Genomic DNA, 51,232 nt, shown 5'->3' on the forward strand with positions numbered 1-51,232 from the left:
CGCCTTCATCGCGCTCACGATCACCGTCGCGACCGTGCTGAGCCTCCGCAAGACGCGCCGCCGCGAGCGCGAGCCCCTAGACGCCTGACGCCCCCGAAACCCCTGCGATCGGGGTAACTTACGGTGCGTGTCGCGGCTCCGCCGTCGGCGACACGCGTCGCAACTTACCCCGATCGCAGGGGTTCGGCGGGGTGCGGTGCTCGGCGGGCGCGGCGCGGCGGGAGGCGCGGCGCGGCGCGGTGGTGGGCTAGCCGAAGGCGGGGTGCTCGGCGCGCGCGACGGCGGTGCGGATCGCCACGGCGAGCTGGCGCACGGCGGTCGAGGGCTGGGCGGGGGTCGATCCGCCCACCGCGCCGCCCGCACCCGTGCCGGCACCCGCACCCGACCCCGCACCCGACGCCCGAGGCGCCGCAAGCAGCACCGTCCGCACGAACGCCGGGTCGTCGATCGGCACGAGCACGACGCCGTGGTGCGTCGGTCCAGCCGCGAGCCGCGCCAGTAACCCGATCACCATACCGGCCGCGACCATGCCGAGCATCACCTGGAAGTCGTCGGTGCGGATCGCCACATCGACCTCGTACCCCGCCTCAGCGAAGGCGTCCGCGACAATCACGTCGATCGGATCCTCGCGCCCCGCCCCGAACAGCCACCGTTCCGTGTGCAGCGACAGCAGGGTCTCGCGGTCGATCGACGCGCGATCGGCGAGCGGATGCCCCTCGGGCAGGGCGAGCATCAGCGGATCGCGGAGCACCTCCGTCGTGACGATATCGGCCCGCACCGGCACCTCGTACCCGGGCACAGAGTAAAGCAGCGCGGCGTCGAGCGTGCGGTCGTTGACGTGCGCGACGAGTGGCCCGACCTCCTCGAGCACGGCGTCGATCTCGATGCCGAGGTCGGACACCTGCGACACGATCGAGGGGAGGAGCTTCGCGGCCGCGGTCGGGAAGGTGCCGAAGGTGAGGCGCGTGCGGCCCATCTGCGCGAGGTCGCGGGCGTCGCGGAGCGCGCGGTCCGAGAGGCTCAGGATCTCCTCGCCGCGGTCGAGCACGAGCACGCCGACGGGGGTGAGCGTCGATCCGCGCTTCGACCGAGCGAGCACCGGGGCGCCGATGAGCCGCTCGAGATTACGCAGGTGGTAGTCGACGGTGGGCTGGCTCCAGGCGAGGGATCGCGCCGCGCGCGTCACCGAGCCCTCCCGGTGCACCGCGCGGAGCGCCTGCAGCTGTCGCGGATCGATCATGTTTCCACTCCCTGCTCCGCCCCGGTGCGACGCACGCCGCGTGTCCCTTATGCCATGTTTCGCACGCGAGCGCAAATTGCACGGTGTCACAGATGGCGTATGTGACATCACAGCAGAGTCGGGGATTCCGCGGCGGGGCGCGCAGGACGAACATGTCAGGCATGCTGCACACCGATCTGAGCTCTGCGCCGACCGCCCCCGATTCCACTGCGGATATTCGGAGCGCGCTCGCGCCGCAGGCGCGCAAGGCGACGGCTGCTGACGCCGGATCGGAGCGCACCGCAAGCACCGCAAGCACCGCCCTCCCCGCGCGCACCCCCGAGCTGCAGCGCTGGGCCGACGAGCGCTTCCGCCTCGACCACGGCACCGCCCCCTACGCCGACGCCCTTGAGGCGCATGCCGCCCGCGGCGCGGTGCAGCTCATGGTCCCGGGCCACGGTGGCACCGAGCGCGACCTGAGCGGCCGCCTCTCGAGCTTCCTCGGCGAGCAGGCGCTCCGCCTCGACATCCCGATGCTCATCGACGGCGTCGACCTCGCGGCTCCCGGCGAGACCACGACCCCGCTCGGCGAGGCGCTCGAGCTCGCCGCCGAGGCGTGGGGTGCGAAGCGCACCTGGTTCCTCACGAACGGCGCCTCGCAGGCCAACCGCACCGTCGCGATCGCGGCGCGCGGCCTCGGCGACCGCGTGCTCGCCCAGCGCAGCGCTCACTCGAGCTTCAGCGACGGCATGCTCCTCGCGGGCATCACGCCGAGCTACGTTATGCCGAACGTCGACGCCGAGCACGGCATGGCGCACGGTGTCTCGCCCGAGGCGCTCGACGCGGCCCTCACCGAGGCGGAGCAGAACGGCGCCCCCGCCCGCGCGGTCTACGTCATCTCGCCGAGCTACTTCGGCTCGGTCTCCGACGTGCGCGGACTCTCCGAGGTCGCCCACACCCACGGCGCGCCCCTCATCGTCGATGGCGCGTGGGGCCCGCACTTCGGCTTCCACCCCGAGCTCCCTGAGTCGCCCGCTCGCCTCGGTGCCGACCTCGTCATCTCGAGCACGCACAAGCTCGCAGGCTCGCTGACCCAGTCCGCGATGCTGCACCTCGGCTACGGTCCGTTCGCGGATCGCCTGGAGCCCCTCATCGAGCGCGCATTCAGCATGACGGCGTCGACCTCCTCGAGCGCGCTGCTCCGCGGCTCGCTCGACATCGCGCGGCACGCACTCGTGACCGGCACGGAGACGATCGGGCGCTCGGTCGCAGGAGCGATCCGCTTCCGCGAGATCCTGCGCGAAGACCCCCGCTTCAGCATCGTGAGCGATGGCTTCGACCGCTTCGACGACATTGTCGACACCGATCTGCTGCGCGTGCCGATCGACGTGAGTCGCGCCGGCATCACCGGGCACTGGCTGCGCCAGCACCTCAGCGATCACCACGACATCTACTTCGAGATGTCGACCGCGACTTCGCTCGTCGCCGTGATCGGTGCCGGCAAGACCTTCGACACCGACGCCGTGTACCGCGCGATGGTCGCGAGCGTGGAGTCGCCCGAGGCCGACATCGAGCGGCGCGCGAGCGGCGACGCGCACGACTTCCCGGCGCTCCCGAAGCCCGGCGCCTACCGCGCGAGCCTCCGCGGCGCTTTCTTCGGCGAGACCGAGGTCGTCTCCGCTGCGGCAGCCATTGGTCGCGTCTCCGCAGACACGCTCGCGGCATATCCTCCCGGGATCCCGAATGTGATGCCTGGTGAAGAGATCACCGAGGAGGCTGTAGCCTTTCTGCAGGCCGTCGCGGCCTCGCCCACCGGATACGTCCGCGGTGCGATCGATGCCAACATCGAAAGCTTCCGCGTGCTGCGCGTGGAGTGAGCCGGGTGGGCCCGGTGTGGCATTCGGGGTGAGACCCGAGCACCCGGGTAGAAACCCGTCAGGATCGCGGCGCCTGCGACGGCGCCGCTACGACTTCGCGGCCAACCGCCGCGGATTGCTCGAGATTCGAGCATCGCCCGGAAGACCGGGCACCCGGCCGTGCAGCACGGCTCGGGACGAATGATCGGGCCGCAAGGCCCAGTGACAACGAAGTCTGGAGAAGACACGTATGGCGAGCACACTGCGACAGCAGCTCTTTCGCGTGAAACCGGTTCCCCGCGACGGTGGTGAGAGCGGCAGTCAGCTCAAGCGCAGCATCGGGCTGTTCCAGCTCACCATGATCGGCGTCGGCGGCACCATCGGCACCGGTATCTTCTTCATCCTGTCGGAGGCCGTGCCGATCGCGGGCCCCGCGGTGATCTGGTCGTTCATCATCGCGGGCGTCGTGGCGGGCCTCTCGGTGCTCTGCTACGCGGAGCTCGCGAGCTCCGTCCCGGTTTCCGGATCCTCCTACTCGTATGCCTACAGCACGCTGGGTGAGCTTCCCGCGATGGGCGTCGCAGCGTGTTTGCTGCTCGAGTACGGCGTATCGACGGCCGCGGTGGCGGTGGGCTGGTCGCAGTACGTGAACCAGCTCGTGAACAATCTCTTCGGCTTCCAGTTCCCGAAGGAACTGCTGTACGCGCCTGAAGAGGGCGGGATCATCAACCTGCCTGCGGTGATCCTCATCGCTCTCTGCTGCCTGCTGCTCATTCGCGGCACTTCGCACTCGGTCGTCACCAACACGATCATGGTGTGCATCAAGATCGCCGTGCTGCTCTTCTTCGTGGCGGTCGGCGTCACCGGCTGGAACGCGGATCACTTCGCGGACTTCGCGCCCTTCGGCATCGGCGGCATCATGACCGGCGCCGGCATCATCTTCTTCTCGTTCGTGGGCCTCGACGCGGTCGCGACCGCGGGTGACGAGGCGAAGAACCCGCGCCGCAACCTCCCGATCGCGCTCATGGCGGCGCTCGTCGTCGTCACCGGCGTGTATGTGCTCGTGGCCGTGACCGCGCTCGGCGCGCAGGCGAGCGGCGACTTCGACGGACAGAGCGCGGGCCTCTCCGCGATCCTCGAGAACATCGTGGGCGCCTCGTGGCCCGGCACCGTCGTGGCGGCCGGCGCTGTGATCTCGATCTTCAGCGTGACGCTCGTCGTGCTCTACGGCCAGACCCGCATCCTCTTCACCATGTCGCGCGACGGCATGGCGCCGAAGATCTTCAGCCGCGTGAACGGCCGCACCAGCACCCCGATCGCGAACACCATCATCGTCTCGGTGATCGTCGCGATCCTCGCGGGTGTGCTCCCCATCAACTTCCTCGCGGAGATGACGTCGATCGGCACGCTCGCCGCGTTCACGGTCGTGTCTATCGCGGTCATGGTGCTGCGGCGCCGGGAGCCCGACCTCGAGCGCAAGTTCCGCGTGCCGCTGTACCCGGTCGTGCCGATCCTCTCGATCATCGGCTGCCTCTGGATCATCAAGGACCTGCGCCCGATCACCATCATCGTGTTCGTCGTCTGGACCGCCATCGTGCTGGTCTGGTACTACTTCACCGGGCGCAAGAACTCCGTGCTCGGGCGGCGGATCGACACGGGCATGATCGTGCTCGTCGGCCCCGGTCGCTACCGCCTCGGTTCGGCCGAGGGTGAGCTCTACGACGGTGGGGACCTGGGTGACGAGGAGCCGGCCGTCGTGTCGGGGGCTTCGCGCGAGTAAGTATGAGCGGGCGGGGCGGCGTGCGAGCGCCGTGCCCGCCCGCGGTTTTGCTGGCGTCGGAGGCTTGAGTAGCTGGTCGATATGCTGAGCGGATGAATCCGCTCATGCCAGAGGCTGGCCTTGCTCTCATTCTGTACATTGTCGTCTGGTTGTTTGTCACGATCATTGCGCTCTGGATTCTCTGGGCGATCATTCGTGGCGCCGTGCTCTCCGCGCTGCGGAAGCACTCCGAGGAAATGGCTGCCGTGCAGACGCAGCGCAGGGAAGCGCCGCCGTACGGCGGATAGCCGAAGCAGCAGCGAAACTCCGCTCATGGAGCGTTGGATCAGGAAAGCAAGGAGGTGGGGGAGTTGCGCGTTGTAACTCGTGAGCATCCGACGCATCCTCCGGTGGGCCTCCTGCAGGTCTGGACGGGATACGTGTAGCGCAGCCGCTGCACGCACTCATCCCACCTGTTTCTGCGGCGCCTAGGCGCTCGCGCGTTCGCATTGTTCGTCGCGACCCGAAGTTTGGAGTACCCACATGACTGAATCCACGCACCCTCAGCCCGTGCTGTCCCAGCCGAGCCCGGAGGGCAACCGCCTCGGCGAGCTGTGGTCGATCCTCCCCGAGGAGTCGGCCGTCGACGCCGAGGGCGTGCTGCACATCGGCGGCGTCTCGGTGACCGAGCTCGCTGAGCAATACGGCACTCCGCTCTATGTGTACGATGAGGCCGGACTGCGTCGGCAGATCCGCCGCTTTATCGACGGGCTGAGCGCGCGCTGGCCCGAATCGGAAGTGCTGTTCGCCTCGAAGTCGTTCCCCGCGGTCGGCATGTACCGAATCGCGGCGGAGGAGGGGCTGTCGGTCGACATCGCCGGTGGGGGAGAGCTGCGGCTCGCGCTCGCCGCGGGGGTGTCTCCGGCGAAGCTGCATTTTCACGGCAACGCGAAGACCGATGCCGAGCTGCGGATGGCGCTCGAGGCGGGCGTCGACACGATCATCGTGGACAACGACGACGAGCTGGATCGTCTCGAGCGCCTGCTCACCGCGCCGCAGAAGCTGCTGCTGCGTGTGATTCCCGGGGTTGAGGCGAAGACGCACGCGTCGCAGGCGACCGGGGGATCGGACTCGAAGTTCGGCCTGCCGATGGATCAGGCGCTGCGTGCGATCGAGCGCATGCGGGCGCACCCGCTCATGGAGTTCGAGGGCGTGCACCTGCACATCGGTTCGCAGATTCTCGACGTCGACCAGTTCGGCGAGGCGGTCGCGAAGATCTCGACGGCGGGGGAGTTCGACGTGTACGACGTCGGCGGCGGGCTCGGCGTGAAGTACACGTACGACGATGTCGCGCCGTCGATCGACGAGTACCTCGACACAATCGTCGCTGCGGCGCGCGAGCACCTGCCGGCCGGGGCGCGGATCATGATCGAGCCCGGTCGCGCCGTTGTCGCGCGCGCCGGGGTGACGCTGTACCGGGTGACCACCGTGAAGCGCACGGGCCGCGTGTTCGTGGCCGTCGACGGCGGCTTGGCGGATCAGCTGGACGCCGCGCTCATGGGCCAGCGCTTCGAGACTCTGCTCGCGAATCGCGCGCTCGACCCGTGGACTGAGACCGCGCAGCTCGTGGGGCGGCAGTGCGAGTCGGGCGACCTGCTCGTGGACCGCGCGCCGCTGCCCGAAGCGCACGTCGGCGACCTCGCTGTGCTCGCGACGACCGGCGCCTACGGCTACACGCTCGCCAATAACTACAACGGCGCGCTGAAGCCCGCGATCGTCTTCGTGCGCGACGGGTCGGCGCGGCTGGTGGCGCGGCGAGAGACGTACGAGGACCTGCTCGCGGTGCACGCGCCCGCGGTCGTCGACGGTGCCGGTTCGGCCCCGTAGCTTCAGTCGAGGCGGCGACGCGCGCGGGAGCCCTGCGCCGCCGCCTCGTTTTGAGTTCGCGCCCGATCCGCGGTAGAGTTATCTCTCGGTGCCGCGCTCCTCGGAGCAGCGGATTTCCGCTTTGGGATATGGTGTAATTGGCAACACTACGGTTTCTGGTACCGTCATTCTAGGTTCGAGTCCTGGTATCCCAGCGAGTGATTCCCCCGCCGTACGGTGGGGGAATTTTTTTGTTTTTGCTTAGCCGCCCTCATCTTTACTGCGATTAGATGTTCTTGACTCGAATCAGGGTTATCGGCATAAACGCGAGGCTAGTGTCGGGCATGGCTACTCTTTGCCGACCCAGCCGGTGCGGGGCCAGAATCCCTCAGTAGTGTCGCAATCCGGAATAGGTGCGAACCACACGTCGTCGTAGATAATCGCCCTCGGGTCCTCAAAACTTTGGCGCCAAGGACTTCGGGTTCGACGGTGTATCGATGCGGCTTGAATGTGGGTGCTCGGCGTGGTGTTTTCGTTAGGTTTCGGCGCAGGGATATGCTTAGAAATCGTTTGCTTAACGGCTTGCATGCGTCGAATCGTGTATGTGTTCGTGTCTCAATTCATAGAGTCAGCTCGTCGGTGCGACTTTAGAGCTTCTGGAAGGAATTCAGGTTGCCTGTTGAATTCAGTGCGCTTTCGGACATGCGTAACGAGGCGGGCGTCGAGGCTCACTTCATGCTCCCCTTGCTTGCGTTGCTCGGTTACTCGGCCTCAGATCTTATGCTGAAAGAATCGATCAGCGCGTTACCCGTCGGACAGGGCCGGCGGAAGGTGCTATTTAAGCCCGATGCGATTCTGAAAGTCGATGGGCTACCGGCGGTGGTGGTTGACGCAAAATCGCCTGTTGAGGCCCTCGAAGAGTGGGAATCGCAGTGCTCTTCGTATTGTCTGGAAATCAACAAGCTCTATGATTACAACCCGGTTCAATATTACGTGCTCACCAATGCAATTGCGACGAAGCTCTACAGATGGGACCGCAACTCAGCGATCATTGAGTTGAGTCACGAAGACGTGGTTCGGGCAAGCGGTGACTTTCAGGAATTTGCTTCTTACGTCGCGAAGCGTTCAGTTGCGGAGCGATCGGAGCAACTTAAGGCAGAAATCGAGACCGCCGAGTTCGAGTTCAGGTCCGTCGACCTCGCTGAACTTAGCGAACTCTTTAAGAAGCTCCACAGTTTAATCTGGCGTGCGGAAAAGAAAAGTCCGAGTTCCGCGTTTACGGAGCTCATGAAAATTGTCTTCGTGAAAATTAGTAAAGATCGCGAGCTACACGAGAAGTTGGGGGAGAGTCCGAAGCCTCGTTACAAAGACGTGGTCTTCTCGTCGCACTGGATTTCCTCTCAGTCGGAAAGTGCCCATCCTTTGAACGATCCGCTCTTCAAGAATCTCCTCGTTTCTCTTGAAGCTGATATTACGAGTGGGAGAAAGAAGCGCTTTTTTGATCTCACAGAGCAGATCAACGTGAGCGTGGATACGGTTCTCCGGATCGTGCGCGAGATTGAACATATCGACTTCTTTGCAATGGAAGAGGATATTCACGGCCGACTCTTCGAATCATTTCTGGATGCGACGGTGCGCGGAAAAGACATCGGGCAATTTTTCACGCCAAGAGACATCGTTAATTTGATGGTTGAACTCGGTGATCCGAAAGTGGAGAAAGAGCACGTCGATAGTGTGCTCGACGCGTGCTGCGGTTCAGGAGGATTCTTGCTCGCGAGTATGAGCTCAATGCTTCGAAAGTCCGAGAGGCTTTCGGGAACCACTACGAATGAACGTAGTGAGCTTCAACGCCAGATTAGAGAAGAGTCGATCTTCGGAATCGATGCAGGTAGTGATCCGGCGATGTATCGCATCGCCAGGATGAATATGTACCTGCACGGCGACGGTGGAAGTCAGATCTATTTTGCTGATTCTCTGGACAAAGATATTGGCCGCGTCGGGGCTGATTCTTTGGAAAACGCTCGTCAACTTGATGAGGTGCGGAAGCTCATCAAGCAGCACGGTAAAAAGTTTGACCTCGTACTATCAAACCCCCCGTTCTCGCTCAAGTACAAGCGAGAGGATGCGGAGCAGGCGCGAGTACTCAACCAATATGAGCTGTCGATCGACGCGCTCGAAAACAAGGTACGTAATTCGCTCTTGAGTAGCGTCATGTACATCGAGCTGTACAAGGATCTTGTAACTGACGACGGACGAATTTTGGCGATCGTTGATGATTCCGTACTTTCCGGAGAGTCCTATAGGCATATACGTCAATTCGTTCGGGACAACTTCATCATTCAGGGAATCATCTCTCTCCCAGGAGACGCGTTCCGTCGTTCTGCGGCGAGAGTGAAGACATCGATCTTAATTCTGAAGAAACGCGCGATAGACGAGGATCAGAACGATGTCTTTATGGCCACCGCACGTTACATCGGGCTTGAAGCGCCGGTAGCGAAGCGCATTGGAATTGATCCAACCGATCTGGAGGATCTTAAACGCGCCGAGCATGCCAAGATCGTTCATGGATTCGCTCAGTACCAGAAGGGAATTGGAGGGGAAGGGACTGTACCTTTCGCTCATCTGAGCGACCGCTTGGACGTCAAGTATTGTCTTGGAGATCGGGGCCGGAAGCGCAAAGTCTGGGTTTCGAAAGGTTACGAAGTGACAAGTCTCGGCAACGCCTTGACTCTTGCCACTGACAGAAAGACTGCTCTCGAGGAGGAAAGCACTTATCGGCTGCTGCGTGTTACCTATGACGGCGAAATCCACGACGGGGAAGACTTGACGAAGGAGTCGAGTTCCTACAGTGCTTTATTCCGGGTTGAGACTTGGGACCTGCTGATCTCGAATATGGGGTTCGGGCGTGGGGCTGTGGGGATTGTACCACCTCACCAAGCAGGCAAGTTTGTCTCCAATGAATTCACAATTGTTAAGGCGCAAAGTAAAGAGGCAGCTGTCTTCTACGCCAACCTTCTTAGAACGAAGGAAGTCTTGGCGGATGTACTTTCCTTGACAACAGGTATGAACCGAGGTCGAATCAAGTGGGACGTGATTTCTCAGGTCTCTGTTCCCAAGTGTGACGAGGACGATCTTGAGGTCAAAGCACTGGTTAATGAGCTCGAGAGCTTTTGGACGGCGTTCACTAGATTTGCAGTCAACCGTGACTCGCACATCAGCGACTTGGTCGAGCGTTTCGACGTCGACGGCGAAGATGCGCATGTCCGATGGTTAGGATTCAAACCGCCGGAGTAACGAGACCGCCGCCGCAGATGGAAGGCCATTCAAGGTGTAAATGAGTAAAGAAGCTGGCGCTCCCCCGCATTGGTCGCGCGCACGCGTGCGCCACCGTGCTTCGGGTGCAGGCGAACTCTCTAGTTTCACACCATGGACGCCGTGTCGATCAGCCGCAAGAGGTACACTCCAGAGGCCGTGTTCAGTTTGCGTCGTTGGCCTCGCCCGAGTCGCACGGCTGCCCGGCGCCCGTCGAGTTCATCGGGAGCTGAATGGAGGACGTGATTCAGCTCTAACGACGAAGCCGCAACGTGCAGTTGGTAGGTTATCGCCAGTGCGGCGGGCCACTCGTCGATGGTTCATTTAGCGTCCGGGCTAGCCTTTCATAGGCCTTCGCGAAATCATCGAACTTGCGCTGATTCTCGAGCTTCTCTGATGGAGTGTCGAGATCCTGCAGGCACTCACTGAATCTCGTCACGATCGTCTGCATGCAGGCTTGACAACGTGAGTTCCGAGACGCGACGGACGCGCTTGCGCCGGAGCGGGGCTTCTTCGAGACTCGCATCTATAGTTTCGGTGAGCTCGGCAGCCTTCGACGTGCCGAGCACATCGGAGACTTTCCTGTCGGTCGCTGCGATGGCGCTGCTGGCCTCTGACAGGGACCGCTGCGTCACAAATTGCGTGACGTTCCCCGCGGCGTGGTCACCCCAAGAAATACGCCGCGATCGCCTCGTCATCGTCGAGTACCTCATCCGGTGCGACGCCCAGGGCGAGCGCCAAACTTGCCGACCCCTGCAGCGCGGCTCCGAGCTCGGGGGAGAACGCGTTGCCGAGCAGGCCGATGTACTGTGACAACGAGCGGCCGAGGCGATCGAGCAAGTCCTGGTACTCGGCGGCGAGGCGCTCGTCGAGCGCGCGCTGCTCGTCGAGGTATTGCTCGAGCAGTTGGGCCTCGCGCTCCGAGAGCGACCCGGCTACGGCTTGATACATCACCACGCCGATTGAGGTGCCGATGAGGGCTCCGAGCATCGGCACGGGAATCAACGCCTGCCCCGCCACCGCCGAGAACGCGCTCACCCCTGCCTCGAGCGAGACGAGCTCGGCCGCCTCCACAAACTGCGCCTCACTGATCTCGCCACGACGGAGGCGGTGGGCCTGCTCCGCGACGCCAACGGAGGCCGTGACGATGGCGGCGGCTGCGGAAGCCGACGTCGCGGCGAAGTTTGTCAGCGCGTAGATGCTGAGTCCGCGCACGGCGCCGGTCGCGGCTCCGGCGCCGGTCCCCCGCGCGATCTCGGCCCAGTCTTCAGTCGTGAACGCCTTGAGCGGCTTACCCTCGCGACGCTTGCGCGCGACCTCCATCACGAAAGCTATTCCGCCCTCGACCGCCGCGGCCGCAGAAGCGGCGCGTGCCCCCTCGCGCACTGACGGCAAGCTCTCGCGGAAGGCTGCGGCGCGCTGCGATCCGTCGGTCTCGCGCAGCGACTGCTTCTGCGCCCGCATCGTCCTCGCGAACGCCCCGCGCTGCACCTCGCTATATGCGAGCTGCGATGGCTCGAGCGACTCGAACGGCACGGACCCCTCGGCGAAGTAGGCCTGCACGAACTTCCAGTCGCGATACGACGGGCCGTCGGTGACTCGCGTGAGGAGCGTGCTCGCCTCCTCTTGCGTCATCGCGTGAAGCCGCCGCACCACCTCGTAATGGTCGCTGGGGATCTGATACTTCGATCCTTGTTCAAGAAATTTGGGGTACTTCTCGAGATGCTGAGCCACGGCACCCAGGCTGAACTTGCCTCCGGCGGCAGAGAACTTCTGCTGGATCGGCACTCCCTTGCTCAGCAGGTCGATCGGCCCATTGTCGTTCACCCAGTGAGTGATGCGCTCGCCGCCGAGAATCTGGCTGCGGGCATTGCTGACGCCGGTCTCCGCAATCTCCGCGATGAAGCCATGCATGCCCTTGCTGCCGCCAAGGTTGCTCGTAATCAGCTTCCGGATCTCGAGCACCGCCCAGTCGATGCTCTCGACCGCGCTCCGCAGGTTGACGTCCTGTTGCTGCAGCGCGGCCGTGAGGCGATCGAGCCTGATCTGATTAAGGGTCTGTACCCAGGCTGCGATGCCTTGTTCCTGGGTGCGCTTCGCGAGGCTCGAGAGGGCGGCGGATCGCCACGCGCGCCGAGGCCCCGGAGCGTTCGAGGGCGGCTCGACTCGAGCGGGCCCTACGGGGTGTGCTGTTGTCTGCGTGCGCCGATGATCCGCTGCTTGTGGGTTCGCAGTGCTCTGCTCGACGTGCGAAGCGCCCTGCTCCTGCTTATCTTGCTCAGCGCTCCACTCGGTATTCGCGGACTCACTCATGGCCGAACTCGCTCACGCTCGAGTCCTCGGTGATCCGGACTCCTAGCTGGGCAGCGCATGCCTTCGCGTTATTCACGAGGGTTCCCAGTTGCCGGCGCGTCTCTACGGTGAGGGTGTGGAAGTCAGCTCCGAACATCGGTACTGCCTCCCGATAGCTTGCGACGAGCGACTCTCGCAGGGTCTGCGTGCGCTGGAGCAAGCTGTCGATCTGCGCCCCCGAGCGGCGCATTCGGGCGACGTTCTCTTTCACGGCGGTCAAAGCCTCGTGCTTCGCCTCCCGTGTCTCCATTCGTTTTTTGGTGAACAGTGCGACTGAGGCGAGCAGCGTCGCGCCCGCGAGGCTCCATCCGATCGGCCCGGCGAGCGCGAGGAGGGCGCTTCCAGCCGCAATGCCTCCGCCACCCGTCGCGAGCGCGCCGCCGCCGAGCCACGCGAGAGCCGCGTTCGATGCGGCCGCGCCGGAGAGCGTGGCAATCGCGGCGCCGCTCGACGCCGTGCCGTAGGTCGTCGCGACCCACAGTGCCGCGGACGGGGCGAGGCTCGCGACCGCCGCGCCAGCCGTGACGCCGACGCCCGCCCCGAACGCTGAGCTGCGCGCGGCTTCGAGATCCTGCTGGGCGAACTTCTCGCTCTCGACGAATTGAGCCCGATCAGTCGCGATCTGTTCGACGTCGGTCGCGAGGGGCTTCGGCGTGTGCGCGATGCTGCTGATGAGATGTTCGATGAGTTCGAGCAGGTCGACCGAGCGCTCCCGCTGCCGCAGAAGACTCAGGCCGGAATCGCTCACCGCGATGAAAGCGGCGTTGTACTCGGCGATCGCTTCTTCGTAGGGGTCCGTGTTCTTTGTCTTGAGTCTCTCCACCGCGTCGTGGGCGAGCTCCTTCGATGAACCCGCGAGATCTTCAGCGCGCTCTGCAAGCTTCGCCGACTTCTCGCGGGCAAACGCGGTAACGATCCCAGCTGCGTGCGCGGCTTTTGCTGCGGCGGTGGGAGGGATCGCCTCGGCATCGCTTTGCGATTCCGACGGCTCGTCGAGGGTGCGCGGTGTGCTCATTGTGGTGCGCCCTTCCGGTTTCGGCTCGTTGGGGAAAGCGTATCGAGTGCCTCGGACATTGTTGGGGGTGTCGGCGGCTGGCTGCCGGTGTGACTCGCGAGGAGATCGGGACGGATTCGTGTATGCGGATTTTTATGTGTTTGTGATGGAGAGCCCATGAATGTCGGTGGTTCCCTGTTGAATGAAGTCATGACCTCCTCACCTGACGATTTCGAGTTCGTGGCCCCGGCCGCGGAGGATCGTGGTGAGCGCTTAGATGATAATCAGGCGTCGAGCTGGGATGACGATTCTTGGCTCGGTGGTGAGGTGGGGTGGGCTACGGGTGCGGAGCTGGATCGCGACACGGGCGCGGACGTCGATTACTGGATGGACGAGGATCCTGCGCTCGAAGTGGAGACCGGGCCGAGGTCCGTGCGGGACGACTTGCTCGGGTGGATCGAGCGGTTCGAGCTCCAGCAGCGCGCGCTCGACGCTGCCCGCCTCGATCTCCTCGGGGCGCTCGTTGAGAACGTCACGGGGTCGGGGAGCAGCACGACGAACGACCTCCAGTTTCGATCATTGCGAGCGGAGGTCGCGATCCTCGTCGGCGTGAGCGAGCGTACGTCCGAGAACCATCTGGACCACGGGTGGCGCATGCGATACAACTACGCGAGCACGCTTCAGGCGCTCTCCGACGGGGAGATATCCGCGGCGCACGCGCGAGTCGTCGCCGATGCGGGGGTGCGGATCGGGGTCGGGGACGCCCCCGAGATCGTTGCGCGCCGTGCTGCATACGAGGAAGAAGTGTTACAGCATGCGCGGGTAGAGACAGTAAACCGTCTGCGTCCGATCGCACGCAGGATCGCCGAGCAGTTCGCCACGGAAACCCTCGATGAGCGGCACCGCGAGGCGGTCCGTGAACGACGGGTAATGATCGTCGACCATGAGGGCGGCATGTCCGACCTCATCGCTCATCTGCCCACGGTCGAGGCGCACGCGGTCCACGACCGGCTCACCCGCGTAGCGCGGGAGGTGGAGCGTGCTGAGGCCGTTGGGGGAGTGGCGCTGGTGCCAGAGTCGGCGGCTGGGGAGCGGAGCACCGTCGAGCCACTTGCCGCCGAGCCGATCACTGTCGAGAAGTCGACAACTCAGACGAGCGTCGTCGAGCCGCGTACTGCCGAGCCCACCGCAGAAGAGCCGAGGGCCGAAGATGACGTGCCGCGGTCGAGCGATGAAATTCGGGCGGACGCGTTTGTGGAGCTCTTGCTCGGCGCGGATCCGGAGCTCGTGGCGGTCTCCTCGAGTGTGGAGGCGATGCGGGCGCGGGTCCAGGTCATCGTTCCGGTTGCTGCGCTGACCCGCGGCGAAAGCTCTGCATGCGCTGGCCGAGCTGCCGTTACGGACGTGGCGGAGTTGATCGGAGCCGGGCCGATCCCGCTTGAAGCGGCCAGACACCTCGCGGCCGTTGCTCCCGTGTGGGAACGTGCCGAGGTCGAGGAGGGCACGGGTACGGTGCTCGCGGTGGAGCGGTATCGACCGAGCGAGGAGATGCGGCGGCGGCTCGGAGCGCGAGACCAGCACTGCAGGTTCCCGGGGTGTCGGGTTCCGCTCTCGCGCTGCGACCTCGATCACACGGTCGACGCCGCGCTCGGCGGTGAGACGTCCACCGCGAACCTGGCTCACCTGTGCCGCGGACACCACGTGCTCAAGCACCACTCCGACTGGCAGGTGAAGCAGCATCGGAACGGGGACCTCACGTGAATGAGTCCCGCCGGCCGAACCTATCGAGATCGGCCTCCGAGTAGGGTCCGCTTCGGGAGTTCCGTAGTGCCGGGCCGCGCGTCGGGGCCGCCACCGAATGTGACGGGAAGGGGCGATCCACCGGGTTTTGTCGACGAACCTACGAGGTCGGCAAGTGCGCTCGAGGCGGCGTTCTGAGCTCGGCGATCTCGCGGGAGACGTTGGAGAGAGGAGGTGTCAGGGTGATCGAGAGAATGTTCTGGGCTCGGCGACGTCGCGGGCAAGCAGGTGGGCTGGCTCGTGCGAGACAGACCTGCAATAGGAGGTGAAAGTACGTGATCAGAGCGCTTGAGTCGGGTTTCTGAGTTCGGAGATTTCCCGGGAGACGTTGGCGCGGGCGCGAGTCTCCCAGAGGGCGCGAGCGGCGGGCGTGCGGTAGAGATGCGGGCGCGCGAGGTAGGCCTCGAGGATCGACGCACGTGCCACGGCGAAGTCGGCGTCGGGCACGTGGGCGTACTCGGCGCGGACCGCGGCGGCGTATTCGGCGTAGCGCTTGGGGAGGGAAGCGAAGATCCAGATGTCGGCGTCGAGGAGGAGGGTGCGCGCCGGGTCGACGATCTCGGAACGCGCATCGGGGTCGTCTTGCTCGGTCTGGCGTGCGCCATCGCGGGAAGGTGACTCCGCACCGAGCTGGGGCTCCTCGCCAAGAGTTGATTTGGCATTAGACCCAGTTGACGGGCCATGAGTTCGAGGGGTCAGTGTGACGGCGGGTTCCGTGTGAGCGGCCACGGTAGAGACTGCAATTGACGCGGCCTCCGTTTTCGGGGCTGCTTCTGCGTCATGCACGGGCCCCGGTTCCTCTGCGCTGATGGGGCTGCTCGCGGGGGTGGTCGCGAGGATGAGGGCGTGGACGCGGGAGATCAGCTCGGGGGAGAGGAGGTCGCCGAGAGTAGCGGCGGCGAGGTCCGCGGAGGCTTGTTCGTCCGAGACACCGCCCGGCGCGCCGGTGTAGACCGCGTCATGGAACCACGCCGCGAGGAGCGTCTCGGGCGCGACGCGCTCGCCGCGGGTCTCGAGGTGATCGAGCGCGAGCAGCACGTCCTCGAGGTGTCGCTCGTCGTGGTACCGCCGATGCGGTTCGTTCCAGCGCTCGATGAGGTCTTCGCCGAGTGCGGTCCACGAAGAAGCAATCGTGCTAACTCCGAGCAGATGCGCGAGGCGCGCCCACTCTTCGACGAGGTACTGCCGGCGACGCAGGGGAGTGATGGCTGCGCGATCCGTCTGCCGCACCCGGAGGCCGGAGTCGCGCAGGCGATAGACGACCTCGCGACCGGCCACGGGGATCGCGCCGAGCGAGACGGCGCGGTCGTAGTTGGCTGCGGAGACGTCGTAGTGGTCGAGATCGAAACTCCGCCGCGGAAATCCGAGCCTCCGGGCGAACGCGTGGAGCTCGGCGTAGCTCGTGTCCGACACGAGATGGCTCCAGAGGGTGCCGTGCGCGGGCCACGCGGGCGGGTCGATCAAAATCGCCATGCACGCCAGGGTACAGCGCGCGGGGCTTTCGCCGGGTCCTACTGCGGACGCGGAACGGCCATTCGGCGTGAGTGCGGAGAAATTTTGCGCGTGACTGCCGGACATGAGTGCGGAGCGCGACGCAAGGGCATCGTCCAGCACGTGAGCGCCGCTCGAAGATTGGCGCAGCGGGTTCTCAGCGCGAGGGGCCGGCAGGGCCGCGGCGTGCGTTGGTAGAAAATTGCAGGGGCGCGACTCATTGAGCGACGCCCGAGCACAATTTGCGCAACCCGCACCATGGAGCTCAGGCCTCACTCGCCGAGCGGCACCCGAGCACAACTCAGCGTGGCTCGCAGCTCGCAGAGGGGAGCAGGAGCAGAGTGCGGGGAACGCGGCGCGAGCGCCGCGCGTTACGGAACGCGAAAGATTCTGCTCGCGGTTGCGTCGCGGGTCGCGTCGGGGTGAATTCTGCGCGAACGCAGGCCGAGCTCCTGCTGCACGGTGTCCAGAACACCACTATGCTGATGAAGTTCTGCTTGCAAAACTCTTCGGGTCCGAGGCATACGTCTGGGGAACGGCCTCGGAGCACTGGAGGGGTGAAATGGGGCTGAGTGCTGCGCGCGTGCGCGCCACCGGACTAGTGGCGGGAGCCGCGGTCATCGCGTTGGTCGGAGGGTCGCTGGTCTTCGGAGCGACCGCTGGAAACAGCGCGCCGACGGTTCGGACCGAGACGTTCGGCTACCAGTCGACGGCTCAGAGCTGGACGGTGCCAGCGGGCGTGACGGCGATCTCCGTCATCATGCGCGGCGGTGAGGGCGGCAACGGCGGCAAGGACGCCGCGCCCGCGCCCGACCCCGGCACGTTCCGCGGACTCGTCATGGGCACAGTGGACGTTGTGCCCGGCACCAAGCTCACGATCGCGCCCGGCGGCGCCGGCGTCACCGGACAGGACTCGGTCGGCGGAGCGGTCGCGCCGGCACAGGGCGGCGACAATCCGCTCGCCGGTTACAACGGCGGCACCGGCGGCCGCACCGGCACCAAGGGTTCCTCGGGGCAGGGCGGCGCGGGCGGTGCCGCGAGCGTGCTGCGCATCGACGGCGTCGACGTCGTCGCGGCGGGCGGCGGCGGCAACGGCGGCTCCGGCCAGTTCGCCCCGACGCGAGGCCGCCCCGCCGACGGCACCTTCGTCGGGCGAAGCGACACCCCCAACGCGACAGACGGGCAGACCGGCATGGACGCCGGTATCGCGTGCGCGGCCTCGAGCTGCACGAATGACGACGGCGGCGGATCCGGCGGCGGTGGCGGTGGCGCGGTCGGCGGCAAGCAGGGCGCCGTGGAGTTCGGCGCGGGAACCTCGAACGAGTGGTTCGGCTACGGCGGATCCGTAGGTCAGAACGCGACCGCCTCCTTCGCGGGTTTGACCGCGAGCTACGAGTACGTTCCGAGCAATTCGCACCCCGGCTCGATCGAGATCCGGTACGTCACCGGCACATCCGAGGCTCCCGCCGCGCCGCAGGCAACTGCGGGCAACTCGAGCGCCTCCCTCACGTGGGGCGCCCCCACGAACTTCGGCGTGGGCCCGATCCAGGGCTACGCCGTGCAGCAGAGCGCCGACGGCGGAACGACGTGGAGCGAGGCAAAGCTCACCGGATCCGCCGCCACGAATGTCGTCGTGGATGGTCTCCAGAACGGCACGGCCTACATCTTCCGAGTGGCGGCGATCACTCCCGCGGGCACGGGTGACTTCTCGCCGGCATCCGCCTCGGTCACGCCGATGGCGCCCCCTTCGGCGCCCGAGATCACGGGCGTCGACTCGCGGGACGGCATGCTCGAGACCTACTTCTCCGTCCCGGAAACGGGAGCAGCCCCGACGGGATACCAGTACCGCGTCGATGACGGCCCCTGGGTGACGCTCCCGACGATGTCGCAGCCTGCGCGCATCTACGGCCTGAAAAACGGCGTGGCCGTAGCCGTCCAGCTCCGGGCGCTCAGCGACTTCGGCGTGGGCGCGGAGAGCGAGCCCCGCACGGGTACCCCGATCGGTAAGCCGGGAGCGCCCACCGTCACGGGCGTGTCGGTGACGTCGGATTCGGCGACCATCAGCTTCACCGAGGGGTACGACGGCGGATCCGCCATCACCGTCCACCAGGTGAACGTCGATGGCCGCGGGTGGGTGAGCATGGGAAGCGCTGGGAGCCCGATTACCGTCACCGGCCTTGAGCCCGGGAAGACCGCGACCGTCCTCATCCGCTCCGGAAACGGAACGACGTTCAGCGACGCTTCGAACCCCGTGACCGTGACGACCGCGGCAGCGCCCGCAAAGCTCGAGAACGTCCAAGCCGAGCGCGGCGATGGCTCCATCACCATTTCGTACGAGTTCGGCGCGAGCAACGGTTCGCCAATCACCGGTGTCGAATACTCGCTCGACTCTGGAGATACCTGGCTCTCAGGCGGCACCAGCGCTCCGCTGGTCATCACGAAGCTCGCGAACGGCACGGAGCAGCAGGTGCAGCTGCGGCCCGTTAACGCGATCGGCGCGGGAGAGGCGGTCACGGTCTTCGCGACGCCCGCGGGCGTGCCAGGAGCACCGCTCATCACGGAGCTGGTCGACAGCGGCGAGGGATCGTGGCGCCTCGAGCTCTCGGCCCCCGAGCACAGCGGCGGATCGGCGATCACCGGTTACTCCTACACGACGGACGCCGGCGCGACGTGGCAAGAGCTCGACGGAGCTTCACCGTTCAGCGTCTCGAAGACGAGCGCGGGCGAGCCGCTGCTCGAGTCCGAGCGCTACGAGTTCTCCGTTCGCGCGCGCAACGAGGTCGGCTACGGCCCCGCGTCCCGGGCGCAAACCGAGGAGGGTCCGGCGGCCGTGCCGCTGCCGAACGCCCCGGTGATCGTCACGGTCGCGCCGCTGTCCGGTGCGCTCGCGGTGACCTTCAGCGCATCGGGCAGTGCGCCCATCTCGGGCTACGAGTACTCCGTCGACGGCGGAACCTGGACTGCGATCGATGGGCTCACCCCGAAGTTCACGATCACCGGTCTCACTGACGGCGTGCCCGCTTCGGTGCGCGTGCGTGCCGTGAACGCCACTGGCGCGGGCGAGCCTTCCGCTGCCGTGGCCGGGACCCCGCGTTCGGTGCCACTCGCTCCGACGCTCGATTCGCTGACGCGCACGGACGGCGCACTCACTGTCGCGCTCACTTCGGCAGGCGATGGTGGATCCGCCATCACTGACTACGAGTACTCGCTCGACGGCGGCGCATGGACCTCGACCGGGTCGACCGACTCGACGATCACGATTGTCGGTCTGCAGAACGGCACCTCCTACGCGGTGCAGATCCGCGCGAAGAACGCGGCGGGAGCGGGCAGCGGATCGAACGTGCTTATCGCTGCCCCCGCGAGCGCGCCGAGCGCGCCCGAGCTCGCGGGCACGCCCGGCGATTCCACCGTGAGCGTGCAAGCGACGTTCGCGAGTGACGGCGGTTCACCGTTGACGCGTATCGAGTACCGGGTCAGCGGCACCGAGAAGTGGATCGACGCTCGTAGCCTCACGGGTGTGCTGCTCTTGACGGGTCTCACGAACGGCGAGCCGCTCGTGCTCGAGGTGCGCGGCGTCAACGCGATCGGGAACGGGACGGCCGAGAGGGTGACAGTAACACCCATGACGGTTCCCGGAACCCCGACGAACGTCAAGGCCGTCGGCAACTCTTCTTCCGCCGACATCGCCTGGGACGCCCCGAAGTCCGACGGCGGAAGTCCGATCACGCAGTACGAGGTGGTCACGTACGACGCGAGCAACAGGCCGGTGATGTCCTCGTACACCTCCGACACCTTCGCCCACCTTCCGAGCCTCACGAACGGCCAGACGTACACGGTGACGGTTGCGGCGTTGAACGCGGCAGGCTACGGCCCCGCGTCGTCTCCCCGCGTCGCGGTGACCCCACGTCAGCGCCCGGCGGCTCCGGTCATCTCGTCGTTCGAGCGCGGCGATCAGTTCATTCGCGTCACCTTCCAACCCGGTGTCGTATTCGACTCACCGCTCACCGGTTATGAGTACACGACCGACTCCGGCAAGACGTGGATCGCGGCACAGGTTCCGGGATCCGCTACCGCACTCACCGTTCCGGGCCTGAAGAACGGCGTGACCGCCGACATTCAGATTCGTGCAACTTCGGACGCGGGGCCGAGCCTCGCCTCGAACGTTGTGCGGGGCGCGCCCTACGGGTACCCGAAGGCCCCCACGAGCGTGAGCGCGGCCCCCGGCGACAAGTCGGTGACCGCCAGTTGGACGCCCGCTGATCTCAACGGCAACACGCTGTCCAAGTACCTCGTCGTCGCGTTCAGCGCCGCGTCGGGCGGCACGCGCGTGGCCGAGTGCGAGACCACGAGCACCTCGTGCACGCTCACGGGCACCAGCGACGGGAAGACCAAGCTGACCAACGGCAGCACGGTCTACGTGTCGGTTCAGACCGAGACGACGCAGACGGGCGAGGCGTCGCCGTTCTACTCCGAGCGGTCGGAACCGCGTGTGGCGGTCACGCCCAATGCCGCGGGCACCGCTCCGACCCTGGCAGCCCAGACGCGCACGGCTGACGGGTTCACCGCGAAGGTGACGAACTATTCCGCGACGTCAACGTACGAAGTGGTGGCGTCCGCGGGGGCGGCGAAGATCGACGCTTCGGGCGTGATCACCGTCACGGGGCTCGCAACGGGAGCCTCGGCGAGCGTGACCGTCACCGTGAGTCGTGCCGGCTACACGAGCGCGACCGCGTCGATCTCTAGCACCGCGCTCGAGACTGGTGTGCCACCGGTGTTCGGGGAAGTGGTGCGCGGGGACGGGAGCTTCCGGGTGCCGGTGACCTTCCCGGATGATCCCAACGCGACAGTGACTTTCTTCGGCGACGTGCCGGAACACGCGGTGACGACGATGGGCCCGGGTTATGTGGAGGTGACAGGGCTGGCAGACGGCGCGTCCGGTACCGTGACGGTGTCGATCTCGAGGAGCGGGTTTACCGAGGCCAGCGCTTCGGTGACCGGGAGTGCGCTCGACGCTGCGGTTGTGCCTCAGGTTTCGGCCATCGAGCCCACGGCAAACGGCTTCACATTCGAGATCACGAACCATGATGACGCCGCATTCGCGGTCGAGACCGGCAGTGGATCGGCAAGCGTCGACCCCGCAACCGGCCGCGTCACGGTGAGTGGTCTCGCTGCCGGCGAGAGCGCCACCGTGACCGTGCGGTCGACGCGTGACGGCGCGAAACCGGGCAGCGCGAGCGTGGACGGGGCGGCGCTCAAGTCGATTCCGGACGTCAAGCTCGCGACGCCGGAGCGGCGAGCCGACGGCTTCACGGTCGCCATCGAGAACTTCGACTCTGAGTTCACGTACGAGATCGATGAGGACCAGCTGCCGGAGGGCGTGACCGCAGAGATCGTGGACGGTTCCGTCGTGGTGTCGGGGTCGGCTCCCGGCACGCCCGTGACCATTCCCCTGCGCATCAGCCGCGAGGGTTACACGCCCACGATCGCCGAGGTCACCGGCGCTGCACTGCCCGTGGGGGTTGCGCCCGTGCTCGGCGAGGCGATCCGCACCGCCGATGGGTTCTCCATGGAGATTCTGAACTTCGACGAGGAGACGGAGTACCTGGCGAACGCGATTCTGCTTCCTCAGGGCGGGCAGGCCGGGGTTGACGGCATCTACGTGAGGGTGTCGGGGCTCGCTCCGGGGCAGGCCGGGCAGGTTATCGTCGTCGCTTCACGCGAAGGTCGCAGCGATGCCGCGACGACGGCGACCGGGAGCGCACTGAACGCCGCCGTTGCGCCGACGTTTGGCGTGCCGCAGCGCACCTCAGACGGCTACACCGTGGAGATCTCCAACTTCGACGCGGACGCAGAGTACGTGCTGTCCGTGCCCGAGGGGCTCGTCGCGAAGCTCGACGGTTCGCGGATCGTCGTGACCGGCGCTGACCCCGCGGAAGAGGTCACCGTGGAGGTGCGTGTCGTTCGCGACGGGTTCGTGGATGGCACGGCCAGCATCACGGCGTTCGCGCTGGACGCCGACGATGCACCGGGCGACGACGCCGATGGCGCGGGCGGTGGCGCCGGTGGTGGCGCGGACGCTGGCGGCGGCGCGGGCGCTGGCGGTGCTGGTGCTGGCAGTGACGCGGCTTCGGGTGCCGACGACGGCGAGAGCGCGCTCGGAGGCGGCAACGCTGGGGCGGACGAAGGTGCCGCCGCCCAGAGCGGTGCGCTCGCAGCCACCGGCGCACCCCTACTGATCGGCCTCGCCTCGTTCGGGGGTCTGCTGGTCGCGGCCGGCGCTGTGCTGACGGTGCGACGGCGCCGCACCTCGGAGTCGTAGAGCGGATCGGCGGGGGCGCGAGCCCCCGCTGATCCTGCCCCGTCGAAGCGGCTCGAGCACGGCGCCGCGCCCGATACCACAGCGCGAGCGCCATTGCCGCCCCCTGGTTCGCGGGGGCGAGCGCTGGCACAGTTGGCGCATGGTGAACTCGACAGTATCGAACTCGACGGCATCGAACTCAACGGCATCGAACTCGAACGCACCGGCCACGCCCGTGACGCGCGCCACCGACGTGCTCGGCCGTGCGCGGCGCAAGGTGGTCGTGAACATCGCGAAGCTCGCGCAGGACGATGCGCCGAAGATTCTGACCCGCGGCTACGGCTTCGGCGAGATGATTTGGAATCGCACCCGGGCCGGGGCGCGCGCGGTGCCGTTCCGGCTGCTCGGGCGACCGGCGCTGCTCGTGCGCGGTGCGGAGGGCGTTGCCACGTTCTACGACAACGACCGGATCGCGCGCCACGGCGCGATGCCCGCCATCGTGCAGGAGACGCTCTTCGGGCACGGCTCGGTGCACAGCCTCGACGGCGACGCGCATCGGCATCGCAAGGCGACCTTTGTCGACGTGGCGTACGAGGACGCCGCGGTCGCCGCGATCCTTCCACTGCTCGAGCGCGAGTGGCGCGCGGAACTGAATGAGTGGATCGCCGGCGGCGACCGCTCGGCGTACGACGCGGCGGTCGGCGCGCTCGGGCGCGCGGTCATGCGCTGGGCGGGCCTCCCGGGAACCGACGGCGCGCTCACCCGGTGGGCGGCGCGCATGGCGCAGATCGTCGACGGCTTCGGAGCGCCGTACTCGCCGAGCTACCCGCTCGCGACGGCGAATCGCGCCTGGTCCGATCGCCATGCAAAACAGCTCATCGAGGCGGTGCGCGCGGGCACGCTCGAGGCCCGCCGCGGCAGCGCGCTTTACGAGTGGGCGTGGCACCGCGACGAGCAGGATCTGCTGCTCGCACCGAAGCTTGCGGGCATCGAACTCCAGAACAGCATGCGCCCGATGGTCGCGGTCGCTCGCTTCGTCGCGTTCGCGGCGAAGGAACTGCACGACCGACCCGAGTGGCGTGAGCGCGTCGCCGCCTCGGTCGCGGAGCGCGGGGGAGCACTCACCGAAGACCCGATCGCGGTCGCCTTCGCGCAGGAGGTGCGCCGCACCGCCCCGTTCGTGCCCGTGCTCCCGGGCTGGGCGACCACGGACATCGAGGTCGACGGCGAGACCGTGCCCGAGGGCGGGCGCGTCGTGCTCGACATCCTCGGCACGAACACCGACGATCGGTCATGGGAGCGGCCGAACGAATTCGATCCGGGCCGCTTCCTCGGCGTCGACGACTACGAGGCTATCGAGACCTTCGTGCCCCACGGTGGGGCCTCGGTGCCGAACGGTCACCGTTGCCCGGGCGAGAAGCTCGCGATTGCGGGCCTCGCGGCGGCGGTCGCGGCGATGAGCGACCCGCGCGTGCGGATCCTGGACGACGGGCTCGAGGTCAATCGGCGACGGCTCCCGACGAAGCCAGCGTCGGGCGGCATGGTGCGCGCGACGGGCGGGCACGGAGCGAGCAGGGGAGCGGCCCCGAGTCGCTGCCCGGTGCACTGAGAGGCAGCACCGAGTGACACAAGAACCGGTTCGGCTCTGAACGCGGTCGGGTAGCGTGCTTGCATGACGAGCGAGCGCGTGCATCCGTACCTTCAGGGGGCGGCGAACCCGCGCGTGATCGCCCACCGAGGGCTCGTGAACGCGGAACTCGCCGCGGCGGGCATCGCAGAGAACACCCGCGCAGCGTTCGAGGCCGCGACGAACGCGGGCGCCGACATCCTCGAGACCGACTGCCACCTCACGCGCGACGGAACCGTGGTGCTCGCGCACGACCCGGATCTCACGCGCGTCGCGGGCGACCCGCGCAAGATCGCGGAGGTGGATCGCGCGGAGCTCGAGCGCGCATTCGCCGAGCGCGGGGGCCTGCTCACGCTCGAGCGGGCGCTCGAGGAGTTCCCCGAAGCCCGCTGGAACATCGACGTGAAAGCGGCCGCGGTCGCCGCGCCCCTCGGGCGGATCGTCGCGCCGCACGCGCACCGCGTGCTCGTCACGAGCTTCTCGGAGCGCTGGCGCCGCAGCGCCCTGGGCGCGGCGCGGGAGGCGGGCTGCGCGATCCTGCCCGCGACTTCGCCGGGAAGGGGCGCGCTGATCCGCCTGCTGCTCGGGCTGGCGACCGAGCGCGCTGCCGGCTCGCGCCGAGGTGTCGCACGGGCGCTTCAAGGCCTCGACGCCCTCCAGATTCCCGAGCGGCACGGGCGCATCCGCGTGCTCACGCCGCGCCTCGTCGAGGCGGCGCATGCGCACGGCGTCGAGGTGCACGTGTGGACGGTCAACGACCCCGGGCGCATGCGGGAGCTCGTGGCGATGGGGGTCGACGGGGTGGTGACGGATCGCACGGACGTCGCCATCGCGGCGCTCAGTCGCGGCTGACCTGCGCGCGATACACCGCGAGCAACCGGAACGGCCCGACCCGCTCCGCACGCCACCCCTCGGGTAGCTCCGCCGCGATCTCGCCCACCGTGAAGCTCCGCCGGATGCTTCGCAGCCCGTCGACGCGCAGCAGCGAGCCCGGCGCGAGGGGCGCGATCCCGATCGCGAAGCCGGCATACGCGAGCCGGCCGCGGGCGATGTCGGAGTGGACGGCCAGGCGATCCGCCAGCTTCTCGGACTCGGCGAACCACGCGGCGCGATCGGCATCGCCAAGGTGGTGCAGTACATGGTTCGAGATCACGACGTCGAAGCGGGCGCCCTCGGCGACGAGGTCTCGGCTCATGCACTCGCGGTACTCGACGCCGGCGATGGGGCGCGTGACGCGAGCGACGGCCAGCGATCGGGGGTCGGGATCGATGCCGAGGCCCTCCACGTCGAACCCGTCACGGCGAGCCCGCCGCACGATGCGCCGCAGCACATCGCCACCTCCGCAGCCGAGGTCGAGGATGCGGAGCGGGCGTAAGGCGGGGGAGTCGCTCGCCCGGGCAGACTCTACTCGCGCCGCAGACTCCGCGCGCGCCGCCGACAGTGCCGGCCGCACGTGCGTGCGGTACACGCGCCCCCACGACGACACCGCGCGATTCACGAGGTCGAAGCGCTCGAGCGTGCGACGCAGGCGCTCCGGGTCACAGTCGGGATCGTCCATCAGCTCCCGCAGCTCGGCGTCGCGCCGGGCGAGCGACACGCGTGACACCCCGCTCATGCCGGCGCGGCTGCGGTCTCGAGCGCTTCACCGGCCCCACTGAAACCGCCAGCGGCGGCAGCGAGTTCCTCCCCGGCGCGCGGCCGATCCGCCCCCGACCGATTTGCCCCCTCGCGCACGAAGCGTGCTGTCTCGACCGTCAGACCCGGCCCGAAGCACAGCCCCGCGACGCTCGCGCCGTCGGGGATCGAGTCGTCGGCGAGGATCCGCTGCAGAATGAACAGCACGGTCGCGCTCGACATGTTGCCGTACTCCCGCAGCACCTCGCGCGAGTGTGTCATCGCGTCGGCAGGCAACTCGAGCCCGCTCTGCACGCGGTCGAGCACGCTGCGGCCACCGGGGTGCACCGCCCACGCGTCGATGTCGCCCGGTGCGCTCTGGTCGTCGGCGAGCATGGGGCCGACCACACCCGCGATCTCCCGACCGATGATGCGCGGCACGTTCGAGGTGAGGCGCATTTCGAAGCCGTGGTCGCCGATGGTCCAGTCCATGTCCTCCTCGCCCTCCGCGGTGATCGCGGTCGAGAAGTCGCCGAGCACGAGGCTGGGGGCGGATCGGCGCGCAGGCAGCGGATCCGACGCGACGACCGCGGCGGCCGCGCCGTCGCCGAACACCGCGGAAGCCACGATCTGCTCGGGGTCGCTCGACGAGCGGATGTGGAGTGAGCAGAGCTCGGTGCAGACGACGAGGATCACCGAACCGGGTTCTGCCTGCGCGATCCGAGTGGCCGCGCGCAGTGCGGGGAACGCGGCGGCGCAGCCCATGAAGCCGATGTGGGTGCGCTCGGCGCTCGTGGGAATTCCGAGATCGCGGACGAGGAGGAAGTCGGGGCCCGGCGCGAAGAAGCCGGTGCACGAAGCTGTGACGACGTGCGTGACCGCGCTCGCCGCGACTCCCGCCCGGTCGAGGGCGTCGCGTGCAGCCTGAGATGTGAGCCGGGGCGCCTCCTCACGGTAGACGCGGTTCCGCTCACCGGTGGTGGGATGCCGGAGCTCGCCGCGATCCTGCACGAAAGTCTCAGCATGGGGCGCGGCATCGGGCGCGCTCTCGCCGGCTGCCGGCGCCCCGAGCCCGCCGATCACCGAGTACCGTGTGTCGATCGCCGACTGGTCGAAGGCCGCCCCGATGAGCCGCTGTGTCAGCCGATCCGCGCCGGGCTGGGCCGCGAAGAAGTCGCGCATCTGCGGTTGTGCGAGACGGGTGCTCGGCACGGCGGTGCCGACGGCGAGGATCCGGGAGACCATGCACGCAAATCTACTGACGCCGCCCACGTTTGCCCAGGGCTTGACAGAGCATACGGGTCGCAGCCCCGTACATATGGGTCGCAGCCTTGTGGCGCACCGCGCCACGGCTCGCTCACGACCCGCCGAACCTGGGCGTGAGCTGGGGAAGCTACTGCATCACCCGCCCACCGCGCAAGCGCCTGTCTGCGGCACCGCCCACCATCCACACTGAAATACAGCGGCGGCGCGGGGCAACTCGGGTACCACCGCCAGGAGAACTGCTGAGCAGACAGGCAATAGGCAGTCAAGATACGCAGTCAACATATAAAGGAGAACGTCGTGAAGAACTCACCGAACCGGATCGTCGGAGTCATCTTCGGCGCCGTCTACGTCTTGGTCGGATTGCTCGGTTTCGCCGTCACCGGCGGCGTCGGCTTCGTGGCGACCGAGGGCGGCCTGCTCCTCGGCATCTTCGAGGTCAACCCGCTGCACAACATCGCCCACCTGCTGATCGGCGCGGTGCTGCTGCTCGCCGGCCTCGCCAACGTGCGCGCCGCGAAGGGCGCGAACGGAACGGTTGGCGCGGTCTACCTGCTGCTCGGTATCGTTGGCTTCTTCATCGCCGACACCGCGGCGAACATCCTCGCGCTGAACACCGCCGACCACATCCTGCACCTCGCGAGCGCCCTGGTGCTGCTCGTCGTCGCAATCGCGGCCGACAAGCGAGTCGACGGCGTCGGCACCGCTCACGCGCGCCCCGTCGTCTAAGTCACAAGCATCGTCCAACTTCGGAGATCCGCATGATCGCAGCACTGTGGCCGGCCCTCGCAGCACTGGGGGCCGGCCTCGTGCTGTTCGCGACCGCGGCCGGCGCACCGGCGGTGCTCGCTCTGCTGCTCGGAGGTGCCGCGGCCGCGGAGCTACTGTGGGCGCTCGCCGTGCTGCGTGCGGGCCGCGTCGTCGCGCCGCGGGGCGCCGTGGCAGGCGGTGCGATCGGGGTGCTGGGGGCGGGCTTCCTGCTCCTCACCGGGCCACTCGCGCTCGTGCCCTTCGTCGCGCTGTTCATCTTCCACTGGTCGATCGCGATCGCCGGTGTCGTCGCGCTGCGGCGGGGTGCGGATCGCCGGGCGCCGGCCCGGGTGGGCGTCGATGGGCAGCTTGCTGATCAGCGGGCCCCGGCGGAGGTAGTCGCGGGCGGGCAGCTTGCGCATCAGCCGCGCGTGAGCGCTGCCCGTATCGAGCCCGCCGGATCTGCCGCCGCTGTAGGAACGCTCCCACGCTCGCGCTCAGCAGGATCATTCACACTCGTGCTCGTGGCCGAAGCGCTGCTCGTCGCCGCGATCGCGACGCCCGCGCTCGCCGCGAGCGAGGCAGGGGAGTTCGCGGTGCCGCACGGAACGTTCGGGCACGGGCACGCGGGGCACTGAGTCGGGGCAGCGTGCTGCCATTCGACTCCCACACACGACCGCAAGCGAAAGGGGACATCATGCGGCCAGTTGAACTATTGCAGGATCTCGCGAGGAGGCCGCTCGACGCGGCCGAGGCGCTGCGCGAGAAGCTCACACCGGAGCTGCTGAACGCGCACCCGCACCACGACAACTCGGCCGCGTGGCTGCTCTGGCACGCCGCGCGCGAGATCGACGCGCAGGTCGCGGATCTCTCGGGGGAGGCGCCGGTGTGGACCGCGCAGGGCTTCGACCGGAAGTTCGCGATCGACCTGCCCGACCCCGGAAACGGCTACGGGCACTCCGCGCGCGAGGCCCGTTCCATCGTGTGCGACGACGCGGACCTGCTCCTCGACCACCTGCGAGCCGCCGTCGAGGCTCAGCTCGCGTACTTGGAGAAGCTCGAGAACACCGCCCTCGGTGAGGTGATCGACGACTCGTGGGATCCGCCCGTGACGCGCGCTTCCCGGCTCATCAGTGTTTCTGCCGACGCGCTCGAGCACGTGGGTCAGGCGGCATACGTCGCGGGCATGAGCCAGGGGGCGTTCGAGTGAGCGGGGAAGGATCGCGCGTGGCGGGATCCGCCACGGCTGCGCCTCCGCCCGAGGAGCGAGGCTTCTTCGCGAAGATCATCGCGCGCGTGCTTCGCCTCCAGCTCGTTCGCGCATTCCTCCGCTACAGCGAACACCGCGGCGCGATGCTCGCCGACAGCATCACCTATCGTGCGCTCTTCAGCGTGTTCGCGGGCGTGCTGCTCGGATTCTCGATCGCCGCGCTCTGGCTCGGGTCGAACCCCGAGGCGATGGGCAAGCTCATCGAGACGCTCGACCAGGTAATTCCAGGCATCGGCGATCTGGTCAAGCCCGAGGACGTGAAGGCGCCTGCGGGCTTCACGATCGCCGGCATCATCTCGCTCGTCGGCCTGCTCGGCGCTGCGATCAGTGCTATCGGGCGGATCCGCACGGCGTTGCGCACGCTCGCCGACGAGATCCACGACGACGTCTTCATCCTCTGGGTGATCTTCCGAAACCTCCTCGTGGCCCTCGTCTTCGGCGGGCTGCTCGCTGCCGCGGCCGTCGCCTCGGTCGTCGGCTCGGTCGGCATCACCACCGTGCTGTCGTGGCTCGGGATCGGCGAGGGCCCTGTGACCGAGGTGCTCACGCGAGTGTTCGGCATCGTGGTGGTGTTCGTGATCGACACGGTCGCGATCGCCCTCGTCTTCCGGATTCTGTCGGGAGTGCGGGCGCCCGCGAAGGCGCTCTGGGGCGGCGCGATCATCGGCGGCATCGGGCTCGTGGTGCTGCAGGAGCTGTCGGGCCTCTTCGTTCGTGGCGCGACGTCAAACCCGCTGCTGGGCTCGTTCGCGGCGCTCATCGCCCTGCTGCTCTGGATCAACCTGTCGTCGCAGGTGATCCTCATCTCGTGCAGCGTCATCATCACCGCAACGAAGGAATCGCGTGACCGTCTCGGCGAGAGGTTCGGCGCGGAGACCATGGTGCAGCACCGTCGGAAGCGCGCGGAGGAGCTCGTGCAGTCGTCGACGCGGGAGCTGCGAGCCGCGCAGCAGGCTGAGCAGGAGGAGCAGGAGAAGGCGGCGGAGGCTGCCGAGGCTGCCGAGAAGAAGGACGACTGAGGTTGTTGCGGGGCGGCGAGTTGTCGCGAGACGGGGTGTTGTTGCGGGTCGCGTTGCTGCGGCTCGCGTAGTGGTGACGCGAGAAACGCGAATGTCGGTGCCCGGGGATAGGGTGGGGTCGTTGCCGTAAGCGCTCCGTTGCAGCGCCGCGCGGTGTGATGGACGACACGATTCGCCGGCCCTGGGGGCCGAAACTGGGAGGCAGGCGCACATGGCCGATTCGACGCAGCAGCAGTTCGAAACCGCGATCCGGAGTGCCGCAGGTGCGGGGCACGATCGCACGCTCGAAGACCTGCAGCGCCTCGTGCGCATCCCGTCGGTCTCCTGGCCCGCGTTCGATCCGGCGAATGTCGCCCGCAGCGCGGACGCGATTGCGGAACTGCTCCGCGAGACCGGCGTCTTCGATGTGGTCGACGTGCGGCGCGCTCCCGTCGAGGGCGGCACGGAGCTCGGACACCCCGCAGTGGTCGCCCGCCGGGAAGCGAAGGCGGGGCGGCCGACGGTGCTGCTCTACGCGCACCACGATGTGCAGCCACCGGGCAAGGACGAGGACTGGGAGACGCCGCCCTTCGAGCCGACCGTGCGAGACGGCCGCATGTACGGCCGCGGAGCCGCGGACGACAAGGCGGGCGTAATGGCGCACATCGGCGCGGTCCGGTCGCTCGCCGCGGCTGCCGAGGCGGAGGGCCGCGAGCTCGACCTCGGCATCGCGCTCTTCATCGAGGGCGAGGAGGAGTGGGGCTCGGAATCGTTCGGCAACTTCCTCCGTGAGAATCGCGAACTGCTGGAGGCGGACGCGATCATCGTGGCCGACTCGAGCAACTGGGACGAGGTGACTCCCGCGCTCACGGTGGCGCTTCGCGGGGCAGTCGCGTGCAACGTGCGCATCGACACGCTCGATCACGCGTCGCACTCCGGCATGTTCGGGGGCGCCGTGCCCGACGCGATGATGGCCGCCGTGCGTCTCCTCGACACGCTGTGGGATGCCGACGGCTCGGTCGCCGTCGAGGGCTTCGGATCGGTCGAGATGGACGTTCCGCACTACGACGAGGATCGCCTGAGGCAGGAGACGGGCCTGCTTGACGGCGTGCAGCCGATCGGGCGCGGCGCGATCCTCTCTCGGCTGTGGGCGCAGCCCTCGATCTCGATCACCGGAATCGACGCGCCCGATGTCGCGAACGCGTCGAACACGCTGATTCCGGGCGTCCGCGTGCGCCTCAGCGGACGCATCGCGCCGGGCGAAGACCCCGTCGCAGCGTACGCGGCGCTCACGAAGCACCTCGAGGATCACGCGCCGTTCGGCGCGCGCGTCACGATCGAGGAGCCGAACCTCGGTCAGCCCTTCAAGGTCGACACGAGCGGATGGGCGGTCGCCGACGTGCGCGGCGCCATGGCCGACGCGTGGGAGCGGGAGCCGGTCGACATCGGAGTCGGCGGATCGATCCCGTTCATCGCCGAGCTCGTAGATGAGTTCCCTGCCGCGCAGATCCTCGTGACCGGCGTCGAGGACCCGGACGGTCGTGCGCACAGCCCGAACGAGTCGCTGCACCTCGAGTCGTTCCGGAAGGCCGTGCTCACCGAGGCGCTCTTCCTCGCGCGGGTGAACACGCACGACGCGTAAGGGGTGCTGGCGCGGAGCGTGGCGGGGCTCGCGCTCGTGAGGGCGCGTGCTCGTGTTCGTATTCGTGCGGAAGTGCGCGCGAGCGGCCCGCCGGCAGGAACCGCTAGTGCTTGTGCGGCGGGATCGCGTCGATCGCGGCTCCGTCGGCTTGCTTCGGTGCTGATGATTCGGAGCTCGCCTGCTCCTGCGCCTGCGCCTCCGCCTGCGCCTTGAGCAGGTCTCGGATCTCTCCGAGAAGGTCGATATCGCTCGGGCCGGTCGGCGCCTCAGCGACCTTCGGCCGGAACTTGTTCATCGGGAGCACGAACACGAAGTAGACGACGGCCGCAACGATCAAGAAGTTCAGGGCCGCGCCGATGACCGCCCCGAAGGCGATCTCGCCGCCTCCGGGGAGCCCGACCTTGAGCGCGCCGTCGAGCGAGTCAGCGCGGAAGACCATGCCGATGACCGGGTTGATGAGCGAGTCGACGACGCGCTGCACGAGCGCGTTGAACGCGGCGCCGATGACAACCGCCACCGCCAATTCGATGACGTTACCGCGCAGGATGAACTCTTTGAACCCCTTGAGCATGTGCCCCTCCCTCATTCTTCGCTCCTACGTTAGTAGACGGCGGGCACGAGCAGGAGCCCCGGTCGCGCCGTCGCGAACGGGGCTCCAAGTTGCAGTCCTCACTGGGGCGCTGAGGGGTGCGGCATCTCAGCTGCGGCCGAAGCGTTTACGCCCAGCTCGAGGTGCTCCCTGCGATACCGAACACTGAGATCCAGAAGAGCAGTGAGACCACCGAGAGCAAGAAAGCTACGCCACCGGTGCAGATGCCAGTGATGGCCATGCCCCTGGACTGTGCCTTGCGCAATGCAAGGATGCCCAGGATGACCGCAGCCGCGCCACCGAGGAAGCCGACCACGTTGCCGATGAACGGTATCACGCCGAACACGAGGCTCGTGATTCCCACGACGAGCGCGGTGATGGCGAGGCCGTTGCGCGCGGGCGCGCCGTAGGGGCCGTACCCGGGTGCGTATCCCGGCGAGTACTCGGGTGCGTAATTCGAGGCGGTCTGCGGAGCGGGCGGGTAGGTCTGGGCGTGCGTGTCATAGGGCTGCGCGGGTGCATCGTACGGCTGCGGTGCTGAGCCATACGGCTGTGCGGGGGCGCCATTCAGCTGTGCGGGTGCGCCGTAGGGCTGTGGTGCCGAGCCGTAGGGCTGTGGTGCCGAGCCGTGGGGCTGTGGTGTCGAGCCGTAGGGCTGCGATGCCGAGCCGTAGGGCTGTGGCGCTGAGCCATGCGGCTGCGCGGGTGCGCCGTACGGCTGCGGCTCACCAGCCGGCGAGTTCTTGTCGTCGACAAGCTCGACTCGGGGCGCGAAGTCAGTGGGAAGCTGTGACGTCGGCTGCGGCGCAGTGATGTGCGGCGGCTGCGGGCTGGCCGGAGGCGTCGACGCAGGCGTGCTCTGCTGCGGTGCGTGCTCGTCGCTCGGCGTGTTCGGGTCGGACATGAGCGCGGCGCTCCTTCTGAGGTCGAATGGGTGTCCCGAAGGTACACCGCCGCGATGCAGCGAAGACCCCCGAGGCTGCAGCTGATCGCTCGCTGCACTCAGTCCATGTTACGCGGGTCGCCCCACCGAGGCGCAGGAGTGTGCGCCTCGGGATCCGCACCCGTGCACCGGCTCGCTCGTCGCCGAGTGAGCGCTCACCTGTCGACACTCACGCCAATGTCGGCGGCATGGCCTAGCGTGAGTCGCATGGAGTTCCTCGGAGCAATGCCCACGGTCGACCTCACCTACTCAGACGTGTTCCTCGTGCCGCGTCACTCGGAGCTGCGCAGCCGGTTCGAGGTCGGTCTCGCGCCCGAAGATGGCACCCCGGCGACGATCCCTCTTGTCGCCGCCAATATGAACTCGGTAACAGGCCCGCGTCTCGCGGCGGTGCTGGCGCGACGCGGTGGTCTTGCGGTTTTGCCGCAAGACCTGTCGATCGCCGACATGAGCGATGCGATCCACCGGGTGAAGGGCGACCCCGTATTGGTTGACGCGCCGGTCGTGCTGCCCGCAGCAGCTACCGCCGCCGACGCACTGCGGTGGATCCCGCGGGCTGAGGGCCAGTCGGTGGTCGTCGCTGATGGCGGAAGCGGCGATGAGCCCTAGAGCGGTCGCGCGATCCCGATCTCCGCGGTGCGGGGCGTGCTCACCGCTCACCGCCTCGCCCAGGTACCTGCCGACGCGCGCCTCGGTGACCTGCTCCACGGCTCCACACCCGTCCTCGATGAGTCCGAGCTCGGCTCCGGAAGTGTGGATGCCGCCCGCGCGAACTTTGCGGCGGTTGACGCGGCTCTGAGCCGCGACCCTTCGGGCGCCGCGGAGGCCGTGTGCATCGCGCGCGACGGAAGGCTGCTCGGTACGCTCTCGCGACGCTCCGCGCTTCGCGCATCAATCTACCGTCCGGCGCTCGACTCCGAGGGCCGCCTCGCTGTTGCCGCAGCCGTGGGCATCAATGGCGACGTTGCGGGGAAGGCGCGTGCGCTCGCCGACGCAGGCGCGGACGTGCTCATTGTCGACACCGCGCACGGTCATCAGGCCGGGATGCTGCGGGCGCTCGAGTCCGTGGCCGCGCTCGACCTCGGACTCCCGATCGTTGCGGGAAACATCGTCACTGCAGAGGGCGCGCATGATCTGGTGGGCGCGGGCGCCACGATCCTGAAGGTGGGTGTCGGCCCGGGAGCGATGTGCACGACCCGCATGATGACAGCTGTGGGTCGCCCCCAATTCTCGGCGGTGCTCGAGACCGCGCATGCGGCGCGTGAGCTCGGGGCGCACGTCTGGGCCGACGGCGGCGTGCGCTACCCGCGCGACGTCGCACTCGCGCTCGCCGCCGGTGCGTCGTCCGTGATGATCGGGTCCTGGTTCGCGGGCACCGCTGAGTCACCCGGCGAACTGCATGCCGACGCCGACGGGCGCCAGTACAAGGAGTCGTGGGGCATGGCGTCGACGAAGGCCGTGCAGGGCCGTTTCGGTGCGCTCGACGCGTTCGAGCGCGCTCGGAAGGAGCTCTTCGCCGAGGGCATCTCCTCCTCGAAGATCTACCTCGATCCGCAGCGCCCGAGCGTCGAAGACCTGCTCGACATGATCACCGCGGGAGTGCGCTCGTCGTTCACCTACGCGGGCGCAGGCAGCGTCCCCGAGTTCCATCTGCGCGCTCGCGTGGGGCTGCAATCGGCGGCGGGCTACGAGGAAGGCAAGGCGCTGCCCGTCTCCTGGTGACACCGCCCTAATAGACTGAACGTCTACGACCGTAAGGAGTATCGGTGAAGTACATCTCGACCCGCGGCGGCATGGAGCCGGCCCCGTACAGCGCGATCCTGCTCGAGGGGCTTGCGACCGACGGCGGGCTTGCCGTGCCGGAGACGCTGCCACAGGTGTCTCCGGCCGAGATCGAGTCCTGGCGTGCACTGAGCTACCCGGAGTTGGCCGCGGAGATTCTGAGCCGCTTCGCCACCGATATTCCTCGGGAAGTTCTCGAGCGCATGACGCGTGACGCGTACGCCTCGGAACGCTTCGTGGCCGAGGAGATAGTGCCGCTCACCCGCATCGACGACGAGATCTCCCTCGTCGGGCTCTCGGAGGGGCCGACCCTCGCGTTCAAAGACATGGCGATGCAGTTCCTCGGGCAGGCGCTGGAGTACGTGCTCGCTCGCACCGATCGCGCGCTCAACATCATCGGCGCGACCTCGGGTGACACCGGCTCGGCAGCCGAGTATGCGCTGCGCGGTAAAGACGGCGTCGCGGTGTTCATGCTGTCCCCGCAGGGCCGCATGAGCGCGTTCCAGCGAGCGCAAATGTACTCGCTCGACGACGAGAACATTCACAACATCGCAATCGACGGCGTCTTCGACGATTGCCAGAACCTCGTGAAGGCGCTCTCGGGCGACCTCGACTTCAAGCGCATGCACCACCTCGGCACGGTCAACTCGATCAATCTGGGCCGCATCACTTCGCAGCTCGTCTACTACTTCTGGGCGTGGTTGCGCGCGAGCGACGGCGTACCCGCAGCGGAGCGTGCGGCGTTCGAAGTCTCGGTGACCGTGCCGTCCGGCAACTTCGGCAACATCCTTTCGGGGCACCTCGCGAAGTCGATGGGGCTTCCGCTGCGCAAGCTCGTGCTCGCGGCGAACGAGAACAACGTGCTCGACGAGTTCTTCCGCACCGGCGTTTACGCTCCGCGAAGCGCCGCCGAGACCCATGCGACCTCGAGCCCGTCGATGGACATCTCGAAGGCTTCCAACCTCGAGCGCTTCGTCTTCGACCTACTGGGCCGTGACCCCGAGCGCCTCGCCGCCGCGTGGCGCGAGCTCGACGAGACCGGCCGCATCGACCTGACCGGGGAACTACCGCGCTTCGATGCGGAATTCGGCCTGCAGAGCGGCACGAGCACCCATGCGGATCGCGTGGCCACGATCCGCTCGGTCTTCGAAGGCAGCGGGCAGCTCATTGACCCGCACACCGCGGACGGCGTGAAGGTAGCGCGTGAGCACCTCGAGCCGGGCGTTCCGATGCTGGTGCTCGAGACCGCGAAGCCCGAGAAGTTCCCGGACATCGTGTTCGAGGCGACGGGGGAGCGACTCGGGATGCCCGAGCATCTCGCGGACCTGCTCGAGCTCCCGCAGCGCGTGACGGAGATGCCGGACGACGCGGCGCAGCTGCGCGCGTTCATCGCGGAGCGCGCAGTGCAGCGTTAGGGGAGCCACGCTTCGCGGGGGCGCGACAGGCGCCCCGAGCGGGAGGCATGGCGCGGACGAGGCAGCACCGGGCAGGACCCGTGAGCGCCAGCAGTACCGGGAAGTACCCGCTAGGACGAGCAGTATTGGGCAGCACCGGGCAGTACCGACGAAGGGGAGATTGATGTTCGGTTGGGGAGCAAGACGCGAGTTCGATGATCGGCTCGCGCAGCTGGAGCTCGGCGTCACGCCCGGACACACGGCGCCGCGCAACGTGAAGGGCGCGTGGAGCGACGGCTTCGGTCTGCTCGCGACCCGCGCGCTCCAGATCGGCATCGTGCTGCTGCTCACGGCGGCGGTCATCTGGGGCATGCGTGCGCTCACCACCGTCGTGATCCCGCTGCTGCTCGCCGTGATCCTCGCGAGCACTTTCGCGCCCGTGACCGCGTGGCTTCGGCGGCATCGTGTTCCGTCGGCGCTCTCCGCGGTCGCGGTGCTGCTGAGCATCGTCGTGATTCTCACGGGCGTGGGCTGGCTCATTGTCTGGGCCGTGCGCGACCAGTGGGACGACCTCGCTTCTCAGGCGCAGGATGGCTTCTCTCAGCTCGTCAGTTGGTCAAAGACTCTTCCGTTCATGCCCGACGAGTCCCAGCTGCACGACTGGGGCGATCAGATCGCCGACTTCCTCACGAGCGCTCAGTTCGGGTCCGGCGCGCTGGCCGGCGTGGGGGTTGTCACGACCTTCATCACCGGGCTCGTGCTCATGGTCGTCGTGCTGTTCTTCTTCCTCAAGGACGGCCCGAGCATCTGGCAGTTCCTGCTTCGCCCCTTCGAAGGAAAGGCGCGACGCCGTGCGGAGCGCGCCGGAGCGAAGACCGTTGAAACGCTCGGCTCCTACGTGCGCGGTACCGCCGCGGTTGCCGCCGTCGACGCACTCGGTATTGGGCTCGGGCTCCTTATCCTGCAGGTGCCACTCGCGCTGCCGCTCTCCGTACTCGTGTTCGTGCTCGCGTTCATCCCCATCGTCGGTGCGACCGTCGCGGGCATTCTCGCGGCGCTCGTGGCGCTCGTCGCGAACGGACCGATCAACGCGGTCATCGTCGTGGGCGTGGTGATCCTCGTCAACCAGCTCGAGGGCAACTTCCTGCAGCCCGTGCTGATGGGGCGCGCGCTGAAGCTGCACTCGCTCGTCATCCTGCTCGCATTGACCATCGGTACGGTGCTTAGCGGCATCCTCGGCGCCGTGCTCGCGGTGCCGATCGCCGCCGTCGCCTGGGGTGTGATCAAGGTCTGGGATGGTCCCGAAACGCCCGCGAGGTGGGCGAGGCCGCAACCCACGGAACTCGTCTAAGTAGCGGGGCTCGCAGCCCGGATGCTCACCGGTTCCGTGTGACACTCCCGGGCTGCGCGCCCCGATTTGGCTCGAGGGCCGGGCATGTGTTTATATATATGAGTTGCCAGCGCGGCGGGGAAGCCCGAAAAGCCGGCAGCAGCGTTCGGCCCCATCGTATAGCGGCCTAGTACGCCGCCCTCTCACGGCGGTAACGCGGGTTCGAATCCCGCTGGGGTCACCGAGCAGCGAAAGCCTCACCTTCGGGTGGGGCTTTCGTCGTATCTGGGATGAGGGCGGGATTCGAACGTAGGGTTGCGGGCCTGTGGGCCCGCCGCGGGTTGCGCGGAAACGCTTTGCGTTTCCTTGCGAGCACCGCGGGCCTGTGGGCACGCCGCGTGTTGCGCGGAAACGCGGTGCGTTTCCTTTCAAGCACCGCGGGCCTGTGGGCCCGCCGCGGGTTGCGCGGAAACGCTTTGCGTTTCCTTGCGAGCAACCCGCGCCCATCAGACAGTGGATCACCGGTGGAACGGGCCGATTCGGGAGATTCGACCCGTTTGACGAGTTTTCCACTGTACAACGGGCGAGCAATGCTCGCTCTGAAGAGACCGGTAGCCCGCTCCGCGCGCGCCATGAATGTCGGTGGTGCGCGAGTATGCTGGAGTGGTTCTCAAGCACGAAGGAGCGTCACGTGACCCGTACCATCAAGCTCGCAGTGATTCCGGGGGACGGGATCGGCCCCGAGGTCATCACCGAGGCGAATCGCGTGCTCGACGCGGTGCTCGAGGGCGGGGACGTGCAGCTGGATCGCACGGTGTTCGAGCTCGGAGCGGAGCGTTACCTCAAGACGGGCGACACACTTCCGGAGGACGAGCAGCGCCGCATCGCTGAGCACGACGCCATCCTCTTCGGCGCGGTCGGCGGCGTGCCGGGTGATCCGCGCCTCAAGCAGGCGAACATCGAGCGCGGGCTGCTGCTGAAGCTGCGGTTCGACTTCGAGCACTACGCGAACGTACGCCCCTGCACCCTGTTCCCCGGTGTCGAGTCGAAGCTCGCCGACCCCGGTAACGTCGACTTCGTCGTCGTGCGCGAGGGAACCGAGGGGCCGTACGCCGGGAACGGCGGCACGCTGCGCCCGGGCACTCCTGCCGAGGTCGCGACCGAGGTTTCCGTGAACACGGCATTCGGCGTCGAGCGCGTGGTGCGTCACGCTTTCGAGACCGCGCAGTCGCGTCCGCGCAAAAAGCTCACCTGGGTGCACAAGACGAACGTTCTGGTGCACGCGGGCTCCATGTGGCAGCGCATCGTCGAGTCGGTCGCCGCTGAATACCCCGACATCGCGGTCGACTACATGCACGTCGACGCGGCGACGATCTTCATGGTGCAGGATCCGCCGCGCTTCGACGTCATCGTGACTGATAACCTGTTCGGAGATATCCTCACGGACCTGGCCGGCGCTATCGGCGGCGGCATCGGGCTCGCGGCCTCCGGCAACATCAATCCCGACGGCACGTTCCCGAGCATGTTCGAGCCGGTGCACGGCTCTGCGCCCGACATCGCGGGTCAGCAGCTGGCAGACCCGACCGCGGCAATCCTCTCCGCGGGTCTCATGCTCGATCATCTGGGGCTCAGCGCGGAAGGCGACCGCATTCGCGACGCCGTCCGCGCCGACCTTGCCTCCCGAGGCGCGCAGTCGCGCGGCACCTCGGAGATCGGCGATGCCGTGATCGCACAGTTGCCGCAGCGCGGGGCCTGAACCCGCAACCTTGACGCGAAAGAGAACACCATGAGCGACCTGCAGTTCACCCGCACCGAGGCTCCTCGGCTCTCACGGGAGGAGCGCGAAGCAATCCTGAACGATCCCGGCTTTGGTAGCCACTTCACCGACCACATGGTTTCCATCGTGTGGACGAAGGGTGAGGGCTGGCACAATGCCGAGGTCATTCCGTACGGTCCGATCCCCATGGATCCCGCCGCCTCTGTGCTCCACTACGGGCAGGAGATCTTCGAGGGGCTGAAGGCCTACCGGCGCCCCGACGGATCGATCGTCACCTTCCGCCCGGAGGCGAACGCCCAGCGCCTCAATGACTCGGCGCGGCGCCTCGCACTCCCCGAGATCCCCGAGGAACTGTTCATCAAGGCGATCCACGAGCTCGTCACCATCGACGCAGATTGGGTGCCCTCGGGCGCCGATCAGAGCCTGTACCTCCGTCCCTTCATGATCGCGGATGAGAGCTTCCTGGGCGTACGCGCTGCGGAGCGCGCACGATTCCTGATCATCGCGAGCCCCGCCGGACCGTACTTCACCGGCGGTGTGAAGCCGGTGTCGATCTGGCTCTCCGAAGATCACGCGCGCGCCGGCCGCGGCGGGACGGGAGCGGCGAAGTGCGGCGGTAATTACGCGGCGTCGCTGCTCCCGCAGCAGGTTGCGGCGGAGAACGGCTGCCAGCAGGTGCTCTTCACCGACTCCGCCACCGACGACACGATCGACGAGCTCGGCGGCATGAACCTGTTCCTCGTGCGCTCGGACGGCACGCTCGTGACCCCGCAGCTCAACGGCAACATTCTCGACGGCATCACGCGCCGCAGCCTGATCCAGCTCGCGAAGGATCGCGGCCACGCGGTCGAGCAGCGCGAGGTGACCGTGTCCGAGTGGCGCGAGGGCGTCGCCCAGGGCACGATCACCGAGGCCTTCGCGTGCGGCACGGCAGCTGTGATCACGCCGATCCGGCAGCTCAAGTCGACGGACTTCACCATCGACGTCGGTGACGCTGCCCCGGGCGAGCTCACCATGTCGCTCCGCGAGGAGCTCACGGGCATGCAGTTCGGCTTCGTCGAGGACCGCCACGGCTGGCTCGACGTCATCGTGCCGGCGGCGGAGCTGGTGCGATGAAGGTTGCACGGTTCCGGGTCGACGGCGAAATCGCGTTCGGTGTCCTCGATGAGGCGGAGCAGGGGAGTGGCATCGAGCTCGTCGAGCTGACGGGTGACCCGATCGTCGCCGGCTATGACACGACCGGGCGGCGATTCAAGCTCGAAGAAACGCAGCTGCTCGCCCCGGTCATCCCGCGATCGAAGGTGGTGTGCGTCGGCAAGAACTACCTCGACCACGTCACCGAGATGCAGGATGTCACGGGGATCGCGGGAGGCGTTCCCGAGGAGCCGCTGCTCTTTCTGAAGCCGAACACGTCCATTGTGGGACCTGGTGACGCAATCGTGCGGCCCGCGATCTCGGACCGAGTCGAGCACGAGGGCGAGCTCGCGATCGTGATCGGCGCGGTCGCGAAGGACGTGTCCGAGGAAGACGCACTGCGATACGTCTTCGGGTACACCTGCGCGAACGACGTGACGGCCCGGGATCTCCAGGTCAAGGACGGTCAGTGGACGCGTGGTAAGGGCTTCGACACGTTCTGCCCGCTGGGTCCGGTCATCGATACGGATCCCGACCTTTCCGACGCTCGCGTGGTGACTCGGGTGAACGGCGAGGTCAGGCAAGACGGACGCACCTCGCAGCTGATCCACTCGCTCGCCTACATCGTCTCCTACGCGTCGCAGGCGTTCACGCTGCTCCCCGGAGACGTGATCTTGACGGGTACGCCGGCGGGTGTGGGGCTTCTCGAAGCCGGTGACACGGTCGAGGTCGAGGTCGAGGGAATCGGAATCCTCCGCAACCGGGTCGTCTGACCCCGACCGGCTGCGGTCGGTCCCGACGAAAACACAGGTGTTCACATGGGAGCTTCCGCACCGGCCGCGCCTCGCTTCGGCATCGAGGAGGAGTACCTCCTGCTCGACTCCGAGACGGGCATGCCTCGCGACGTGGTCGACGAAATCATTGCGGCGCTCCCCGGTCGTCTTGCTGAGCACGAGTACTTTCACAGCCAGCTCGAGACCGCAACGCCCGTGTGCACCACGGGCGCCGAGGCCCGCGATGCGCTCGGAGGCTTCCGGAGCGCAGCGGCAGAGGCTGGCGATCAGCTCGGGGTCGTGCTCGCCGGCACCGGGCTTCCCCCGGTCGGTGGCGACCAGCCCGGCAAGCGGGTAGAGAACTCGCGGTACCGCGAGATCGAGCAGACCATGCGCGGCATGGTGACGCGGTACTACTCGACAGGCACGCACGTCCACGTGGAAATGCCATCGCGCGAGCATGGAGTTGACGCGATGGCCCGCTTCGCCCGCTGGTCGCCGGCCCTCGTCGCGCTCACCGCGAATTCGCCGGTGTGGCTCGGCGAGGAGTCCGGCTATGCGGACTGGCGCTTCATGTCGATTCAGCAGTGGGCGACCGCGGGTTTCCCGCCGCGGTTCGAGGACGCCGCGGAGTACGACCGGATCGTCTCGGACCTGGTGCGTTCGGGAGCGCTGCTCGACCGCGGCCTCGTGAACTGGTCCATCCGGCTCTCCGAGAAGTACCCCACGATCGAGCTGCGCCTCGCTGATGCGCAGCTGTCAGCGGAGGACGCGGTCGCGTACGGGCTGCTCGCGCGAGCGATTGCCTCGCGAGGGCTGCGGGAGTTCGAGCTCGGTCATCCGGCGCCGAAGTGGCAGCGCGACGCGTTGCGGGGTGCCCACTGGGTTGCTGCGCGTAACGGGCTCTCCTCGGTGCTGGTGGATCCCGATTCCGGCGATCCGCGACCCGCGTTCGAGGTGGTCGATGCGCTCCTGGAGTACACCGCGGACGAGCTCGATCACGCGGGCGACCTCGCCGCAGTCACGGCATTCGTGGATCGCCTCAGGTCAGACGGCGGGCCAGCCGAGCGCCAGCTCGCCGAGTGGCGCCGGGGACGCACCGCGGCGCTCCTTTCGCTGTATCGAAACGGCCACCGGCCCGCCTGAACCCGTCGCGGTCGCAAGCAGCGCGGCACCTCTCGCAGGGAGGCCGCGTGTTGACCTGCGACAATGGTGCGCGTGGACCCGAACAAACTGAACCATGATCGCGCGCCCGAGAGCACCCCGCTGATCAAGACCCGGCCCCGCGCAGCGGGGAGCGGTGCCGCTGGGGGAGCGGCGACCGCCGGCCGCGCGGCACGCCCGCAGGTGCGCCCGAAGGCCGAGGGTTGGAAGCAGATCGCCGATCCTGACGGTCGTCCGACCCTGCAGTTCGCGTCGCCGCGCGTGAAGCAGCCCGCGACTCACCTCGCCGATCTGACGCTCGAGGAGCGCGAGGCGAAGGTCGCGGAGATGGGGCTCCCGAAGTTCCGGGCCAAGCAGATCTCGAAGCACTACTTCGAGCACCGCACGACCGACCCCGAGCAGATGACGGACCTCCCCAAGGATCGTCGCGAGGAGCTCGCCGAAACCTTCTTCCCGCCGCTCCTGAGCGAGGTGAAGCGCCTCGTCACCGACGACGGCGACACGATCAAGTTCCTGTGGCGCCTCTTCGACGGGGCACTCGTCGAGTCCGTGTTGATGCGCTACCCGGGGCGGATCACGCTGTGCGTGTCGAGCCAGTGCGGCTGCGGAATGAACTGCCCGTTCTGCGCCACCGGCCAAGCAGGGCTCACGCGCAACATGTCGACGGCCGAGATCCTCGACCAGATCGTGCAGGCGAACCGCGTGATCGCCGAGGGCGGGCTCGGCCGCAAGCGTCACGCCGGGAACGGCGCGGAGCCGGAGCGCGTCAACAACATCGTCTTCATGGGGATGGGCGAGCCGCTCGCGAACTACAAGCGCGTCATGAACGCGGTGCACCGCATGATCGCTCCGTCGCCCGAGGGCCTCGGCATGTCGGCGCGCGGCATCACCGTTTCCACCGTGGGCCTCGCGCCCGCGATCCGCAAGCTGGCCGACGAGAACATTCCGATCACGTTCGCGCTCTCGCTGCACGCGCCCGACGACCAGCTGCGCGACGACCTGATCCCGGTCAACAGCCGGTGGAAGGTCGAGGAGGTGCTCGATGCGGCGTACCACTACTACGAGACGACGGGCCGCCGCGTGTCGATCGAATACGCGCTCATCAAGGACATGAACGATCACGGCTGGCGCGCCGACCTGCTCGCCGAGAAGCTCAACGCGCGGGGCCGCGGCTGGGTGCACGTGAACCCGATCCCGCTCAACCCGACCCCCGGCTCGATCTGGACCTCGTCGACCCGCGAGGTCACCCGCGAGTTCGTCGACCGCCTCAACGCCGCCGGGATTCCGACCACCCTCCGCGACACCCGCGGCAAGGAGATCGACGGAGCGTGCGGGCAGCTTGTCGCGACGGAGCAGGATCAGGCTGAGGCAGCCGCCTTCGCGGCTGCCTCATAAGCAGCACTTGCGTGCGTCGAGCCTGAGGGCTCGGCGGCCTGCGTTCGCGGCAGTCTCATAAGCGCCACTCGCTCAAACCCATAACTGCGCGCTATTAAACGCGCGCAACTCGCTGCGTAAAGTTATGCATCGTGCTACTCTGGGCGCCATGACCACGACGCGACAGACGGATCCCATCGGGTCGATCGACTCGACGGAACTGCGCATCTTGCACGCATTGGCGACCACGGGCTCGCTCACCGCGGCGGCTCAGAGCCTCGGCCTGAGCCAGCCCGCGGTGAGCCAGCGCATCAAGCGCGTTGAGACCCGGCTCGCCGTGCCGCTCATCGAGCGCTGCGGTCGGGGCATTCGGCTGACCACGGCGGGGCAGATCCTGGCGGATCACGGCCGCACCGTTGTTGCGGAGATCGATGCCGCCCTTGCGGCGATCGACGACCTGCGCGGCGAGCGGGCCGGCACGCTGCGGCTCGTTGGGTTCCCGAGCGCGAGCGCGACGCTCGTACCGGCACTGATGCGTCGCCTCGCGGAAGAGGCGCCCGACGTTGCGCTGCAGTACCGCGAGGCCGAGCCTCCCGCGGCGACTGCGATGCTCCGCGACGGCGAGGTCGACTGCGCGCTCATCTTCGATTACGAGGGAGCGGCGGTGCTTCCTGCGGGAAGCGCCTTCCTGCCGCTGTGGCGCGAAGAGGTGCACCTCGTCGCCTCCGACGAACGCGCTGCGGGGCAGCCGACCGCGCGCCTCGCGGAGTTCTCGTCGGAGCACTGGATCGCCGGCTGCGAGAAGTGTCGCGGGCATCTGCTCGCTGCCGCGGCGGACTCGGGCTTCGAGCCCGACATCATCCAGGAGACCGACAACGTCCCCGCGATGCTCGCGATGGCTGCGGCGGGCGGCGCGGTCGCGCTCGTGCCGGGGCTGGCGCTCGCTGCCGCCCGGATCCTGCCCGACGGCGCACGCGCGCTGCCGCTCGACCCGCCGCGCTACCGCACCATCGGGCTCGTCTCGATGGCGACGGCGAACGAGAGTCCGCAGGTGCGCCTCGCGAAGCGCCTGCTCACGGGAGTCGATGGTTCGGCGTGGCATCTGGAACCGGTCTCATCGGCTTCGGCTGCGGCTTCGGTCGCGGCTCAGCCCATCGAGGTGACCGCATGACGGGGACGCCCTCGGAGATGATCGAAGAAGCCGGCGACGCGCGGCCCCAGCTCGAGGCCGCGACGCACCCGGCGCAGCGCCGCACGGTAACCGTGCTGAGCCTCACCACGGTGCTCGGCGGGCTCGGAACGGGCGCCTCGCTCTCGGCCGGCGCGCTGCTCATCGCAGATATCACTGGCAACCCCGCGCTCTCGGGCTTCGGCTCGACGATGAATGCTGTCGGCGCCGCCATCGCAGGCATCCCGCTCGCGCGCCTCGCGGCTCGCCGCGGGCGACGCATCGCGCTCGCGAGCGGCAATCTGCTCGCGGTGCTCGGCGCGATTCTGGTGATCGGCGCGGCCTACGCCGAGATCTCGGTGCTGCTGTTCTTGGGGCTCGCGGTGCTCGGCTTCGCCGTCGCGGTGCAGCTCCAGGCGCGCTTCGCAGCGGCCGACCTCGCGAGCCCGGCCCGGCGCGCGCGAGACCTCTCGCTCGTGGTCTGGTCGATCACCATCGGCGCGGTCATCGGGCCGAACCTGATCGGGCCGGGCGAGGCGATCGGGCGGGCTCTCGGTCTGCATCAGCTCTCCGGTATCTTCCTCTTCGCCATTGCGGCGCAGATTGCCGCGGCACTCGTCGTCTGGTTCGGGTTGCGGCCCGATCCGCTCATCGAGTCGCGCAGGATCGCCGCGGAGACCGAAATCGAAGCGCGCGCGGCGGCTGCCCGCCGCGGTGACGCCGGGCCGAGCTCGCCGTCGCCCGCACTCGCGGCACACGGGCGCACGGCACAGGTCCTCGCGATCCTCGTCGTCGCACTGGGACACGCGATCATGGTGGGCCTCATGGCGATGACCCCGCTGCACCTGACCCATCACGGCGGCAGCATCGAACTCGTCGGCATCACGATCAGCCTGCACATCGCGGGCATGTACGCGCTGTCGCCGCTCGCGGGGCTCGCCGCGGGGCGGTGGGGGCCGGTGCCGGTCGTGCTCGGCGGTTTCGGCGTGCTGACACTGGCGGCCCTCGGCACCGCCGTCGCGGGCGACGCCGTGTGGCTCGTGCAGACGTCGCTCGTGCTGCTCGGTCTCGGCTGGTGCATGGTGACGGTCGCGGGCGCGGCACTCATCACGACCGTGACGCCGCCGGAGGATCGCCCCGCGCGTCAGGGCCAGGCCGACACTGCGATGAACGGCGCGGGCGCCCTGTTCGGCGCGGCGTCGGGCCTGCTCTTCGCGGCCGGCGGATTCCCGGTGCTGTCGAGCGTCGCGGGCGCGCTCATCGTCGTCGGGATCGCCGCGGCCGTTCGCCTCGGGGCGCTCACTCGCCGCTAGAATGACCGTGATGTCACACACCGAGAGCCTTCAGTTTTCCACCGCGACCGGCGCCGATGTGCGGGTGCGCTTCTGCCCCTCACCGACCGGCACGCCCCACGTCGGAATGGTGCGCACCGCGCTGTTCAACTGGGCCTACGCCCGGCACACCGGCGGCACCTTCGTGTTCCGTATCGAGGACACGGACGCGGCGCGCGATAGCGAAGAGAGCTACGCGCAGATCATCGATTCGCTCCGGTGGCTCGGTCTCGACTGGGACGAGGGCATCGACGTCGGCGGGCCGCACGGGCCGTACCGCCAGTCCGAACGCGGCCACATCTACCAGGACGTGATCGCGCGCCTCCGCGAGGCCGGGTACCTCTACGAGAGCTACTCCACGGCCGAGGAGATCGACGCGCGCAATATCGCGGCCGGCCGCCCGAAGCAGCTCGGCTACGACAACTTCGACCGCGACCTCACCGACGAGCAGCGCGCCGCTTTCCGCGCCGAGGGCCGCGAGCCGGCGCTGCGCTTCCGCATACCCGACGCTGATCTGTCGTTCACCGACCTCGTGCGCGGAGACATTACGTTCCCGGCCGGCTCGACCATCGATTTCGTCGTCGTCCGCCCGAACGGTGCGCCGCTCTACACACTCGTGAATCCGGTCGACGACGCGCTCATGGGTATCACCCACGTGCTGCGTGGTGAAGATCTCCTCTCGTCGACGCCCCGCCAGATCGCGCTGCACCGCGCACTCGTCGAGCTCGGCATCGAGCAGGCGATCCCGCAGTTCGGGCACCTGCCGTACGTGATGGGCGAGGGCAACAAGAAGCTCTCGAAGCGCGACCCCGAGTCGAATCTGCTGCACCATCGCTCGCGCGGTTTCATCCCCGAGGGGCTGCTGAACTACCTGTCGCTCCTGGGCTGGTCACTGGCTCCGGATCGCGATGTGTTCTCCCGCGAGGAGATGGTCGCGGCGTTCGACGTCGCCAATGTGAACCCGAACCCGGCCCGCTTCGACCAGAAGAAGGCCGACGCCATCAACGCGGATCACATCCGTCTCCTCTCCGAGGAGGACTTCGGGCAGCGGATCCTGCCGTACCTCATCGCGAGCGGCGCACTTCAGGTGGAGCCGACCGAGGAGCAGCTCGAAACGATCCGGAAGGCTGTGCCGCTCGTGCAGAGCCGGGTCACCGTGCTCTCCGAGGTCGCCGACATGCTGGGCTTCCTCTTCACGACCGCAGAGCACCTCGAGTACGCCGACGACGCGCTCGCCTCGCTCAAGGACGACGCGCCGCAGGTGCTCGCCGCGGGCGTCGCGGCTCTCGAGGCGATTCCTGAGGCAGACTGGCGCACCGACAGGATTCAGGAGGCGCTGCAGGGAGCGCTCGTCGACGGGCTCGGCATCAAGCCGCGGCTCGCGTTCGGCCCGCTCCGCGTCGCGACGTCGGGGCGACGCGTGTCGCCGCCGCTCTTCGAGTCGTTCGAGCTGCTCGGCCGCGAGGAATCGCTCGCGCGGTTGCGTCAGTTGGAAGCGCGCCTCGGCGCCTAACGGATCTTCGGAGGAGCGCGTGACCGCGAACGAGGCGCCGATCGGCGTCGCGATCATCGGCGGCGGGCCCGCTGGGCTCTCCGCCGGGCTGCAGCTCGTTCGCGCGAACCGTCGCATCGCGATCCTCGACAGTAACCGTCCGCGGCACTCCGCGACGCTGCAGTCCCACGGTTTCCTCACCCGCGACGGCGTCCCGCCGCTCGAGCTGCGACGTCTCGGGCGGGAGGAATTCGAGGCGTACCCGAGCGCGATCTACGCGCAGGCGATCGCGCGCGAGGTGATTCCGCTGAGCCCCGACGAGGCGCTCGCGGCGGGCTTCCCCGACGGCATCGGCTTCCGAGTCGAGGGCACGGGCATCCGCGGCTCAGCCGATGCGAGCTTCATCGCGCGGCGCGTGCTGATCGCGGCAGGCCTCGTCGAGGAGCTGCCCGCGTTCCCCATGATCCGCGCCTACTACGGCACCGCGCTCCACAGTTGCGTGGAGTGCGACGGCTTCGAGAAGACTGACACGCCGCTCGCGCTGATCGGCGAGTCGAGCGACCTGTTCGCGCGGGCACTGCTGATCAGCCGCTTCAGCTCAGATCTCATCGTGTTCACGAACGGCGCTGATACCGTGCGCGCGGAGCAGGAGGCGCAGCTCGAGCGGATCGGAATCCGCGTGGAGCGCCGCCCCATCGACGACATCGTGGGCGAGCGCGCCGACATGACCGGGGTGCGGCTCGCTGATGGCGAGGTCATTCCGCGTGCCGGCGGCTTCGTGCGACCTCGCTGGCACGCGCCGGTGGAGTTCCTCGGCGAGCTCAGCATCGCGCGCGACGACTGGGGTCTCGTCGAGGTCGACGAGCGGGGCGAGACGTCGATCCGCGGAATCTACGCGGTCGGCGACATTGTGCCCCCGGGCCCGCAACAGCTCATCATCGCGGCCGGTAACGGGGCGCGGGTCGCGGGGAAGCTCAATCTCGACATGATCCGCGGCGCCCTCGGCGTGGGGCGGGTGGACGACTAGTCGGCTCACCCGCCCGCTACCGCGGTGCCTGCACAGGCGGCGGATCAGCGCGGCAGCGCGACCCGCGCTGCCGCCTCCCGCGCAAACTCGGCGCCGTACTGGCGACCCAGCACCTCGTCTCGCAGCTCGGCGAAGGTGCCGTCGATGATGCTTGCGCGAATCTGATCGACCAGGCGCACGATGAAGCGCTCGTTGTGGATGGTCGCGAGCGTCGAGCCGAGCATCTCCTTCGCCTTGAACAGGTGGTGGAGGTACGCGGCCGTGTAGTTCTCGCAGGTGTAGCAGTCGCACTCGGCGTCGAGCGGCTCGAAGCGACGCCGCTGCGTCGCGGCTTTTGCGTTGATCCGCCCACCGCTCGAGTACATGGTGCCGCCGCGTGCCTGACGTGACGGGGCGACGCAATCGAAGGTGTCGGCGCCTGCCGCGATGCCGGCGAAGAGGTCGTCGGGCTCAGAGATTCCAAGCAGATGGCGAGGTTTCAACTCCGGGAGCTCGTCGCTCACCCAGCCCACGATCGTGCCCAGCTCCGACTTCTCGAGCGCCCCGCCGATTCCATAGCCGTCGAACTGCTGACCGGGTGCTTCGGCGCCGGTGAGACGTGCGAGGCCGCTCGCCGCCTGGCGCCGCAGGTCCTCGTACTGCGCTCCCTGCACCACGCCGAAGAGCGCCTGGTACGGACGGTGCGTGCGCTCGGCGGTCTGACGTGCGTGCTCATCGAGGCAGCGCACGGCCCAGCGCTCGGTGCGCGCGACCGAGTCCTCCTGGTAAGCGCGGGTGTTCAAGAGCGTGGTGCACTCGTCGAAGGCGAAGATAATGTCGGCGCCGAGCTCGTGCTGAATGCGCATCGAGACCTCGGGGGTGAAGCGGTGCTTGTCGCCGTTAAGGAACGACTTGAACGTCACCCCGTCCTCGTCGACGTGGGCGAGACGCTCCTTGTTCTTCGCGATGACCTCCGCGTCGGAGTACGCCTGCTCCGACATCGAGATCACCTTCTTGAAGCCGACGCCGAGCGACATCACCTGGAATCCGCCGGAGTCGGTGAACGTCGGCCCATCCCAGTTCATGAACTTGCCGAGCCCACCGGCCAGGTCGACGAGATCGCTGCCCGGCTGGAGGAACAGGTGATAGGCGTTCGCGAGCACCGCCTGCCCGCCGAGCTCGCGCACCGTCTCGGGGAGCATGGCCTTCACTGTCGCCTTCGTTCCGACCGGGATGAAGGCCGGCGTCTGAATATCTCCGTGCGGGGTGCGGATCGTGCCCGCCCGCCCGAGGGGCCGCCCGTCGCTTCCGTGCGCGCCGCCCGTCTCGAGGCGGTGCTCGAGCGTGAAGCCGAAGTCGGCGGGGGAGGGGGCGCTATGGGATGGTGCGGAAGCTGATGCGGATGCGGTCGGGAGGTCGGTCGACGCCGTCGGGTGAGTCACCCGTCCATCTAAGCACCCGCCACGCCCGGGGTTTCCGCCCCGAAGCCGAGTTCATAGGTATTTCGGCTGGTTCGGGGTGCCACGATCGGGCTGCACTGCGGGGGAGCGTTCCCGATGTCTAGCGCGACTTCCGCGTGTTTCCGGGGAGACACGCCCGGGATGCGGGCCCGTGTTGCCCGCACCCTGCGATCCACGTAATCTATTCCCTTGTCAGCGCGACGCAGCCGGACTGGGAAACGGTCCGGCGCTTTTCATGCGCTTCTCACCACACAGTGTTCTTCGAGAACACCGCGACTGTGGTGAGTGAGACGGGTTGCTGTTCGGAGCCTCCTTGGGTGGGGGTGACGGGTGGTGTCTGGTCTTTGAGAACTCAATAGTGTGCACTTTTAATTGTCATATGCCAATTATTTAACAATCCCCGG

Annotated in this window: 36 protein-coding genes, 2 tRNA genes and 1 pseudogene (1 of these 39 running past the window's edge); 29 read left to right on the top strand and 10 right to left on the bottom strand. The window is 67.7% G+C overall.

Annotated features, from left to right (window positions below):
- On the top strand, positions 1-88 hold the final stretch of the coding sequence (locus tag WFH00_RS11630) for a TerC family protein (protein ID WP_336661012.1). Its footprint begins 896 nt before the window's first position; the window shows 88 of its 984 coding nt (coding positions 897-984); its start codon lies off the left edge, out of view; the stop codon is at positions 86-88.
- A gap of 159 nt (positions 89-247) precedes the next feature.
- Here WFH00_RS11630 and WFH00_RS11635 read toward each other — a convergent pair whose 3' ends face one another.
- Positions 248-1,240 (bottom strand): LysR family transcriptional regulator, encoded by a 993-nt coding sequence (locus WFH00_RS11635; protein WP_336661013.1) that lies wholly within the window; start codon positions 1,238-1,240, stop codon positions 248-250.
- 152 nt (positions 1,241-1,392) lie between these two features.
- Between WFH00_RS11635 and WFH00_RS11640 the strand changes: the two genes are divergently transcribed.
- The 6 genes from WFH00_RS11640 to WFH00_RS11665 all read left to right on the top strand — a co-directional run bounded on the left by WFH00_RS11640 (position 1,393) and on the right by WFH00_RS11665 (position 9,994).
- Positions 1,393-3,096: an aminotransferase class I/II-fold pyridoxal phosphate-dependent enzyme gene (locus tag WFH00_RS11640; RefSeq protein ID WP_336661014.1), complete on the top strand. Its 1,704-nt coding sequence runs from the start codon at positions 1,393-1,395 to the stop codon at positions 3,094-3,096.
- A gap of 229 nt (positions 3,097-3,325) precedes the next feature.
- The gene (locus WFH00_RS11645; protein ID WP_336661015.1) at positions 3,326-4,855 is read left to right on the top strand and encodes an APC family permease; all 1,530 of its coding nucleotides are present in this window, start codon (positions 3,326-3,328) and stop codon (positions 4,853-4,855) included.
- Positions 4,856-4,947: 92 nt separating this feature from the next.
- Positions 4,948-5,142, top strand: coding sequence for a hypothetical protein (locus WFH00_RS11650; protein WP_336661016.1), 195 nt, complete (start codon positions 4,948-4,950; stop codon positions 5,140-5,142).
- A 235-nt stretch (positions 5,143-5,377) separates the two neighbouring features.
- Entirely contained in the window at positions 5,378-6,721 is a 1,344-nt protein-coding gene (gene lysA, locus WFH00_RS11655; RefSeq protein WP_336661017.1) for a diaminopimelate decarboxylase, read from the top strand.
- A gap of 122 nt (positions 6,722-6,843) precedes the next feature.
- Positions 6,844-6,915: transfer RNA gene (locus tag WFH00_RS11660), tRNA-Gln, on the top strand.
- Positions 6,916-7,372: 457 nt separating this feature from the next.
- On the top strand, positions 7,373-9,994 hold the full coding sequence (locus WFH00_RS11665) for an N-6 DNA methylase (protein WP_336661018.1): 2,622 nt from the start codon (positions 7,373-7,375) through the stop codon (positions 9,992-9,994).
- A gap of 440 nt (positions 9,995-10,434) precedes the next feature.
- Here WFH00_RS11665 and WFH00_RS11670 read toward each other — a convergent pair whose 3' ends face one another.
- From WFH00_RS11670 to WFH00_RS11680, 3 genes are read right to left on the bottom strand one after another with little or no spacing between them, the layout of a single operon-like run.
- Positions 10,435-10,647, bottom strand: a complete 213-nt coding sequence (locus WFH00_RS11670; protein ID WP_336661019.1) for a hypothetical protein — start codon at positions 10,645-10,647, stop codon at positions 10,435-10,437.
- A 28-nt stretch (positions 10,648-10,675) separates the two neighbouring features.
- A complete protein-coding gene (locus tag WFH00_RS11675) occupies positions 10,676-12,325 on the bottom strand; it encodes a hypothetical protein (RefSeq protein WP_336661020.1) in 1,650 nt (549 codons plus the stop codon).
- Positions 12,318-13,379 carry a hypothetical protein gene (locus WFH00_RS11680; protein WP_336661021.1) on the bottom strand — a complete coding sequence of 354 codons (1,062 nt, stop codon included), beginning with the start codon at positions 13,377-13,379 and terminating at the stop codon, positions 12,318-12,320. The genes WFH00_RS11675 and WFH00_RS11680 overlap by 8 nt, the downstream gene beginning before the upstream one ends.
- A gap of 189 nt (positions 13,380-13,568) precedes the next feature.
- Between WFH00_RS11680 and WFH00_RS11685 the strand changes: the two genes are divergently transcribed.
- A complete protein-coding gene (locus WFH00_RS11685; RefSeq protein WP_336661022.1) occupies positions 13,569-15,119 on the top strand; it encodes an HNH endonuclease signature motif containing protein in 1,551 nt (516 codons plus the stop codon).
- A gap of 318 nt (positions 15,120-15,437) precedes the next feature.
- Here the strand turns inward: WFH00_RS11685 and WFH00_RS11690 are convergent, their stop codons facing one another.
- Positions 15,438-16,631, bottom strand: a complete 1,194-nt coding sequence (locus WFH00_RS11690; protein WP_336661023.1) for a DUF4031 domain-containing protein — start codon at positions 16,629-16,631, stop codon at positions 15,438-15,440.
- Between the two features lie 580 nt (positions 16,632-17,211).
- On the opposite strand from WFH00_RS11690, the gene WFH00_RS11695 reads away from it, so the two are divergent.
- The 3 genes from WFH00_RS11695 to WFH00_RS11705 all read left to right on the top strand — a co-directional run bounded on the left by WFH00_RS11695 (position 17,212) and on the right by WFH00_RS11705 (position 25,426).
- The gene (locus tag WFH00_RS11695) at positions 17,212-22,968 is read left to right on the top strand and encodes a fibronectin type III domain-containing protein (protein ID WP_336661024.1); all 5,757 of its coding nucleotides are present in this window, start codon (positions 17,212-17,214) and stop codon (positions 22,966-22,968) included.
- Between the two features lie 139 nt (positions 22,969-23,107).
- Positions 23,108-24,556, top strand: a complete 1,449-nt coding sequence (locus WFH00_RS11700) for a cytochrome P450 (protein WP_336661025.1) — start codon at positions 23,108-23,110, stop codon at positions 24,554-24,556.
- A gap of 63 nt (positions 24,557-24,619) precedes the next feature.
- On the top strand, positions 24,620-25,426 hold the full coding sequence (locus tag WFH00_RS11705; RefSeq protein WP_336661026.1) for a glycerophosphodiester phosphodiesterase family protein: 807 nt from the start codon (positions 24,620-24,622) through the stop codon (positions 25,424-25,426).
- On the opposite strand, the gene WFH00_RS11710 is transcribed toward WFH00_RS11705, so the two are convergent.
- Together WFH00_RS11710 and WFH00_RS11715 are read right to left on the bottom strand one after the other, a co-directional pair.
- Positions 25,413-26,189 carry a methyltransferase domain-containing protein gene (locus tag WFH00_RS11710; protein WP_336661027.1) on the bottom strand — a complete coding sequence of 259 codons (777 nt, stop codon included), beginning with the start codon at positions 26,187-26,189 and terminating at the stop codon, positions 25,413-25,415. The genes WFH00_RS11705 and WFH00_RS11710 overlap by 14 nt on opposite strands.
- A complete protein-coding gene (locus WFH00_RS11715; RefSeq protein WP_336661028.1) occupies positions 26,186-27,433 on the bottom strand; it encodes a type III polyketide synthase in 1,248 nt (415 codons plus the stop codon). Before WFH00_RS11715 ends, WFH00_RS11710 begins: the two co-directional genes overlap by 4 nt.
- Positions 27,434-27,751: 318 nt before the next feature.
- Here WFH00_RS11715 and WFH00_RS11720 point away from each other — a divergent pair, with 318 nt between their 5' ends.
- The 5 genes from WFH00_RS11720 to WFH00_RS11740 all read left to right on the top strand — a co-directional run bounded on the left by WFH00_RS11720 (position 27,752) and on the right by WFH00_RS11740 (position 32,111).
- On the top strand, positions 27,752-28,180 hold the full coding sequence (locus WFH00_RS11720; protein ID WP_336661029.1) for a DUF4383 domain-containing protein: 429 nt from the start codon (positions 27,752-27,754) through the stop codon (positions 28,178-28,180).
- Positions 28,181-28,212: 32 nt separating this feature from the next.
- Complete coding sequence (locus WFH00_RS11725) at positions 28,213-28,839, top strand: hypothetical protein (RefSeq protein WP_336661030.1); 627 nt, start codon at positions 28,213-28,215, stop codon at positions 28,837-28,839.
- Positions 28,840-28,898: 59 nt separating this feature from the next.
- Positions 28,899-29,411 carry a mycothiol transferase gene (locus WFH00_RS11730; protein ID WP_336661031.1) on the top strand — a complete coding sequence of 171 codons (513 nt, stop codon included), beginning with the start codon at positions 28,899-28,901 and terminating at the stop codon, positions 29,409-29,411.
- A 17-nt stretch (positions 29,412-29,428) separates the two neighbouring features.
- Entirely contained in the window at positions 29,429-30,490 is a 1,062-nt protein-coding gene (locus tag WFH00_RS11735) for a YihY/virulence factor BrkB family protein (protein WP_336661032.1), read from the top strand.
- A 211-nt stretch (positions 30,491-30,701) separates the two neighbouring features.
- The gene (locus WFH00_RS11740; RefSeq protein WP_336661033.1) at positions 30,702-32,111 is read left to right on the top strand and encodes a dipeptidase; all 1,410 of its coding nucleotides are present in this window, start codon (positions 30,702-30,704) and stop codon (positions 32,109-32,111) included.
- Positions 32,112-32,214: 103 nt separating this feature from the next.
- On the opposite strand, the gene mscL is transcribed toward WFH00_RS11740, so the two are convergent.
- Positions 32,215-32,697, bottom strand: a complete 483-nt coding sequence (gene mscL / locus WFH00_RS11745; RefSeq protein ID WP_336661034.1) for a large conductance mechanosensitive channel protein MscL — start codon at positions 32,695-32,697, stop codon at positions 32,215-32,217.
- Between the two features lie 130 nt (positions 32,698-32,827).
- Complete coding sequence (locus WFH00_RS11750) at positions 32,828-33,604, bottom strand: DUF4190 domain-containing protein (RefSeq protein WP_336661035.1); 777 nt, start codon at positions 33,602-33,604, stop codon at positions 32,828-32,830.
- Positions 33,605-33,850: 246 nt separating this feature from the next.
- Here WFH00_RS11750 and WFH00_RS11755 point away from each other — a divergent pair.
- The 13 genes and pseudogenes from WFH00_RS11755 to WFH00_RS11815 all read left to right on the top strand — a co-directional run bounded on the left by WFH00_RS11755 (position 33,851) and on the right by WFH00_RS11815 (position 49,389).
- A pseudogene (locus WFH00_RS11755) lies at positions 33,851-35,365 on the top strand (GuaB1 family IMP dehydrogenase-related protein).
- 44 nt (positions 35,366-35,409) lie between these two features.
- Positions 35,410-36,840, top strand: coding sequence for a threonine synthase (gene thrC / locus WFH00_RS11760; protein WP_336661036.1), 1,431 nt, complete (start codon positions 35,410-35,412; stop codon positions 36,838-36,840).
- A 163-nt stretch (positions 36,841-37,003) separates the two neighbouring features.
- Positions 37,004-38,170, top strand: coding sequence for an AI-2E family transporter (locus WFH00_RS11765; RefSeq protein ID WP_336661037.1), 1,167 nt, complete (start codon positions 37,004-37,006; stop codon positions 38,168-38,170).
- Positions 38,171-38,317: 147 nt separating this feature from the next.
- Positions 38,318-38,390: transfer RNA gene (locus tag WFH00_RS11770), tRNA-Glu, on the top strand.
- Positions 38,391-38,840: 450 nt separating this feature from the next.
- Positions 38,841-39,905, top strand: coding sequence for a 3-isopropylmalate dehydrogenase (locus tag WFH00_RS11775; RefSeq protein ID WP_336661038.1), 1,065 nt, complete (start codon positions 38,841-38,843; stop codon positions 39,903-39,905).
- 30 nt (positions 39,906-39,935) lie between these two features.
- A complete protein-coding gene (locus tag WFH00_RS11780) occupies positions 39,936-41,042 on the top strand; it encodes a branched-chain amino acid aminotransferase (protein ID WP_336661039.1) in 1,107 nt (368 codons plus the stop codon).
- On the top strand, positions 41,039-41,833 hold the full coding sequence (locus WFH00_RS11785; RefSeq protein WP_336661040.1) for a fumarylacetoacetate hydrolase family protein: 795 nt from the start codon (positions 41,039-41,041) through the stop codon (positions 41,831-41,833). The genes WFH00_RS11780 and WFH00_RS11785 overlap by 4 nt, the downstream gene beginning before the upstream one ends.
- Before the next feature lie 45 nt (positions 41,834-41,878).
- Positions 41,879-42,979, top strand: coding sequence for a carboxylate-amine ligase (locus WFH00_RS11790; protein ID WP_336661041.1), 1,101 nt, complete (start codon positions 41,879-41,881; stop codon positions 42,977-42,979).
- A 72-nt stretch (positions 42,980-43,051) separates the two neighbouring features.
- Entirely contained in the window at positions 43,052-44,392 is a 1,341-nt protein-coding gene (gene rlmN, locus WFH00_RS11795; protein WP_336661042.1) for a 23S rRNA (adenine(2503)-C(2))-methyltransferase RlmN, read from the top strand.
- Between the two features lie 148 nt (positions 44,393-44,540).
- Positions 44,541-45,542 carry a LysR family transcriptional regulator gene (locus WFH00_RS11800; protein WP_336661043.1) on the top strand — a complete coding sequence of 334 codons (1,002 nt, stop codon included), beginning with the start codon at positions 44,541-44,543 and terminating at the stop codon, positions 45,540-45,542.
- Complete coding sequence (locus WFH00_RS11805) at positions 45,539-46,852, top strand: MFS transporter (RefSeq protein ID WP_336661044.1); 1,314 nt, start codon at positions 45,539-45,541, stop codon at positions 46,850-46,852. Before WFH00_RS11800 ends, WFH00_RS11805 begins: the two co-directional genes overlap by 4 nt.
- 10 nt (positions 46,853-46,862) lie before the next feature.
- Positions 46,863-48,383 carry a glutamate--tRNA ligase gene (gltX, locus tag WFH00_RS11810; RefSeq protein WP_336661045.1) on the top strand — a complete coding sequence of 507 codons (1,521 nt, stop codon included), beginning with the start codon at positions 46,863-46,865 and terminating at the stop codon, positions 48,381-48,383.
- A 19-nt stretch (positions 48,384-48,402) separates the two neighbouring features.
- Positions 48,403-49,389: an NAD(P)/FAD-dependent oxidoreductase gene (locus WFH00_RS11815; RefSeq protein WP_336661046.1), complete on the top strand. Its 987-nt coding sequence runs from the start codon at positions 48,403-48,405 to the stop codon at positions 49,387-49,389.
- Positions 49,390-49,433: 44 nt separating this feature from the next.
- On the opposite strand, the gene tgt is transcribed toward WFH00_RS11815, so the two are convergent.
- Complete coding sequence (gene tgt, locus WFH00_RS11820) at positions 49,434-50,810, bottom strand: tRNA guanosine(34) transglycosylase Tgt (RefSeq protein ID WP_336661047.1); 1,377 nt, start codon at positions 50,808-50,810, stop codon at positions 49,434-49,436.
- Between the last annotated feature and the right edge of the window lie 422 nt (positions 50,811-51,232).

Origin of the sequence: Leucobacter sp. USHLN153 (genome assembly GCF_037145615.1) — a bacterium.
Taxonomy (GTDB): domain Bacteria; phylum Actinomycetota; class Actinomycetes; order Actinomycetales; family Microbacteriaceae; genus Leucobacter.

Bases quoted from the DNA above. Each gene is read 5' to 3' on its own strand.
- WFH00_RS11635 (WP_336661013.1), bottom strand. From the start codon at position 1,240: ATGATCGATCCGCGACAGCTGCAGGCGCTCCGCGCGGTGCACCGGGAG.
- WFH00_RS11640 (WP_336661014.1), top strand. From the start codon at position 1,393: ATGTCAGGCATGCTGCACACCGATCTGAGCTCTGCGCCGACCGCCCCC.
- WFH00_RS11645 (WP_336661015.1), top strand. From the start codon at position 3,326: ATGGCGAGCACACTGCGACAGCAGCTCTTTCGCGTGAAACCGGTTCCC.
- WFH00_RS11650 (WP_336661016.1), top strand. From the start codon at position 4,948: ATGAATCCGCTCATGCCAGAGGCTGGCCTTGCTCTCATTCTGTACATT.
- lysA (WP_336661017.1), top strand. From the start codon at position 5,378: ATGACTGAATCCACGCACCCTCAGCCCGTGCTGTCCCAGCCGAGCCCG.
- WFH00_RS11675 (WP_336661020.1), bottom strand. From the start codon at position 12,325: ATGAGTGAGTCCGCGAATACCGAGTGGAGCGCTGAGCAAGATAAGCAG.
- WFH00_RS11680 (WP_336661021.1), bottom strand. From the start codon at position 13,379: ATGAGCACACCGCGCACCCTCGACGAGCCGTCGGAATCGCAAAGCGAT.
- WFH00_RS11685 (WP_336661022.1), top strand. From the start codon at position 13,569: ATGACCTCCTCACCTGACGATTTCGAGTTCGTGGCCCCGGCCGCGGAG.
- WFH00_RS11690 (WP_336661023.1), bottom strand. From the start codon at position 16,631: ATGGCGATTTTGATCGACCCGCCCGCGTGGCCCGCGCACGGCACCCTC.
- WFH00_RS11695 (WP_336661024.1), top strand. From the start codon at position 17,212: ATGGGGCTGAGTGCTGCGCGCGTGCGCGCCACCGGACTAGTGGCGGGA.
- WFH00_RS11700 (WP_336661025.1), top strand. From the start codon at position 23,108: ATGGTGAACTCGACAGTATCGAACTCGACGGCATCGAACTCAACGGCA.
- WFH00_RS11705 (WP_336661026.1), top strand. From the start codon at position 24,620: ATGACGAGCGAGCGCGTGCATCCGTACCTTCAGGGGGCGGCGAACCCG.
- WFH00_RS11710 (WP_336661027.1), bottom strand. From the start codon at position 26,189: ATGAGCGGGGTGTCACGCGTGTCGCTCGCCCGGCGCGACGCCGAGCTG.
- WFH00_RS11715 (WP_336661028.1), bottom strand. From the start codon at position 27,433: ATGGTCTCCCGGATCCTCGCCGTCGGCACCGCCGTGCCGAGCACCCGT.
- WFH00_RS11725 (WP_336661030.1), top strand. From the start codon at position 28,213: ATGATCGCAGCACTGTGGCCGGCCCTCGCAGCACTGGGGGCCGGCCTC.
- WFH00_RS11730 (WP_336661031.1), top strand. From the start codon at position 28,899: ATGCGGCCAGTTGAACTATTGCAGGATCTCGCGAGGAGGCCGCTCGAC.
- WFH00_RS11740 (WP_336661033.1), top strand. From the start codon at position 30,702: ATGGCCGATTCGACGCAGCAGCAGTTCGAAACCGCGATCCGGAGTGCC.
- mscL (WP_336661034.1), bottom strand. From the start codon at position 32,697: ATGAGGGAGGGGCACATGCTCAAGGGGTTCAAAGAGTTCATCCTGCGC.
- WFH00_RS11750 (WP_336661035.1), bottom strand. From the start codon at position 33,604: ATGTCCGACCCGAACACGCCGAGCGACGAGCACGCACCGCAGCAGAGC.
- WFH00_RS11765 (WP_336661037.1), top strand. From the start codon at position 37,004: ATGTTCGGTTGGGGAGCAAGACGCGAGTTCGATGATCGGCTCGCGCAG.
- WFH00_RS11780 (WP_336661039.1), top strand. From the start codon at position 39,936: ATGAGCGACCTGCAGTTCACCCGCACCGAGGCTCCTCGGCTCTCACGG.
- WFH00_RS11785 (WP_336661040.1), top strand. From the start codon at position 41,039: ATGAAGGTTGCACGGTTCCGGGTCGACGGCGAAATCGCGTTCGGTGTC.
- WFH00_RS11790 (WP_336661041.1), top strand. From the start codon at position 41,879: ATGGGAGCTTCCGCACCGGCCGCGCCTCGCTTCGGCATCGAGGAGGAG.
- WFH00_RS11800 (WP_336661043.1), top strand. From the start codon at position 44,541: ATGACCACGACGCGACAGACGGATCCCATCGGGTCGATCGACTCGACG.
- WFH00_RS11805 (WP_336661044.1), top strand. From the start codon at position 45,539: ATGACGGGGACGCCCTCGGAGATGATCGAAGAAGCCGGCGACGCGCGG.
- gltX (WP_336661045.1), top strand. From the start codon at position 46,863: ATGTCACACACCGAGAGCCTTCAGTTTTCCACCGCGACCGGCGCCGAT.